This is a genomic window from Kocuria sp. UBA1838 (assembly GCF_002338785.1).
GTDB lineage: Bacteria > Actinomycetota > Actinomycetes > Actinomycetales > Micrococcaceae > Kocuria > Kocuria marina.
In genome coordinates, this window is sequence record NZ_DDIY01000017.1 from 200153 (window position 1) to 257823 (window position 57671).

Genomic DNA, 57671 nt, shown 5'->3' on the forward strand with positions numbered 1-57671 from the left:
CAGCGGCGTCGTCGTCGACCGAGGGGACCCGTCCCCGGTGGCTAGAGTGGGGGCATGGCGGAGAACGCAGGAACTTCAGGGGAAACGACTGTGCAGCGCTTGGCCACCGAGTACGGGGTGGCCACGGAGTACCGGGGCTTCGACGGGGGAGTCGAGACCGTGCCGGAGCGGACGTTGCGCCGTGTCCTCACGGCGCTCGGCGCGGACGTCTCGGACGACGACGCCGCGCGGCGCAGTCTGCGCGACCGCGAGCTGGCGCCGTGGCGCGAGCTGCTGCCGCCCGTGGTGATCGCGGAGGAGCAGTGTGAGGCCATCGTGCCCGTGGCTACCACGCAGGGGGACACCGTGCGGGTGCGGTTGTGGCCCGAGGACGATCCGGACGCGGTGCGCGAGCTGCACCCGGCGCCCGACGTGGCTCCCGAGACCCGCGAGGTCGAAGACACGGTCCGCGAGCGCGTGCCCTACGAACTGCCCCGAGACCTCCCGCTGGGCTGGTACCGTCTCGAGGCCCGGACGGGCTCGGGGCAGCGCAATAGCATCGACGTGGCGGTGACCCCGCAGCGCCTCAGCACCACGGACCGGCTGCGCGGGCGCCGCCGGTGGGGCTACATGGCCCAGCTGTACTCGGTGATGTCCTCCCGCTCGTGGGGCGTGGGGGACCTCTCGGACCTCGCGTCCCTGGCCGCCATCAGCGGTGTGCAGGGCGCGGACTACGTGCTCATCAACCCCCTGCATGCCGCGGAACCCACGCCTCCCGTGGAGCCCTCCCCGTACCTGCCCTCGAGCCGACGCTTCTTCAACCCGCTGTACCTGCGGATCAGCGACGTCGCGGAGTTCCCGTACCTGCGTCCCGGGGACCGTGAGGTCGTGGCCCAACTCGCCGCGGTGCAACGCAAGGCCGTGCTGGACCCCAGCACGATCGACCGCGATTCCGCCTACGCCGCGAAGCTGAAGAGTCTCGAACTGCTGTTCACCGTGCGCCGTTCGCCCTACCGCCAGCAACAGCTCGAGGCGTTCGTGGCGCATGCCGGGCAACCCCTGCAGGACTTCGCGCTGTGGTGCGCCCTGCGGGAGGAACTCGGGGAGGACTCACCCCTGTGGCGGGACGAGGCGAGTTCCCCGGAGGCGCCGTACGCCCAGGAGGCGCGTACCCGGTTGCGCCACCGGATCAGTTTCCATGTGTGGTTGCAGTGGCTGCTCGACGAGCAGCTCGAGGCCGCGCAGCGTGCCGCGTACCGGGCCGGGATGGATATCGGTGTGGTGCACGATCTCGCGGTGGGGGTGCACAAGCAGGGCGCGGACGCTTGGGCGTTGCAGGACGTCCTGGCCCACGGGGTGAGCGTGGGTGCCCCCGCGGACATGTACAACCAGCTGGGCCAGGACTGGAGTCAGCCGCCGTGGGATCCCCGCAAGCTCGCCGAGGCGGGGTACCGGCCGTGGCGGCAGATGCTCGGCAACATCTTCCGTCACGGCGGGGGTGTGCGGATCGACCACGTGGCGGGACTTTTCCGGTTGTGGTGGATCCCCGATGGCAACCAGGCCTCGGATGGGACCTACGTGTACTACGACCACGAGGCCATGGTGGGCATCCTGGCCCTCGAGGCCGAGCTCGCCGGCGTGGTGGTCGTGGGTGAGGACCTCGGCACCGTGGAGGACAGTGTGCGCGAGTTCCTGGAGCGCAAGGGCGTGCTGGGAACCTCCATCATGTGGTTCGAGATGGACGGGGACGTCCCCCTGGACCCCTCCCGCTACCGCGAACTGTGCATGGCCTCCGTGAACACCCACGACCTCCCGCCCACGGCGGGCTACCTCGAGGGCGTGCAGCTGCAACTGCGCGAGGACCTGGGACTGCTCGCGCGCTCGCCGGAGGAGGAACGGGAGGAGGCACGCCGTCAGCTGGACACTTTCTTCACCGCGGTCGCGGATGCCGGCTATCTGCCCCCGGATGAGGACCCGGGGGAGCAGGCCAGGATCGAGGCGATCCACCGCTACCTGTGCGACGCACCGTCCGTGTTGATCAACGTCTCCCTCGTGGACGCGGTCGGGGAGAAGCGGATCCAGAACCAGCCCGGCACGAGCGACGAGTACCCGAATTGGCGGGTCCCGCTCGCGGACTCGGATGGCCGGCCCGTGATGCTCGAATCTCTCACGGGGTCCGAGCGGGTCAACTCGCTCGTGGACGTGGTCAACGGCGCGCTGGGTACGCATCGCCGGGATCCCAAGGCCAAGGCGCCGGAACAGCCCGAACACCGGGACGTGGCGGACCCGTTCACGGGCGAGTTCTGAGCACTCGCTCCGGCGCGATCCTGTCAGGGGGTTGCCCCGCCGGAGGGATTAGGTAAGAATTGCCTTACCTAATCTCCCGGGTGAGGGGATGGGGCCGAAGAAAACGTGTCGGGGTGGCGGACCGGGTCATGGACGGACCGCCACCCTCGCGTGTTTCCCGTTGTGTTCTTCGGCGGCTTTTCCGGGGGCTCTTGCCGGAGGGATTCTCCCCTGGGTGCGCCGTTCGTGGAGCCTGTCACGGCGGGGCGGACGAGTTGGTCCGTTGCGAACCAGCGGCTAGGATCGAGGGGCGCGCAATCGCACCGCTTCCGCCTTCGGATTTGCGAGCGAGTCCGTAGAAGCCTAGAATCTAAGGCTGTCGTGTGGTGGAGTCCATCTACCGGCGCCTTGATCTTCACCGTCTTCGTCGTAGCGAGTGCCCTGACCGGTACTGCCGCGGGGTAAACCCATCACGCCCGGCGCGCGAACGGTGGCATTTTCTTGAGGTGACGGACCACTCTTGGCTATGGCTGCCGGCGGGAAACCGCTCGGCGGCGACCATGCGTGCCGTCATTTCGTCGACATTGGACATTGGAGGAGAACACTATGGCAGCGCACTGCCAGGTGACCGGGGCCCAGCCGGGCTTTGGCCACAGCATCTCGCACTCGCACCGCCGCACCAAGCGTCGGTGGAACCCGAACATCCAGAAGAAGCGTTACTGGGTGCCCTCGTTGCGTCGCAACGTCACGCTCAACCTGAGCGCCAAGGGCATCAAGGTCATCGATGCGCGCGGCATCGACGCCGTGGTCAACGAACTCATCGCACGTGGGGAGAAGATCTGAGATGGCCAAGGACAAGGACGTACGTCCCATCATCAAGCTCAAGTCCACGGCCGGTACCGGGTTCACCTACGTCACCCGTAAGAACCGCCGCAACAACCCCGATCGCCTCGTCATGAAGAAGTACGACCCGGTGGTCCGCAAGCACGTCGATTTCCGCGAGGAGCGCTGAGACATGGCCAAGAAGTCAAAGATCGCCAAGAACGAGCAGCGCAAGGTCGTCGTCGAGCGTTATGCCGCCAAGCGCGCTGAACTGAAGAAGACCCTCGTGGACGAGAACGCGTCCCCCGAGGCTCGCGAGGAGGCCCGCCTGGGTCTGCAGAAGCTCCCCCGTGACGCTTCCCCCGTGCGCGTGCGCAACCGCGACCAGATCGACGGTCGCCCCCGCGGCACCTTCCAGCGCTTCGGGATCTCCCGCGTGCGCTTCCGCGACATGGCTCACCGCGGCGAATTGCCCGGTATCTACAAGTCCAGCTGGTAATTTCTGCACCGGAAGGACCCGACCCCCGGTCGCCCCTTCCCCAGCGAATGCCAACCCAGTCCAGGAGGACAAGCACATGGCTATGAACCGCAGCGAACTCGTCGCAGAGGTTGCCGAGAAGTCCGGTAGCACCCAGGCCGCCGTCAATGGCGTTCTCGACTCCCTGTTCCAGGTTTTCGAGAGCTCCGTTTCCAAGGGCGAGAAGATCACCATCCCCGGCTGGCTCTCCGTGGAGCGCACCGATCGCGCCGCACGTCAGGGTCGCAACCCGCAAACCGGCGAGGCCATCCAGATCCCGGCTGGCCACGGTGTCAAGCTCACCGCGGGCTCCAAGCTGAAGGCTGCTGTTTCCTCCAAGTGAGGTAAGACCAGCGGGTCCCAGGACCCGGTGCTCGAAGGGACCGTTCACTCACTCCGTGAACGGTCCCTTCCACATGTGCGCCACTCCACCTCTTCCGCGGGCCGCCGGGTTCGTGGTTCCCCGCGCGGTGGCGCATAATGGAATCCCATCCTTTCCCCGTGAGTCCCGGAGGTGTTCGGTGTCCCCTCGCGCGCGCCGACTTGCCCGGGGCTGGATGGTCGCCTTCGTGGCCACCACTCTTGCGGCCGGTTCGCACGCCGCGGTGGACGGGACCTGGCCCTCCCCGCTGATCATCGCGCTGTCCATGTGTCTGGCGGCCCCGCTGTGCATGCTGCTGGCGGGACGGGTGCTCTCACGCTGGAGCGTGGCCGGTAGCGTCCTGCTGAGTCAGGCGCTGCTGCACACCCTGTACGCCCAGTCCGGCGGGATGGTCCACGCGATCGACTACACCCACCACCACGCGGCCCCCACGGCGGACGGTCCCGCCGTGGTGATCTCGGTGTTGCCCGCGGCGCATCACGGGTGCGGCATGCTCGCCGCCCACGCCGTGGCGGCCGTGGCCACCTACGCTCTGCTGCGCCACGGCGAGACCGCGGCGTTCCGCCTGCTGGACGCCGTGTCCCTGCGCGTGCTGCGCCTCCTTGTCCTGGCCCTGCGCCCGGTCACCACGGCCGTGCCGCGGCGGACCTCCTGGACCTCGCCGCGCGCCCTGGCCGATCAGCTCCTGCTCTCCTCCGTCTGCGGATACCGCGGACCGCCCGCCCTCGCCTAGGCATCGGCGGGGACACCCCTGGATCCGATGCCGCCCCGAGCATCCATCGCATCCATCGGCAGCCCACCTCGCGGCCCCCACGCCCCAGGGCGCAGGAGAGAACACCCATGAACCCTTCGTACTCAACACCACCTCAGCCACGGCCCACTCTGCGGACCCCGGCGCGGACGGGTGACACCGCGGCGTCGTCGGCCGCGCCGCACGCCCGCCTTTCGCAACGTTCGGTGACGTCGCTCGCGGCCCTGTTCGCCGCGCTGCTGGCCCTCGCGCTGGTCGTCACCACGGCGGGGCCCGCGAGCGCCCACGACGAACTTGTGCGGACCAACCCGCAGGCCGGCGCGAAGCTCGAGAAGGCCCCCACGGCGCTCGAACTGACGTTCTCCGGGAACATCCAGGACATCGGCAGCGAGGTCCGGGTCACCGACTCCCACGGCACGGACATGACGCGCGGCACGCTGGCCGCGCAGAACACCACGGTGTCCCAGCCTCTGCGCGAGGGCGGGGGCGAGGACGAGACCTACACGGTCACGTGGCGCGTGGTCTCCCAGGACGGGCACCCCATCGAAGGCACGTTCACGTACACCGTGGGCGACGGCGCCGCGACCGCTGCGTCCCCGGCCCCCGTGGCCTCTGCGGACGCCTCCCAGGGCGCGGCCCAGGATGCGAACGGAGCCCAGGAGGACGTGAGCGGCACGGGCATCCCGAGTTGGGTACTGCCCGTGGCCGGTGGCGCCATCGCGCTGGTCCTGCTGCTGGTGATCCTGGCCTTCGCCACCCGCCCCAAGCAGCGCTGATTCCCTGACCCGGGCGGCCCGCCCGGATCATCCTTTTCTCGTCAGGCTCCCGCCGCCGCGCTCACGCGTTCCGGCGCGCCGCTGATGCGGCCCGTCACTGACTCGGCCCACCGCTGACTCGATACCGGCTCGATGTGATCGACGGACGTGACCGCGCTGCCGCTCGGACGAGCACCGTTCGTACGACACCGGCTGCTCTGGCACCCCGGTACTCAGGGAGCGGCCTGTGGCTCGGGCATCGAGTGGGCACAGCCCGTCTGTCGAGCGGGCATGGTCCCGGTGTCGAGTAGGCGCAGTGCCGCGTCACTCGACGCCGCGTCCGACGACACGCGCAGCGGACGGGCGAGCCGGAGCACGATTCACTCCTGAGGACTCACATATGAACTACAACCTGAACACCACGTCCGTTCCCGCCCCGCGCCGTGCGCTGGCCGCTGTGGCCGTCGTGGGCCTCGGCCTGGCTACGCTGAGCGGGTGCTCGGCGCAGGGTGGGGAGGCGGCGTCGCCCGCGGGGACGGACTCCGCGACGCACAGCACCGCCGCCGCGCCCCTGGAACTGAGCGACGGCTGGGCCAAGGCGGCCGACTCCGGGATGACCGCCGTGTTCGGCAAGCTCACGAACATCTCCGGGCAGGAGGTCACGTTCACCGGGGCGGGCGCGGACGGCGTCGCGCGCTCGGTCGAGCTGCACGAGACCGTGGCGGACGGCGGCTCCGGCGCCACACAGATGCGGCAGATGGAGGGTGGCTTCACCCTCGCACCGGGGGAGAGCCTGGACCTGAAGCCGGGCGGCAATCACATCATGCTCATGGGGCTCACGTGCTCGCTCAAGGCCGGTAGTGACCTCACGCTGCAGCTGCGCACCGACAGCGGGATCCGGGACGTCACCGTCCCAGTGCGCGACTTCACGGGCGCGAAGGAGCGGTACGCGCCCGGCGAGGACGAGCACGCGGGCCACGGAGGCGAGCACGGCTCGGGGGGCGGACACTCGTCGTCGGATGCCGCCCACGACCACGGGTCGCACGAGGGCATGAGCACGAGTCCATCCTCGAGCGCACTGCCCACGTGTCATGACCACTGATCGGGGCCCTTCCGCTTCGGGGTGGAGCCGCCGATCGTTGCTCACGGGCGCGGTCGCCGGCGCCGGCGCCACGGGACTCGGGGCGGTTTCCGCTGCGGCCCTCGGCGCCGAGGACCCCCGGCTCGCGGCGGCGGAACAGGACAGCCAACGGCCCGGGCTGCGGACCGAAGCCTTCCACGGCCCACGACAGGCGGGCGTGGCCACGCTGCCGCAGGCGTTCTGCGTGTTCATCGCCCTGAACCTGCACCGGGACGTGGACCGGGACGCACTGCGGCGGTTGCTGCGCGTGCTCACGGACGACGCCGCGGCCCTCACGCAGGGCACCGCCCCCGTCAACGACCAGGAACCCTGGCTCGCCCAGAACCCCTCGCGGCTGACCGTCACGGTGGGTTTCGGACCGCGGGCCATGGCCGTGATCGACGCCGACCGGGCCCCGCAATGGCTCAAGCCCTTGCCCGCTTTCACGATCGACAAACTGCAGGACCGGTGGAATCAGGGGGACCTGTTGCTGCAGCTGTGCTGCGACGACAAGCTGACCATGGCCCACGCCCAGCGGGTGCTGCTCAAGGACGTCCGGTCCTTCGCGACCGTGCGCTGGGTGCAGGACGGGTTCCGCAACACCGTGGGCGCCACCCCGGACGGTCAGACCACGCGCAACCTCTTCGGTCAGGTGGACGGCACCGTGAACCCGTACCCGGGGGAGGCTGATCATGAGAAGGTCGTCTACGGTCAGGGCGGGTTCACCCCGTGGATCGAGAACGGGACATCCGTGGTGATCCGGCGGATCCACATGAACCTGGACACGTGGGACGAGGCCGACACCCCCGCGCGCGAGGACTCGGTGGGGCGCCGGTTGTCGAACGGCGCACCGTTGACGGGCGCCGCCGAGCACGACGAACCGGACTTCGAGGCCAAGGGTCCCCTGGGATTCCCGGTCATCTCGTCCTACAGTCATATGCGGCGTTCGCGCAGCGACAACCCGGACGAGAAGATCTTCCGCAGGGTGTACAACTACGATCTGGCGGTGAGTGATGCATCCGGGCACAGCCGCTCCGGGGACGTCCGGGGCGGGGTGTCCAACACCGGGCTGATCTTCGCGTCCTACCAGTCGGACCCCGTGAAACAGTTCGTGCCCATCCAGCGGCGGCTGGCGCAGTTGGACATGCTGAACACGTGGACCGTGCCCATCGGATCCGCCGTGTTCGCTATCCCGCCGGGTTGCGAAGTGGGTGGGTTCATCGGGGACACGTTGTTCACGTGACCCCCGTGCGCGGAGCAGCACAACGAGAGAATCAACGGGCCGGAGGAACGCCACGATGAGTACCAGCGCACGCACCAGGGACACCGGCCCGCGCCGGGACGGTTCGCGGGGCGACGTCGCTCCCGGCCGTGAGCGCGATAGCGCGCCGGATGTCGGGCGCCCGCTCGGCGCCGGCTCATCGAAGGGCGCGAGCTCGTCGAACGGCGCGAGTTCACCGAACGGCGGGACCGCTCCCGCGGGAGCGGTGAGTGTGAGCCCGTGGACCATCACGGTCGTGCTCGTCGCGGCCATGATCGGGATGACCGCGGCCCTGGTCTACGGGGGAGCGGCGGCCCCCCGGCAGGTCGCGGACCCGGGAACGCTCGTGCGCTGGGGGCTGCCCGTGGTGGAGACCGTCCACAACATCGCGATGACGGTGGTGATGGGCGGGTTGCTGCTGGCGATCGGCGTGGTGCCCCGTTTCGCGGACCGCTCCCGGAAACGGCCACCGCGCAACAGCAAGGACCAGGCGGGCGAACCGGAACACCCGGTCTTCCGCAGCGTCATGCAGCTCGTCGAGGCCGCGGCCGTGGTGTGGACCGTGGCGGCCGTGGCCGTGCTGATCTTCACGTACTCGGACGTCTCCGGATCCGGTATCGGCACGGGGGGCAACTACACCCAACAGTTGCTGCACTACATGACCGGGATCTCCATGGGCCAGTCCCAATCGGTGATCGTGATGGTGGCCGCCGTGGTCACGACCCTGGTTTTCGGCGTGCGGGCGCTGCTGGGACTGTTCTGCACCCTCGCGCTGTCCTTCGTGGCGATCGTGGCGCTGGCACTCAACGGTCACGCCGCGGGTGGTGCGGACCACATGGGTGCGGTGAACTCCCTGGGGCTGCACCTGCTGGGAGTGTGCCTGTGGGTCGGCGGGCTGCTGGTGCTGATCTGGGTGGGGCCGTTGCTGTCCCGTGAGTTCACGGTCAGCGGCCGCGGGGGCTCCCGCCACACCGAACCCCTGCTCGCGGTCGTACTGCGGCGCTACTCCGTGGTGGCTCTGGGTTGCTACCTGCTGGTGTTGCTCTCCGGGATCATCAATGCCGCGGTGCGTATCGGAACGTGGGAGCAACTGACGTCCTCCTACGGGATCCTGGCGCTCACCAAACTCGTGCTGACCCTGTTGTTGGCGCTGGCGGGTTTCGCGCACCGGCAGTGGCTGATCCCCGGGGTCGCGGACGGCTCCCGGTCCCGCGCGGCCACCATGTGGCGCGTGCTCGTGGTAGAAGTCGTGCTCATGGGGCTACTCATGGGCATCGCCACGGCCCTGAGCCGCACCGCCCCGCCCGTCCCGGAGGAGCTTGCACCGGACGCCTCCCCGGCGCGGATCCTCACGTGGTACGAACTGCCCCCGGAGCCCACGTTCGCCCGCTGGTTCACCACGTGGCGCCTGGACTGGTTCTGGGTGGCCGTGGTCGTGTTCATGGCCGTGGCGTACCTGTGGGCCGCGATCAAGGTGTGGCGCCGCGGGGACTCGTGGTCCGTGTTGCGCACCGTGTCCTGGTTCAGCGGGCTGGCTGCACTGCTCTACGCGACGAGCGGCGGGGTGGCGGTCTACGCCCGCGTGCTGTTCTCCGCCCACATGGTCGAACACATGAGCCTGACCATGATCGTGCCGTTGTTCTTGGTCTCGGGCGCACCCGTCACCGTGGTGCTCAAGGCCCTCGAACCACGAGGGGACGGTACCCGCGGCCCGCGTGAGTGGATCCTGCGTCTCGTGCACTCCACGTGGGGCAGGATCGTGACGCACCCGATCTTCGCGGCCGCGAACTTTGCGTTCTCGATCGTGCTGTTCTACTTCACGGACCTGTTCCGCTTCACGCTGCGCTACCACGTGGGCCACGAGTTCATGATGGTGCACTTCCTGTTCACGGGGTACATGTTCGCGCTCGTGCTGATCGGCATCGACCCCATCCCGCGCCGGCCCAGCTACCCCATGCGTCTCGTGCTGCTGCTCGCGACCATGGCCGCGCACGCGTTCATTGGCATCAGCATCATGAGCCTGACCACGGTGCTGCAGGCCTCGTGGTTCGGCAACATGGGCCGCCCGTGGGGTCCCAGCGCCCTGGACGACCAGCAGCTCGGCGGCATGCTCATGTGGGGGATCGGCGAGTTCCCCACGTTCCTGCTCGCCGTCATCGTGGCCGTGCTGTGGGCCATGGAGGGCGCCAAGGAGAACCGCCGGGTGGACCGGCAGGCCGATCGCACGGACGACGCCGAACTGCGCGCCTACAATGAGATGATGGCCGAGCTCGCGGAGCGGGACGAGCGGCGTCGTTGACGTCCGCCGGGACGGGCGCCGGCGAGGCCGGGCGGTTGGCGGACGGGTCCGCGGGGTGTGCGGGAGCGTCACGTAACGCACGGGAAGCTCTGCCCCGCGGATAACGTTGTCCCAGGAAGAAACCCTTGACCCCCGGTGGAAGGACCCAGACACCGTGACCTCCGCACGCATGAACACACCCGTCCGCGCCTCGGAACTCGAGGGCAGAGCCTGGCTGAACACCGGCGGTGAGCGACTGGACCTGCAGGCGCTACGGGGCAAGATCGTGATTCTGGACTTCTGGTCCTTCTGCTGCATCAACTGCCTGCACGTGCTGGACGAACTGCGCCCCCTCGAGGAGAAGTACGCGGACGTGCTCGTGACCGTGGGCGTGCATTCCCCCAAGTTCGAGCACGAGGCGGACCCGGACGCACTGGCCGCGGCGGTGGACCGCTACGAGATCACCCACCCGGTGCTCGACGACCCCCGGTTGAGCACGTGGGACGCCTACACGGCGCGCGCGTGGCCCACCCTGGTGGTCGTGGACCCCGAGGGGTACATCGTGGCGCACCTCTCGGGTGAGGGCCACGTCCAGGGGCTGGAATCCCTCGTGTCCGAACTCGTGGCCGAGCACGACGCCAAGGGCACCCTGCACCGCGGGGACGGCCCCTACGTCCCGCGCCCGCAGCCCGAGGGGGACCTGCGCTTCCCCGGCAAGGTCGTGGCCCTTCCGGACGGTTCCTTCATGGTCAGCGACACCGGTCACCACCGCCTGGTCCATCTCGAGGAGGACCTCACCACGGTTCGTCGGGCCATCGGTTCCGGCACCAAGGGCTGGGCGGACGGCCCCCGGGACGCCGCGCGGTTCAACGAACCCCAGGGCATCGCGGTGCTCCCCGAACGCGTGCGTGCCGACGTCGGCTACGACCTCGTGGTCGCGGACACCGTCAACCACCGGCTGCGCGGCGTGGAACTGGGCACCGGCGCGGTGCGCACTTTGGCGGGCAACGGCGTTCAGCGCCTGCTCGACGACGCCCGCGCACGCGGCGTGGACCCCAACGAGATCCCGCAGGACGCCTCGGCCACGTCCGTGGCGCTGTCCTCCCCGTGGGACGTGACGTGGTCCGACGCCGCGGACACCCTGGTGGTCGCGATGGCCGGGACGCACCAACTGTTCTCATTCGACCCGCGCACCGGGGCGCTCGCCGTGCTGGCCGGGACCGGGGACGAGGGACTGCGCGACGGTTCCGCGCCCGAGAGCTGGTTCGCCCAGCCCTCCGGCCTGGCTCAGGACGCCCACGGGGCCGTGTGGGTCGCGGACTCCGAGTCCTCCGCGCTGCGCCGCGTGCGCTTCGGCGAGGACGGGTCCACATCGGTGGAATCCGCCGTGGGACTCGGACTGTTCGACTTCGGGTTCCGGGACGGGCCGGCCGATCAGGCACGGTTCCAGCACTGCCTGGGGGTGTGCGTGCTCCCGGACGGATCCGTGGCCGTGGCCGACACCTACAACGGTGCGGTGCGCCGGTTCGACCCCGCAACCGGTGAGGTCTCCACGCTGACCCGCGGACTCGCTGAACCCTCCGACGTCCTGCTTGACACGAGCCACGACGAGCCCGTCCTGGTGGTCGTGGAGACCAATGCCCACCGCCTCGTGCGGGTGGCGGTGCCCAAGCAGGCCCAGACCGTGGACGAGGGTGCGGCCAGCATGCAGCGCAAGCGCACGCCGGTGGCCCCCGGGGAGCTCGAGCTCACGGTGCGGTTCTCGGCCCCCACGGGTCAGAAGCTCGACACCCGGTGGGGTGATCCCACGCAGCTGAAGGTGTCCTCGTCCCCGGAGGATGCACTCGTGCAAGGTGACGGGACGGCCCAGGGGCTGACCCGCGCCCTGCGGATCGCGGACGGTGTCACGGAGGGGGTCCTGCACATCACGGCCCGCGCGGCGGCGTGCGACGGCTCCCCGGACGGGGAGATCCCGGAGCACGCGGCGTGCCACCTGTACCAGCAGGACTGGGGGATCCCGTTCACGGTGGACCCGCAGGCCCCGGCAGAACTCACGCTGGACCTGCGCGGAACGGACTGAGCGGGGCCCACGGGCACCACGGCCCACCCTTCTCCCACGCCCCGCCCAATCCGTCTCCCACCACCCGCCCCGGGCGCACATGCACCCGGGGCACACCCGTCAGCGCGGCGCCCGCCCGTCAGCGCGGCGTGAGGGTCACCTCGTCCCCGGTGACCCTCACGTCCGCGCTCAGCAGGAACGGGACCTCATCGGTGACCTGGGATGTGGTGCCGTCATAGAGGTCCACCGCGGTGAACTCGATGCGCGCGATCCCCCGGCTGTCGGACACGTGCCAGCGGCCCGCGGCGGCGTCGTCCAGGGAGACGTAGGGCGTGGGGTAATCCTTGATGCTCCAGGAGACGCGGCCCTGGATGCGCCCGTCGAACTGGTAGGAGAAGGGGCATCCCGCGGGGTAGAGGCTGTCCTGCGCGGCACACTCGTCCAGGTGCTCGTGGATCTGTTTGTCCACCTGGTGAGTGAGGCGTTCGGACGGCTCGGCCTCGAGCTTCATGGTGGTGTTCTCCCGGGCGTCGCTCACGGCCGCCTCCTGCGGCTCGGCGCGCACCATAGGGGAGGTGTAGGAGCCCGTGTAGATCCCGGGGTAGAAGACCGCGAACTCACGGGAGGACCCGGGGAGCGCCACGGACGCGCCGTTGATGTCCACCGCGGTGGAACCCGGCATGGCCACGTTCATGGTGGGCAGCGTGGAGGGATCGAAGTCCCACACCGTGAAGAACCCCCATTGCGTCTCCGCGGGGTGGAGCGTGAACTCGGAGGACGCCTCATGACCGTTCAGCGTGTAGCTCGCCCGCACCACCGCCCGGTCCCCGGACAACGCGACGGTGCGCACGGATACGTTCTCGAGTCCCTTGCTTGCCTCGGCCAGGGGTTCGCCGTCCAACAGGGCCGCGTTGGAGTCCGGGACCTGGGCGTTGAGCAACCCCAGGGCCTTGCCGCCGTCGCCGGCCTGGAGGGCCTGGAAGTAATCCCGCACGTCCGTCTCGGGCCCGTACGCGTACTTGTTCACGAGCGCAATGGTCACAGCCGCCCCTGCGAGCGCCAGCAGAATCAGGACGAACCATGCCCCCACGGCCCTGACGATGCGTTCACTGCGTTCCATGAGTCCCCACGTTAGTGGACGTCCCGGGGAGCGGGCCCCGCGTGTCCCGGCGATGACCCGCCCGCTGACGGGCCGCTAGGCTGAACCGGGCGGCGCGGGGGCACCGCCCCCGGACGGCGCGATCGCCCACTCCGGTGTGATCCCCGAGGACGGCAGGTACGAGGGCGGCTCATGGCGGAAACCATCCGACAGATCCCGGCGAAGTACGGGGCACCGGAACACGTGTTCCACCCCCGAATGGGGTCGTACGGCCGCCGGCTCGGCGCGGCACTTCCCCCGCTGTTACTCGTGGTCGTCGCGGTGTTCGTGATCGGGTACCGCCGCCCGGCCGGCCCCGCGATGGGCGTGCTGCTCCTGCTCGCCCTCGTGGGCCTCGTGACGGCCTACGCCTACCTGCGCCCCGCGCTCGTGGTGCTCACCGCGCACCACGTCCTGCTCTCCCGCTGGGTCGGTTTCCGGGCCGTGCCCCGCGAGCGGATCGCCCAGGTGGTCACGGTCCGGACGCTGCTCGCGGCGCGCCCGCGCAGCGGCGGGTCCCGCGGTCGACCCTGCCTCTGGTTCGTCACCCCGGCCGGGCGCTCGGCGCTCTTCCTGGACGGGACGGTCTGGGACGCGCGCACCCTGGACGAGCTGGCCCGGGCGAGCGGCGCCCAGCACGTCAACTTCCAGCGGGCCACGCCGGCGCAACTCACGGAGCACTGGCCCTGGCTCGTCGCATGGCGGGTGCGCTACCCGCGTGTGCGCTACGTCGCGACGTCGTGCGCACTGATCGCGGCGGTCGCCCTGTTCGCCTGGTGGGCCTTCACGCGGGGCCCCGCCTGATGAACCCGCCCCAGTCGGCAGCAGAGCCGTCCGGGTACGACGGCGCTCGGTTCCCACGCAGGGGCCAGGCGGGGCCCTGACCCCCCGGCTTCGGGTCCCACCGCGGGCCGTGGCGCCTCCAGCGCTGCCCTGGACCACAACGACGCTCGGTTCCTTTCGGGGGTCGGGCGGAGACGTGCCCCGCACCCTCCGACTTCCGGCCCGGCCGCGGACCGAAGCGCCCGAGCGGGCCCGGGCGGCTCCGGGTACGACGACGGCCGGTCCCCTTCTCGGGAACCGGCCGTCGTACGGTCGGCGGGCCGCGATATGCCGCGGCCCGTGCCGGACGCTCAGCGAGCAGCGGTGCTGCCGTCCATGTGGTCGCCGGTGACCGCGCCGTCGGACCGTTCGGTGGAACCCGCCGAGCCCACGTGCCGACGCGAACGCTCGATCTCCGCCTTGCGCTCCTCGTTGGCCTCGCGGGTCAGCTCCGCACCGGCCTCCGCGTCACGCGTGAGGTTCTCGCCCGTCTCCGGGTTGAACACGTGCATCTTGCGGCTGTCCAGCCAGATCTTTGCCGTGGAGCCACCGCGGATGCGGGAGGACGCGTCCAGGGAGACGACCACCTGGGCGGGCATCTCGTCAGCGTCCAGCTCTTGGGCCAGCTCGTTGAGTTTGTGCTGCACGGCGGCATCCTGCTGGTAGTGGATGTAGCCGTACTGCTGGTTGCCCAGCCACTCGGTGTGCGTGAATTCGGAGTCGAAGACGGTCCCGTGGGGGATTTTCGTCTCGTCCACGAACTTCGCGTCCTCGAAGTGCTCCGGGCGCAGGCCCAGCAGCACGATCTCGGGGGCGTTCGTGAGCTTGCCCTGCACGCGCTCCGGAACCTCGATGTCCCCGATCGGGGTGTGGAACACCGAGCCGTTCACGCGCGCCGGGATGAAGTTCATGGACGGAGCGCCGATGAACCCCGCCACGAACAGGTTGACGGGCTGTTCGTAGAGCTCCCGCGGGGACGCGATCTGCTGGAGCTGACCACGCTTGAGCACGGCCACACGGTCACCGAGGGTCATGGCCTCGGTCTGGTCGTGGGTCACGTACAGCGACGTGATGCCCATGCGGCGCTGCAGCTGCGCGATCACCGTGCGCATCTGGCCGCGCAGCTTGGCGTCCAGGTTGGACAGGGGTTCGTCGAAGAGGAAAGCGTCCGCGTCACGCACGATCGCGCGCCCCATGGCCACGCGCTGGCGCTGACCGCCGGAGAGGTTCGCCGGCTTGCGCTCGAGGTGCTCGTTGAGGTCCAGGGTGTCCGCCGCCTCGCGCACCTTGCGGTCGATCTCCTCCTCGCTGAACTGCCCCTTGGACAGGCGCAGCGGGAAGGCGATGTTCTCGTACACCGACAGGTGCGGGTACAGCGCGTAGTTCTGGAACACCATTGAGAGGTTGCGATCACGCGGCTGCTTGTCGTTGACGCGCACCCCGTTGATGTTCAGGTCCCCGGAGGTGATGTCCTCGAGGCCCACGACCATGCGCAGGAGCGTGGACTTTCCGCAGCCGGAGGGGCCCACGAGGATCAGGAACTCGCCATCGGCGACGTCGATGGAGATGTCGTTGACCGCGGGGAAACCGTCGTCGTACTTCTTGACGAGGTGTTCCATGGTGATTGCTGCCATGTCTACTCAGTCCTATCTATGTCTAAGCGTGGATGGTGCGGCGGGCTCAGCCCTTGACCGCGCCCTGGGTCAGGCCTGAGACGATCTGGCGCTGGAACGCCAGAACGAGCAGCACCACAGGGATGGTCACGATGATCGCCGCCGCGGAAATCGCGCCCGCAGGGGCCTCGAACTGCGAGGCGCCGGTGAAGAACGCGAGTGCCGCCGGGACGGGACGCGCCGCGGAGGTCGAGGTCAGGCCGATGCCGTACACAAAGTCGTTCCACGCGATGAAGAACGCGATGATCGCCGTGGTGAAGACACCCGGCAGCGTGAGCGGCACGATCACCTTGCGGAACGCCTGCCACGTGGTGGCGCCGTCCACCTGGGCCGCGCGGTCAAGGTCCCAGGGGATCTGCTGGAAGAACGCCGCCAGGGTCCAGATGGAGATCGGCAGGGTCAGGGACAGGTAGGGGATGATCAGGCCGAGCCAGGTGTCGTAGAGCCCCACCTGGCGCCACAGGTTGAACAGCGGCGTGACGATGGAGATTACCGGGAACATCGAGACCATCAGCGCGGTGGTCAGCACGATCTTCTTGCCCGGGAAGTCCAGGCGTGCGATCGCGTAGGCGCACAGTGTCGCGAGCACGACGGCCACGAACGTGGAGATCAGTGAGATGCCGATCGAGTTCCCCAGGGCCGGCAGGAACAGGTCCTTGGCATCGCCCACGAAGATCTGCTCGTAGTTGCTCGTGACGAACTTCGTGGGGATGAACTTGCCCGAGTTCAGGTCCGAGGAGGATTTGAAGGACGTCATCAGGATGGACAGGACGGGGAAAAGCGCGTAGACCAGCACCGCGATGCTGATGACGGTCCAGCCGATTTTCTGCTTGGTGCTCAACATGGCGGTTACTTCCCCTTCCCAGAGCCACCGGTGAGGTCCACCTTGAAGACCTTTATGGCCACCAGCGCGATCAGCATCACGCAGATGAACAGGATCACCGAGATGGCCGAACCAAGGCCGATTTCCAGACGACCGATGGACGTACGGTACGCGAGCAGCGAGAGCGTCTCGGTGCCGTACTGGCCCTTGGTCATGATGAAGACGTTGTCGAAGATGCGGAAGGCGTCCAGGGCGCGGAACACCACGGCCACCATGATGGCGGCCTTCATGTTCGGCAGGACCACCTTGCTCAGGCGTTGCCATGCCGAGGCGCCGTCCACACGGGCGGCCTCGGTGAGCTCACCGGGGACCTGTGCGAGCCCGGAGAGCAGCAGCAGCGAGATGAACGGGGTGGTCTTCCAGATCTCCGAGGCCATGATCACGAACAGGGACGGGCCCGCGGAGGCAAACCAGTTGAAGTCCGGACCGATCATGGGCAGCCACGAGAGCCAGTTGTTCACGTAGCCGGTGGTGATGTCGAAGGCGTAGAACCACGCGAACGCGGAGACCACCGTGATGATGCCGTAGGGCACCAGGATGGCGGTGCGCAGCAGGCCGCGCGTGGCCTTGATCGCGCTGTGCATCACGAGCGCGAGGGCGAGGCCCAGGACGAGTTCCACGACCACCGTGACCACGGTGATCAGCAGGGTCACGCCCAGGTCCCGCCAGAACACGATATCCGACAGGGCCGTGGAGTAGTTGCCCAGGAACACGAACTCCTTGTCATCGGGTGCGGTGAGTCGGAAGGAAAACAGCGAGTCCCACAACGCCTGGACGATGGGGTACAGCGTGACCAGGAGCATGATCACGAACGCGGGGCCGGCGAGCAGCCACCCCAGTTTCCGCTCCGAACGGGCCCGGTCCGAGAGATGGCCTCTACGGCGGGACTTCTCCGGCGTGGACGCGCGAGCGCGCGAATCGACGGTGCTACTCACAACAGCGCATCTCCCTTCAGGACTTCCTGGATGAATTCGGTGGTCTCACGCGGAGTGTCCTCGGTGACTTCCGCCGGCGGGGTCCAGTTCTGCTGGATGGCCGTGGAGATCTCGTTGTAGTACGGGGTCTGCGCGCGGGGCTTCGCGGCGTCGAGGGACTTCCGGATGGTGTCGGCCATGGGGTACGCCTTCTTGACCTCGGGGTCGTCGAAGGCCTTCATGGAGGACGGCGGGTTGCCGTTGGTCGCGAAGTACTGGGCCTGGTGCTCGGGGGAGACGATGCACTGCACGGCCTCCCACGCGAGGTCCTGGTTCTCGGACTTGGCGCCCACGCCCAGGTTGATGCCGCCCAGCGGCGGGTGCGCCTCGGTGCCCGCGTCGACACGGGGCCACGTGGTCCACTTGATGTCGTCCAGCACCGACTTGTCGAGGGTGCCCTCGTCCACGGAGGCCTTCGTGGCCGAGTAGATGAACGGCCAGTTGACCATGAACGAGCCCTTGTCCCCCTGGAACTGGATCATGGAGGCGTTCTCGTCCTGGGTGGCCAGGCCGGGTCCGCCGAGGCCCTCCTTGCCGATGGTGCCGATGATCTCCGCGGCCTTCTTGCCGGCGTCGGAGTCTAGCGTGATCTTGGCGTCCTGACCGTCCTGGCCGTCCGAGACCACCTGGCCGCCAGCCGACTCCACGAGGCCGTTGACCCACACGGACATGGCCTCACCGCGCACGCCCTGCACGCCCAGGTACTTGTCCTGGGACTTGGCCGCCTTGATGAGCTGGTCCCACGTGACGGGCTCGGACATGTCCAGACCCGCCGCCTTGGCCGCGGACTCGCGGTACCACAGCAGCTGCGTGTTGGCCCAGAACGGGATGGCCACGATCTCGCCGTTCCATTTGGCACCCTCCAGCGGGCCCTCAAGGGTGTCCTTGGTGGTCGCCTCGACGACGTCGTGCGGGGGCTTGGCGAGGAAGCCGGGTTCCGCGAGCTCTGGGACATAGGGCGGGTCCAGGCTCATGATGTCCATGGACGTGTCGCCCGCGGCGAGGCGGCGGGCCAGCTGTTCGCGCTGGGACGCCGCGTCACGCGGGAGTAGCGACGTCTGGATCTTGTACTTGCCGCCGGACGCGTCCGAGCACTGCTGGGCGAGGACGTCCTGGCCGCCGTCATCCGGGTTGATGTACCACGTGAGCGTGGGCGGGCCGGACTCCCCGCCGCTGCACCCCGTGAGCAGCATGGCGGACGCCGCCGCAGCGGCCGCTACGCTGCGGACCGTGCGAGGCTTGCCAGCCCTGCGAGAGTGGTGAGTGGACTTCACAATGGTTCCTCCCCTGATGAGCGCCTGTACTGACGGAATGGGTCCGGCGCTCCCCGTAGGATTACCGGTCATTTCAGCATCTGCTCAGTGTAGGCGTGGCGTGGGTCACGGACCGTGTGTTACCCGCTTTCGGGGATGGTGGCGTGGCGGCCGGTGTGTCAGGAGAGGAAGACCGCGGCCACCGCCATCGTGGCCATGGACACGACCGTGGTGAGCAGGACAGTGTCCCGGCACACCGTGGTGGCCCGGTCGTAGCGCACGGCCGCTACGTAGAGGTTCTGCGCGGTGGGCAGCGCGGCCATGATCACGGCCGCGTACAGGGCGTGCCCGGTGAGCCCGAGCGCCCACGCGAGCAACAGCGCGAGCCCGGGGTGCACGACGACCTTGGCCCCGGTCGCGAGCAGCGTGTCCACCCGGGCGCCGGGGGAGGCCAGGGGGCGGGAGCCCACCAGCGAGAGACCGAAGGCGAGCAGCATAGCGGGAACGGCCGCACCCGCCACGATGCGCACGGGCTCCATCGCGAGGTCGGGCAGGCGGATCCCCGTGGCCGCGGACATGATGCCCAGGGCGGAGCCCATGATGAGCGGGTTCGTCACGATGTTCTTGAGCACCGAGCCGACCGTGGGGCGCCGCCCGCCAGTGAGGGTGTCCATGATCGTGAGGTACAGCGGCGTGTTGATCGCCAGCTGAAACAGCATCACCGGGGCCACCTGGGACGCGTCCCCCAGGACGAACAAGGCGATGGGGATCCCCAGGTTGGCGGCGTTGACCTGCCCGGCGGCCTGCGCGCCCATCACCACGGTGGCGGCGTCCCGGGAGAACACGAACCGGGAGAGCAGTGCGTACGCGATCATGGTGAGCCACGCGGACGCGGCCGCCACGAGCAGCGGCGCGGAGAAGATGTGGTGGATGTCCGCTTCGGAGATGGTGGTGAACAATAGCGGCGGGGACGCCACGTAGAACGCGAGTTTGGACAGCACCCGCTGGCCGTCCGGGCCGAGCACCCCCGCGCGCCCGATCACGTAACCCAGCCCGATCACGGCCCATACGATGAAGAACCCGGAGACGACTCCGCTCATGAGCTCATCTCCTCGCGTCGGCGGGTCCGCGCCCCCGGGAGCGCGGCAGGGTCACAGGCCCGCGACGGCCGCGTCCTCCTGGGCCTGCAGGTGGGCGCGGGCGTGCGGCGGGCGGAGCATGTCCCCCACCACGGCGTCTGCGGGGTCCGAACCGAGCGCCACGATCCTGTTGTGCTCGTCCACGTGTACCACGTGAGGTTCGTAGTTCTGCGCCTCGGCGGTGTCCATGAGACCGTACGCGATCAGGATTACCAGGTCACCCGGGTGCACCAGGTGCGCCGCGGCGCCGTTGATGCCCACGACGCCGCTACCGCGCTCGCCCGCGATCGTGTACGTTTCGAGCCGCGCACCGTTGGTGACGTCTACGATCGCCACGAGCTCGCCGGGCAGGATGTTCGCGGCGTCCAGCAGGTCCTGGTCCACCGTCACGGACCCCACGTAATGCAGGTCCGCCTGGGTCACGGTGGCCCGGTGGATCTTCCCGGTGAACATGGTGCGCAGCATGATCGCTCCTGATGCGATGGGTGGTGTGGTTCGCGGTCCAGACCCGCCGGCCGCCCGCCGTGGGGGCCGAGGTGGTGTTCGGGGCGGGTCCTCGGCGCGAAACGCCCCGGAACCAGATGGGTCCCGGGGCGTTTCACGATTCGTGCGGAGCGGCTGACGGGAATCGAACCCGCGTATCAGGCTTGGGAAGCGTGCGCTCTACCATTGAGCTACAGCCGCATCGTTCGTTCGGGACCGTGTGGTCCACGTTTGAACGCCCACCACTCTACAACACGTTTCGGTGCGTGGTTGTTCCGAGGCGTCGTGACCGGGGAGCGAGCGGGGCCGTGGGCTACCGTGGACACGTGCTCATCTCAGATCGCGACATCCGCCGCCACCTGGATTCCGGGCGCGTGCACCTGGAACCGTACGATCCCGCGATGGTCCAACCCGCGAGCGTGGACGTGCGCCTGGACCGCTGGTTCCGGCTGTTCGACAACCACAAGTACGCGCACATCGACCCCTCCCAGGAGCAGCCCGATCTCACGCGGCTCGTGGAGGTGGCCCCGGACGAGCCGTTCGTGCTGCACCCGGGGGAGTTCGTGCTGGGGGCCACGTACGAGAAGGTCACCCTGCCGGACGACGTCGCGGCGCGCCTCGAGGGCAAGTCCTCCCTGGGGCGGCTGGGCCTGCTTACGCACTCGACCGCCGGGTTCATCGACCCGGGGTTCAGCGGGCACGTGACGCTCGAGCTGTCCAACATGGCCACGCTGCCCATCAAACTGTGGCCAGGTTCCAAGGTGGGGCAGTTGTGCTTCTTCCAGCTCTCCTCCGCGACCGAGCACCCGTACGGCAGCGGCGCCTACGGTAACCGCTATCAGGGCCAGCGGGGCCCCACCGCGTCGCGCAGCCACCTGAACTTCCACCGCACGGTCATCGAGTGAGTTCGCGCATCGAGTGAGCCTGTGCGTGGGTGCGGCTCACACGCGGGCCGTGGTGAACCCCGCGGGAGGGCGGGGCGTGAGCAACAACAGCACGAGTCCCGCGGCCACGACCACCAGGATCCCCAGGATGCCCCAGATCTGGGCGCCCATCAGGGTCACGAACATCCCGAACAACCCGGGGGCCATGAAGCTCACCGCGCGGCCCGTGGTGGCGTACAGACCGTAGATCTCCCCGTCACGGCCCGGGGGGATGAGCCGCCCCAGGTACGTGCGCGACGCGGCCTGTGCGGGTCCCACGAACAGGCACAGTGCCAGCCCGCACACCCAGAACGCGATCTTGCCGTGCCAAAACAGCAGGGCCGTTCCCGCCACGAGCACACCCACGAGGGACGCGGTGATCACCGCGCGCGGGCCCACGGCGTCGTCGAGGGCGCCGCCCACGAACGCGCCCAGCGCCGCGATGAGATTGGCCGCGACCGCGAACATGACGACCTCGGTGAGCGAGAACCCGAAGCTACCCGCGGCCAGGACCCCGCCGAATGTGAAGACCCCGGCCAGTCCGTCCCGGTAGACCGCGGAACTGAGCAGGAAGACGACCGTGGCACGCGAAACCCGCCACAGGGCCGCGATGGTGCGGAAGAGCTCGGCGTAAGCGCCCAGGATGCCGCGGTGGCGGGGCTGTGCGGGGACCGCAGCGGCGTCGTTGATGGATGCTCGGAACGGCATACTTCGCGCCTTGAGCAGGAGGGGCAGGCAGAACACGAGGATCCATGCCGCGCTGAACAGTGCCACGGCGCGGTAGTTGAGGGCGTCGTCGGTGGGGATGCCCAGGAACCCGGGTGTGACGAAACCGAACAGGACGAAAGCGAGGGCGAAGATCCCGCCCACGTACCCCGCGCCCCAGCCCCACCCGGAGACCTTACCCATGCGCTGGGGGCCGGCCAGCGCGGGGAGCATGGCGTTGTAACTGACCGTGGCGAACTCCTGGGCCACGCTGCCCACGGCCACGAGCCCCACGCCCAGGAACAGGAAGGCGGGATCGGGTCGGGCAAGGAACGCGAGACCCGTGCACAGGACGAGCACCACGGTGTTGCCGGTGAGGAACGTGGCGCGGGACCGCGGGGAATCGCTGCGCTGGCCGATCAGCGGCGCCGTCAACGCGATCGCGAAACCCGCGACGGTCATGGCAACGCTCAGCACCGTGGACGTGTACTCGCTCGACCCGAACGCCGGGCTCGTGAGGTACACGGTGAACACGAACGTGAGCATCACGGCGTTGTACGCGGACGTGCCGGTGTCCCACAGGCACCACATGAGCACGCGGGCGCGCGAACTGCCCTCGCCGGGGCGTGGGGCGCGCGGGGGACGTCCAGGGGCCGCCGTGGACGGGTGCTGACCGGTCATGGGCTCACCCTACGGACCCTGTGCCCTCCCGCCCAGGATCCGGCGCCCCTGGGCAGTGGGGGCGCCGCGGTGAGGGGCCCGTGACGTGCGGCGAAACGGACAGTCACCCTGCTTTGTTATGCTGGGGAACTCGAAACTGACACCCCATTTCCGCCCGGATCCCCGTGGGCCCATTTACAGGTACTCGTGGGTAATCCGTGGCTCGAGAGGTAAGGTCCTATGATCGCGGTGCTGCTTGTCCACGGGCTCGCGGCCCTGTGTGCACCCGCGATCCTCAAGCGCACCGGACGCTCCGGCTTCTACCTCGTGGCCCTCGTCCCACTCGCGAGTCTGATCTGGCTTTTCACCCAGACATCCCGCGCCCACGCGGACGTGGACGGGTGGACCACCACCGTGGAATGGATCCCCCAGCTGGGGATCTCGCTGTCCTTCCGGATGGATTCCCTCGCGTACATGATGTGCCTGCTGGTGCTGGGCGTGGGAGCGCTCGTCCTCGCGTACTGTGCGCGCTACTTCAAGTCGGACGCCCAGGGCATCGGCCCGTTCGCCGCCCAGCTCGTGGCCTTCGCGGGCGCCATGTTCGGTCTGGTCACCGCGGACGACCTCATGGTGCTGTTCGTGTTCTGGGAGATCACCTCGGTGCTCTCCTTCTTGTTGATCTCCTATTCGCGCACCAAGCTCGCCGCGCGTCGGGCGGCCCTGCAGGCGCTCATCATCACCACCGCGGGCGGTCTGGCAATGCTCGTGGGCCTGGTGATGCTCGGCAACGCCGCCGGGACCTTCCGGATCTCCCGGGTCCTGGAGGCGGCCCCCGAGCTCCTGGGCTCCACCACGGTGGACGTGGCGCTCGTGCTGATCCTGGCCGGCGCAGTCTCCAAGTCCGCGCTGTTCCCCACCCACTTCTGGCTGCCCGCCGCCATGGCGGCGCCCACCCCGGTCTCCGCCTACCTGCACGCCGCGGCCATGGTCAAGGCCGGGATCTACCTCGTGGCGCGGCTCGCTCCCGGGTTCGTGGACACCCAGTGGTGGCTGCCCGTCACCCTGACCCTGGGCCTGGGCACCATGATCTTCGGCGGCTGGGTCGCGCTGCGCCAGTTCGACCTCAAGCTGATCCTCGCGTACGGCACGGTGAGCCAGTTGGGCTTCATCACCGCGGTCGTGGCGTTCGGCACCGCGGACACCGCGATGGCCGGCATGGGCATGGTCATCGCGCACGGTCTGTTCAAGGCCACCCTGTTTCTGAGCGTGGGCATCATCGACCACCAGGCCGGGACCCGTGACATTCGCAGGCTCTCCGGTGTGGGTCGGACGGCACCCATGCTGTTCGTGGTGGCCATGATCGGTGCGGCGTCCATGGCCGGGATCCCGCCGCTGCTCGGCTTCGTGACCAAGGAAGCCGTCCTCACTGCGTTCGTGGACCACGCCTCGGACCCGCTCGCCATGATCGCGCTCGTGTGCGTGGTGCTCGGCTCCATCCTCACCTTCGCGTACAGCGCGCGGTTCCTGTGGGGCGGCTTCGCGCGCAAGCCCGCGCAGTTCTCCGATCTCGACGCCGCCGAGGACGGTCAGTCGGTCATCGGCGAGTTCACCCCGGTGCCGTGGGCCTTCCTCGTGGCGCCTGCGGTGCTGGCCCTGCTCACGGTGGTGTTCGGCCTGTGGCCCGCTCCCGTGGAGGCCGGGATCGTGCGCTACCAGGAACAGTTCCCGGACGTCGCCGAATCCCACGTGCACCTGGTGCTGTGGCACGGGCTGACCCCGGCACTGGGACTCTCCGCGCTGATCATCGGTGTGGGCGCTCTGTTGTACGTCGCGCGTCGGCCCGTGGGCTCGTTTCAGGACCGGTTGCCGGAACTGCCCACCGGTGACTTCGTCTACCGCAAGATCATCAACGTGCTGGACATGGTCGCGGTGTGGCTCACCGGCCGGACCCAGCGTGGTTCGCTGATGTTCTACCTGTCCGTGATCCTCGTGACCGCGATCGTGGTGCCGCTCGTGGCCCTGTTCTGGAACGAGACCCCGCCGCTCGCCGGGTTCCGCTACGCGGATTCCCCGGCCCAGCTGGTCACCGGGATCGCCATGATCGTGGCGGCCCTGCTCGTGCTCACCGCGGGCAAGCGGTTCCTGGCCGTCCTGCTGGTCTCGGTCACGGGCTACGGCCTGGCCCTGACCTTCGCGCTCTACGGCGCGCCGGACCTCGCCCTGACCCAGACGCTCGTGGAGACGATCTCCCTCGTGGCGTTCGTCCTGGCCCTGCGTTCCCTGCCCGGCCCGCTGTGGAACCGCCGGCCCACCGGGCACCGCGTGTTCCGCGCGGTCTTCGCCGTGGTGTTCGGACTGTTCATGATGGCGCTCGCGGTGTTTTCCATGTCCTCGCGGTCGGCGGAACGGATCTCCCTGGAACTGCCGCAGATGGCCTACGAGATGGGCGACGGCGCCAACGTGGTCAACGTCCTGCTCGTGGACATCCGCGCGTGGGACACCATGGGCGAGATCACCGTGCTCGCGGTGGCCGCCACGGGCATCGCGTCCCTGATCTTCGTCAAGGGACGCGGGGACCGCTTGCGCAGCGAACGTCACGACTTGGACACCCAGCAGCTGAAGATCGTGCGTGGCGCGGACTCCGCAGCGCACTTCCCGCACGCGAACACCCGCCAGCTCGAGGTCGCCCGCCGGTTCACCTCCCGCCCGGACGCGGACCCGTTCCTGCTTGCGGGGCGCACGCTCGCCCCGGAGCGGCGCTCGATCATCTTCGAGGTCGTGGCCCGGCTGCTGTTCCACACCTTCATGCTCGTGTCCTTCTACCTGCTCATCGCGGGGCACAACATCCCCGGTGGTGGCTTCGCCGGCGGCCTGATGGCCTCCCTCGCCCTGACCCTGCGCTACCTCGCGGGCGGACGCTACGAGCTCGAGCGCGCGACCCCGGTCAACGCGGGCTGGATGCTCGGCGCGGGCCTGGCGATCGCCTCCCTGTACGCGATCGTCCCCGTGTTCTTCGGCGGGGCCGTGATGGAGAGCTACACGTTCGAGTGGGACATGCTCGTCTTCGGTCACGTCAAGTTCGTCACCGCCGTGATCTTCGACATCGGTGTCTACCTGATCGTGGTGGGCCTGGTGCTGGACATCCTGCGCTCCCTGGGCGGGCGGATCGATGAACGGATCGAGCGTTCCGCCGTGGAGTCCCGGAAGAAGCGCGCGGGCCGCGGCGCCCGGATCCGCCTGACCCGTAACGGCCCCGAGGTCACCGCGCACAGGGCGGGCGACCCCGACGCTCCCGAGGGCTCCTTGGTCTCCGGGGACGAGCCCCAGGAGGCACAGCGATGACCGTGAATCTCACACTCCTGGTAATCATGGGTGTGCTGTTCTCCGTGGGGGTCTACCTCCTGCTGGAACGCTCGCTCACCCGTGTATTGCTGGGCATCATGCTGCTCACCAACGGGGCCAACCTGCTGATCCTGCACACGAGCGGCACGCCCGGCATCGCGCCGTTGTACGACGCCGCCCGCGACCCCTCGGAGTACTCGGACCCGCTGCCGCAGGCGCTCGTGCTCACCTCGATCGTGATCTCGCTCGCCACGACCGCCTTCATCCTCAGCATGATCTGGCGTTCGTGGATCCTGGCCCGCCGGGACGAGATCCAGGACGACCTCCAGGACCGCCGCGTGGCGCAGCAGTCCTCGTACGACGCCGAGGACGACGACGCCCTGCCGCAGGACACCTCCGAGTTCAACCACGCGGACGCCCGGTTCGCACCGTCGCGTCACAACGAGGAAGAGGCCGCCGAATCGCCTGGTCACTACAGGGCCGAGAAGTTCTCCGAGGTGCGAGGGAGGAGCCCGCATGACCACTGATCCGGCACAGTTCGCGCCGCTCGCGGTCCTGATCCCGTTCCTCGGCGCCGCCCTGAACTTCATCATCGTCCACCGCAACCGGCTGCAGCGCGGGGTGACCGTGGGCGCCATGGTGCTCACGCTGATCCTGAACGCGTTCATGCTCGCGAACGTATGGAACCAGGGTCCGCAGGTCGTGCACCTGGGGGACTGGGCCGCCCCGTACGGCATCGTGATGGTCGTGGACCAGTTGTCCGCGCTCATGCTCGTGGTCTCCGTGGTGGTGTCCCTCGCGGTGTTGATCTATGCGGTCAGCGAGGGTGTGGCCAGCGGGGACGACGAGGGCCCCATCTCCATCTTCTACCCCACGTTCCTGTTGCTGGTCGCGGGTGTGTCCCACGCGTTCCTCGCGGGTGACCTCTTCAACCTCTACGTGGGCTTCGAGATCCTGTTGACCGCCTCCTACGTCCTGCTCACCATGGGTGGCACGGCGCAGCGGATCCGCGCGGGCGTGACCTACGTGGTCGTCTCGGTGATCTCCTCGATCCTGTTCCTGATCTCCCTGGGGATGATCTACGGCGCCACCGCCACCGTGAACATGGCGGACCTGTCCGTGAAGCTCGCGGACCTGCCGCAGGGCACCCAGATGCAGTTGCACCTGATGCTGCTGATCGCGTTCGGTGTCAAGGCCGCGATCTTCCCGCTGTCCTTCTGGCTGCCCGACTCCTACCCGACCGCGTCCGCACCGGTGACCGCGGTGTTCGCGGGCCTGTTGACCAAGGTGGGCGTCTACTCGATCATCCGCACCGAGACCCTGTTGTTCCCCGGGACGCAGATCAAAGATCTGCTGATGTGGGTCGCGTTGCTGACCATGATCGTGGGCATCCTGGGCGCGCTCGCCCAGATCGACATCAAACGTATGCTCTCGTTCACGCTGATCAGTCACATCGGCTACATGATCTTCGGCATCGCACTGGGCACGCAGGCCGCCCTGGCCGCGGTGGTCTACTACATCGCGCATCACATCGTGATCCAGACCAGCCTGTTCCTGGTCGCCGGGCTGATCGAGCGCCGCGGTGGCTCCACCAACGTGGACCGCCTCGCCGGGATGCTCAAGATCTCTCCGCTGCTGGGGGTGCTGTACATGATCCCGGCCCTGAACCTGGGCGGCATCCCGCCGTTCTCGGGCTTCCTGGGCAAGGTGGCCCTCCTGGAGGCCGGTGTCGAGGCCGGGACGTGGCTGAGCTACCTACTCGTGGGCGTGTCCGTGTTCGTCTCGCTGCTCACGCTCATGGCCCTGATCCGCGTGTGGAACCGCGTGTTCCTGCGCGACGTGGACGACGCCGAGTACCCGGACCCCGTGCTGCGCGCCACCACCGCGGAGGGCCGCCGCCCCCGCACGTCCCGCGCGGTGGCGGGCAAGTCCGGCAGCCGCTTCTCCGGCCGGTCCCCCGTGGTGCTGCTGCCCGGGACCATGGTGGGCGCGACCACCGCGCTCGTGGCGGTGGGTGTGGCACTCACAGTCTTCGCCGGGCCGCTGTTCGATCTCGCGGACAACGCGTCCGAGAACCTGAGCAATCCGGATCGATACGTCAATGCCGTGCTGGCCCCCGTGGGTCCCGGTGGTGTGAGCGAGGAGGGCCGATGAGTACGTCCCCGATGCAGCGACGCTCCCGGAACTCCTTGCGGGCTGAGCTGCCCCTGATCCTGTGGCTCGTGGTCGTGTGGGGTGCCCTGTGGGGTGACTGGAGCGTGGGCAACCTGGTCTTCGGGTTGATCCTCGCGGTGTTCGTGACCCGCACGCTCACGCTGCCCCCGGTGCGGTTGTCCGGGCGGTTCAACGTCCTGCATTTCGCGCTGTTCGTGGTCACATTCATCTGGCAGGTGGCCCGGGCCAGCATCCACGTGTTCGGTGTCGCGCTCATGCAGGGCCCCAAGGTGCACAACGCAGTGCTGCGGGTGAAGCTGCGGCAGAACAATGACCTGCTCATGACGGCCGTGGGTCACACCATGGCGCTGATCCCGGGCTCGCTCGTGGTGGAGGTGGATCGCGGCAGCGGGATCCTGTACTTCCACGTGCTGGACGTCTCCACGCCGGAGGAAGCGGAGTCGTTCCGGGAGTCCGCGCTTAATATCGAGGCGGCGTGGATCAAGATCATGGGCTCCAAGGAGGACCTCGCGAAACTGGAGGCCTCGGGTGGCGCGGGTGGCGCGGACGCCTCCGGCGCCGTCGCGTCGCCGACCACCAAGATGAACAAGGCCCTGGACGGCCGTGGGGAGGAGCGGCCATGACCATGTTAGACGTCGCCGTGTGGGTGTGCGGTGCGATTCTCACCGTGGCGGCCGCGGGCACGATCTACCGGCTGGCCAAGGGCCCGTCCCTGTTGGACCGGGTGATCGCCACGGACGTGTTGCTCGCGATCGTGGGTGCGGGTCTCGCCATCGAGATGGTGTACAACCACCACTCCAGCAACATCATCCTGCTCGTGATCATCTCCCTGGTGGGCTTCCTGGGGTCTGTGACGGTCGCGCGCAATGTGGGGTTGGAGCGCTCATGAACTGGCACACCGTCCTGGACGTCATCGCGCTGCTGTGCCTCGTGGGGGGGGCCCTCATGTCCCTGGCCGCGGCGGTGGGTCTGGTGCGCTTCCCCGATCTGCTCTCGCGCATGCACGCCGGTACCAAACCCCAGGTCCTGGGGTTGCTCCTGCTGCTCACGGCCGTGGCGATCGAGAGCGGCAATCCCGGCATGATCCCGCTGATGATCCTCGCGTGGCTGTTCCAGCTGCTCACGGTGCCCGTGTCCGCGCACATGGTGGGCCGCGCCGCCTACCGCTCCAAGCACCTGAACCAGAAGAACCTCGTGGAGGACGAGCTGCGCGAGGTCGTCGCTCGCGTCGGCGAGGAAGAATCTCGCTGAGGACGTAATTCTCGGTGGGACCGGGTTCCTTCCGCCCCGTCGCGCCCGGCGCTTCGTATGCTGGGCAACGAGCACGACGTCGTCGGCCACCCGGTGCCGCCGGCACCCACAAGACAAGGAGAACCTCATGAACAAGGTAATGGACATTTTCGGCACGGTGGCGTCCCTGGGTGGCGTGGCCCTGGCCAACAAGGGCCTGTCCGCGGTGTGGAAGCAGGTCACGGGCAACGAGCCCCCCGCCAAGAACCCGGACCCGGACGAGGCCTGGACCGACATCATCATCTGGGCCGTGATCACCGGTGTTGTGGGCACCGTCATCAAGGTGGGGATCTCCCGCCAGGTGGCCAAGTTCGAGTCCAAGGACTCCGATCCCTCCCGTAGCTCCCAGAGCGAGATCTGAGCCGCGGGTACCGCGCCCCCCGTACGGGTGGGCCGGGGCCGCGTAGGACGCACGTACGACGGCGGGTGGCCGGGCACGCGAGATGCCCGGCCACCCGCCGTCGTGGTCTAGACTGGCGTCTCAACGACAGGGGAGCGCCACCGCGGCGCTGAGAGTGCGCGTGAGCGCAGACCCTCGAACCTGATCCGGCTCGTACCGGCGCTAGGGAGTCGAGTATCTCAAGGACCCGCTCGCAACGGCGGGTGGTGTTCTTCCCCTCCTGGGATCTTCAGGAGGATTCAGCATGACGCAGGTCGGTAACACCCCCACCCGTACACCGCGCGCAAGCGGCAACCGCAGCTCGTCGTGGCGGGTCGTGGACATCGTGGTCACCGCCGTATTGGCCGCGGTGTGCGCCGTGATCTTCTGGATGTGGTCCAACCTCCTGTACCCGGCGGTCTCGGCGGGCACGGTGGCCTACCCGCCGTCCGCGGGGCTCATCGCGGGGGGCTGGCTCGTGGCGGGTACCCTGGGCGCCCTGATCATCCGCAAACCGGGCGCGGCCCTGTTCTGCGAGTTGCTCGCGGCCGTGATCGAGGGCTTCCTGGGAACGCATTTCGGGTGGCTCGTGGTGCTCTCCGGTCTGGTGCAGGGCCTCGGTGTGGAGGTCGTGTTCCTCCTGACCCGTTACCGCCGGTTCGGTCCCGTGACTGCGGCGATCGGTGGGGCTGTATCCGGGCTGTTCCTGGGCGTGAGCGAGAACATCATGTACAACTTCGAGTGGGCCCTGGATCAGCAGGTCGTCTACGCGGCGCTGACCACGCTCTCCGGGGCCGTGATCGCAGGGTTGCTCATGTGGGCCGTGATGAAGGCCCTGCAGGCCACAGGTGTCCTCGGAGCACTGGCCTCCGGCGCCGTGCGCCGATGACCGCGGAACCGACCGTGCAGCTCACGGGCGCGCGGGTGGTCCTGGAGGGGTTCGGATGGCATCACCCCGGCCGCGAGACGCCCAGTCTGGTGGACCTGGACCTGATCATCGAGCCCGGCGAACGCGTCCTGCTCCTGGGCCCGTCCGGGGCGGGCAAGTCCACGCTCCTGCAGGCACTGGCCGGTGTGGACCAGGACCCTGACGGCCGTTCCGCATCGGGCGGGTTGAGCGTCGGGGGTGTCGACCCGCGCGACGCCCGCGGCACGGTGGGCTTCATGCACCAGGACCCCGAGACGCAGGTGGTCCTCTCGCGCGTGGGGGACGACGTCGCGTTCGGCCTCGAGAACCTCGCCGTCCCCCGCGAGCGGATCTGGCCGCGCGTGCGGGAAGCGCTCGCGCGCACGGGTCTGGAGCTCCCGCTCGACCACCCCACCACGGCACTGTCCGGGGGGCAGAAACAACGTCTCGCGCTCGCCGGGACCCTGGCCATGTGCCCGCGGCTGCTGCTGCTGGACGAACCCACGGCGAGCGTGGACCACGAGGGGGCGCAGCAGCTGTGCCGCGCCGTGGCCGATGCGGTGCGCGAGGACGGGACCACCCTTGTGGTCGTGGAGCACAGGGTGGCCCTGTGGGAACCGGTCGTGGACCGTGTGATCGTGCTGGGCGACGACGGTCGGGTGGCCTTCGACGGCCCCGCGCAGCAGACCCTGCAGGACGCCCGGGACCTGCTGCAGCACCAGGGTACGTGGGTCCCCGGCTGGGTGCCGCGCACTCGCACTCCCGTGCATGCCTCGAATGGCATGGATCCCGCGGTACGGCAGACGGCTGCCTCCGCGGGGCCACACGGCATCACGCCGCCCGCTGTGCCTACGGAGAATGCGCCGGCCGCGTCGTCCGTGAGGGCTTCGGATGTCACGCAGTCTGCGCAGGATACGGGTGGTTTCACCACCGTGCCCGCCGCCGTCGCACCGGGCACCACCTTGTTGAGCGCACGCGATCTTGCCGTGTCCCGGAGCCAACCGGGACGGCGGGCGCTCGCGCGGCGGCGTCGTCGGGCGCTCGCCGCGTGGCGGCGCGGGGAAGCGTACCCGGAGCCGGACGTGCGCACGGGGGCGGCGCCGGCGGCCGAGAACATCACCGTGGACGTCCGAGCGGGGCACGCGCTGGCCGTCACAGGCGTCAACGGCGCCGGGAAGTCCACCCTCGCGCTGACCCTCGCCGGACTGCTGCTGCCCGTGCACGGCACCGTGTGGGCCACGGACGCCCTCGCGACCGACGCGCCTGCTGATCCCTCCCTGTGGGACGGCGCGGAACTGGTCTCCCGCGTGGGCACCGTGTTCCAGCATCCCGAACACCAGTTCCTGCGCCCCACCGTGCGCGAGGAACTCGAGTTCGGTCCCCGGCAACGACGACGCCGCGTGGGCCGTCGCGATGCGCGCGTCCTCGAGGCGATGGAGGACCAGGACGACGCCCGGGTGGCCGAGCTGCTGCGACGGCTGCGCCTCGAGGAGCTCGCCGAGGCCAACCCGTTCACCCTGTCCGGTGGCCAAAAGCGGCGGCTGTCCGTGGGCACGGTTCTCGCGGCGTCCCCGCGGGTGCTGATCCTGGACGAACCCACGTTCGGGCAGGACGCCCGGACCTGGAAGGAACTCGTGGACCTGTTGGTCGAGGAGCTGGACGGGGGCACGGCCGTGGTGGTCGTGACTCACGACCGGGATCTGGTTGCGGCCCTGGGTGCGCACGAGCTGAGGCTCGGCTCATGAGCACGGTCGCGAGCGTGCTGCCCACCGTGGCCCGCACGGGATTGCTCGCCCGGACGAATGCCGTGGTGAAACTGCTCGGGGCTCTCGTGATCACGGCGGTGCTCGTGGTCAGCGCGGACCCCGTGACGAGCGGCGTGGCGCTCGGGGGCCAACTGCTCCTGCTCGCTGCCGCCGGGATCGGTCCGTGGCGGCTGCTCACGACCCTGTGGCCGATCGTGGTGGCCGCCCTGATCAGCGGGTGGGGGACCGCGGTGCTCTCCCCGGAGGGTGGTCCCGTCCTGCTACACCTGGGGTGGATCACGATCACCACGGGGTCGCTCGCGGCCGGTGGGGCGATCGCCCTGCGTGGTCTCGCGATCGCGCTGCCCGGGATCACCGTGCTGCTCACGACTGACCCCACGGACCTCGCGGACGGTCTCGCCCAAACCCTCAAGCTGCCGGCACGCTTCGTGCTCGCGGCGCTCGCAGCCCTGCGGCTCGTGGAGGTCATGGTCACCGAGTGGGGTGTGCTCGCGGCGGCCCGGCGCGCCCGCGGTGCGGGGGGAGCGCGGGGCCCGTGGGCCGCTCTCACCGAGTTCGCCGGTCTCGCGTTCACGTTGCTCGTGCAGTCCTTGCGCCGGGCCACGCGCCTGGCCATGACCATGGAGGCGCGCGGTTTCGGGGCGGGTCCGCGCACATGGGCGCGCGTGCCCCGTTTCGGCCGCGTGGACGTGGTCGTGGGGTGTGCCACCGTGCTCATCGCGGTCGCTGCGGTGACGCTGTCCCTGCTCACGGGGGCGCACCGCTTCATCTGGCAGTGATGCGCCGAAAGTGACGGGGGAGCACTCGCGCCCGGGCATGTCGAGATGGGACGGGCGGTGCGGGCGCGACCACCCGTGACGCGCTCAGCGCCCCGGGCGGCCCAGCAGGAAATCCGTGAGGGTGCGGGTGAGTTGCGGGTCCGAGGCCACGGGCCGCCCGTCCACGCTCGTCACCGGGACCGCGAGCCGCACCGAGGACGTGAGCCACACGGCGCTCGCTGCGAAGAGGTCCTCGGGGTACAGCGGTCCGTAGTCCACGGCCCAGCCGCGCTCGCGGGCGGCGTCGAAGATCCGGGCTTGCGAGGTCCCCGGCAGGACCCCGCGGGACGGTTCGGGCGTGAGCAGGGTGGGCGCAGCGCCGTCGTCGTGCCGTGCGCACACCACCGAGGACGTGGCGCCCTCCAGGATCCTGTGGTCCGTGGAGGTCATGAACACGGCGTCCTGCGCGCCGTGGGCGTGGGCGTAGCGCACCGCGGCCATGTTGACCGCGTAGGACAGGGTCTTGACCCCCGGGAGCAGCCACGGCAACCCGGTGTCCTCCGCGGGGTCGTGGCCGCGCTCGAGCAACACCACGGACACCCCCGTGCGCCGGGCGGCGAACGTCCGCTTGGGGACGGGCGCGACCGTGAGCCACGCCCACGGCTGATCACCGGGGACACCGCGGCTGATGCTCAACTTGACCGTGTGCTCCGCCCCGAGATCGGCCGAGGGGTCGCGGGCGCCGGGACCGGCCGCCGCGAGCGCCGTCGTCAGGGCCTCGCGCCACGTATCCGCGGACGGTGCGGGCAATTGGGCGGTCCCCGCGGAATGCCCCAGCCTGACCAGGTGGGCGTCGAGCTTGTACGCGGTGCCGTCCAGGACGTGGAGGGTCTCGAAGACGCCGTCCCCGCGGGTGAGTCCCTGGTCCTCGAGGCTCACGTGCGCCTCATGCGGGTCCACGAGCCGCGGCGGGGCACCGATCGGGGAGATCAGCACGGCCGCGGCGGGTCCAGGTGCTGCGGGGGACGGAGCGGGTGTCCCGGCACCGGGCGAAATCACGGGGTGTCCCGCTGTTCCGTGCCCGGTTCCTGGGGTGAGGGTCCGGGGTGGAGGATCTCGGCGGACTCCCACACGGGGTCCTCACCGAGGTACTGCTCCTCCTGCTCCGCCCACACGTCCCAGTACTTCTCGTACGTGGCGCCGTCCCGGTCCAGGGCGCGCTGTTTGCGCTGTGAGGCGGGAAGTTCGACCCACACGGAGACGTCCAACAACGCCCGGGCCTCGCGGTGGCACGCCCCGACGCCCTCCACGAGCACGATCTGAGCGGTGCGGGTCAGACGCGGGGTGCCGGGCTCGTTGGTCAGCCAGTCCCACGCGGTCCAGTGGGCGTCCTCCTCGCGGCGCAACGGTTCGAGGATCTCACCGCGGTACCGTTCCATGCCCTCGAGCAGTCCGTTCCACCCAGGGTAGATGTCCTCGAGGTGGAAGCTCACGACATCGTGCGAGCGCTCCAGCACCCGCGAGAGTTGCTCGGTCAGCGTGGTCTTGCCCGCTCCGGAACGGCCGTCGATGCCCACGATGAACGGCTTGCGCGTGGGTGGGGGCAGCAACCGTGCGAGGTTGACGCCTTCCGGGTACTGGGCGATCTCGTCGTCCTGGAAACCCTCGTCCGGGGAGATCACCGCGCGTCGATCCGATCCTCGACCCACGAGACCACGCCCGGGGTGGCGGCCGTAATCTGTTCCCACGCGGTGTCGAAGTCGTCCGAACCGCCGTACCACGGGTCGGCGATGTCGAGGCCCGCCTGTGAGTCGGCCACGGCCGGGTCGAAGCTGCGCATGAGCCGGACCTTCCGGGCGTCGTCCGTGGGCAGTCGGCGCTGCAGCTGGTCCCTGTGGGACCGGGTCATGGCGAGGATCAGGTCCGCGTCCGCGAGCTCGACGTCCGTGATCCTGTGTGCCTGATGCTCGGGCAGTTCCAGGTGGTTCCTGTTCAGGACGGTGCGGGCGCGGGGATCCACGGGGTTGCCGTGTTCCTCGTCACTCACGCCCGCCGAGCTGACGCGGACGCGCTGCGCGAGACCGGCGTCGGTGAGCTCGGATCGCAGCAGGGCCTCGGCCATGGGCGAGCGGCAGATGTTGCCGGTGCAAACCGTGACGATGGAGAACATGACCTCCACTGTACGAAAAATCCGTTCCCCGTGAGTGGCCTCAAGGTGTCGAGGAGCCACCCCACGTCTGACGTTCGATGCCCGCGAGCAGCAGTTCCAGGCCCGCGATGTATTCCGAGCGGTCGTCGTGTTCACCGAACGAGTCCAGCATGGCACGCACCACCGGGAGCATCCCCGGCCCCGAATGGCCCGCCCGTTCCAGTTTTTCGTGCACCTGCCGGGCGGATTCCTCCGCGGCGGGCCGGTTGTGACGGTGGGCGATTCCCGCGCCCGTTCCGAACGCGTAGTTGGCCACGGCGAGGGATGCGTAGAACCGCTGTTCGGCGTCGAGCTCCATGCGCTGCAGCAACTGTCCCGTGCACTCCCACGTGCGCAACGCGTTCTCCTCGCTGCGGGCGGTGCTGAGCAGCTGCCCGGCGAGCCACGGGTGCTCGCGCATCTGGGAGAACAAGCACAGGCACAGGCACTGCAGTTCCTCGAGGGCCTGCGCCGTGGCCGCGCTCGTACGGGGATCCGCCCTGGGTGCCGGGAAGGCCGCGAACTCCTCCGGCCCCGGCTCGCCGTCCCCGCACAGCGCGTGGAACTGGCCCAGCGCGCGGCCCAGGACCTCGCTCGTGACCAGGGCCATGAGGTCGTCCTTGCCGGTGGTGTACCAGTAGAGACTCGCCACGCCGCTGTTGAGCTCGGTCGCGAGCCTGCGCAGGGTCAGGCGCCGCGACCCCTCGCGGTCCAGTACCGCGATCGAGGTGTCCACGATCGTCTCCAGGGACAGCGACGCACGACGCCGTTGGGTCCCCTTCCCGCTCGCCCCGCCCGTGCCGGGGGCGCCGGGCGCGTGCTCGCGCGCGGCGTCGTCGGGCCCGTCTCCCGATGGGCTTATGGGCCGGGGCCGGGAATCGGGATCCGGATCGGGGGATTGTGGTGGGCCGTCGTTCATGCGCACCAACGTACGCAGCGTGGCCGTGCGGGACCAAACGGTGTCCCGGTACGCGAACGCGGGGTGCGCGTCCCATGACGTGCACCCCGCGTTCGGGAGGGGGCCCGGTTCAGCGGGCCATCGGTGTCACTGGTCGTTGCGGTGCTTCGGCGTGGTCTGTTCCCACGGGGCCTCGCCCTCGGGGGTGCCGTCCGCGATGTCGTCGACGGCCGAGGAGACCCACGCCGACTTGTACGCGAAGTCGGTCTCGTCCCCGTTCTCGTCCGTCTGGCGATACCACTCGGTGATTGCCGGATCGTGCGAGTCGAACGCGTCGCCGGCGGCGCGATGGCCCTCGGCGCGCTCCACCTGCAGGGCGAAGTTGTCACCGTGCTCGGCGAGCCCGGAGGCCACGGCCTTCTGGACAGCCGAGTACGCGAACTTGGTGCGTAGCGTGGCCGGGTCGTAGCGCAGGTCCCGGTACAGGGCGACCATCATCATGGCCACGATCACCGCGAACGGCAGCGCCGAGACGATCACCAAGCGCTGCATACCGGCCAGGGCGTCGTTGCCCGCCACCAGGATCATGACGATCGCGATGCCGGCGAGGCACGCGCCCCAAAAGATGACGATCCACTTGCTGGGGTCCGGGCGCCCGCGCTGGGTCATGGTGCCCATGACCACGGAGGCGGAGTCCGCACTCGTCACGAAGAAGATGCCGATGACGACCATGGCCAGCACCGAGGTGACGGCCGTGAGCGGGAGCTGGTCGAAGAGTCCAAAGAGCATGGACTCAGCGCCGTTTTCCACGGAGAGGTCCGCCCCGTTCTTCGCGAAGAACATGGCGGAGCCGCCGAAGACGATGAACCACAGGATGCACACCGAGGCCGGGACCACGAGCACGACGGTCACGAACTGGCGGATGGTGCGGCCACGGGAGATCTTGGCGATGAACATGCCCACGAACGGGGACCACGAGAGCCACCAGGCCCAGTAGTACACGGTCCACGTGTTGGAGAACTCGGCGCTCTGCGGGCCCCACGCGGCCGACTGGCCGGTCATGAAGAGGTACTCGGAGATGTAGGTGGAGAACGTGGAGGGGATCAGCGTTAGCAGGAAGACAGTGGGCCCCACGAGGAACACGAACAGCGCCAGCACGAAGGCGAGTGAGAGGTTGATGTTCGACAGGTAGCGGATGCCGCGCGAGACGCCCGACACGGCGGAGATGATGAAGCCCACGGACAGCAGCACGATGATCACGATCAGCGCGTTGTTGCTGAGCTTGTCGATGCCGCCCACGATCGAGATGCCGGAGCCTATCTGCATGGCTCCCACGCCCAGGGACGCAGCGGTGCCGAAGAGGGTTGCGAAGATCGCGAAGACGTCGATCAGCTTGCCCATGGTGCCGTCCACGCGTTTGTGGCCGAGCAGCGCGGTGAACACACGCGAGATCAGTGGCGCGCGGCCGCGGCGGTAGGCGCCGTAGGCCACGGAGACGCCGACGACGGCGTAGATGGCCCACGGGTTCAGGGCCCAGTGGAAGGCGGACTGCACGAGGGCGTAGACGATCATGGAGTCGCTGCCGGCCTCGGCCGCGTGCGCGAAGCCGGGGATCCCGCCCTCGTAGTAGGTCATCGGCTCGAACGCGCCGTAGAAGACCAGGCCGATGCCCATGCCCGCAGCGAAGAGCATCGCGAGCCAGGAGAAGAAGGAGTACTCGGGCTCCTCGTCGTCGCGGCCCAGCTTGATTCTTCCGGTGCGGGTGAAGCCGATGAAGATCATGAAGACCACGGCCGCTGTGGAGAGCAGGATGAAGAACCAGCCGGTGTTGTCCGTGACCCACGCGAGCGCCGTGGCGGAGACCGTGGAGAGGCTGTCCGTGCTGAGGACACCCCATGCGATGAAGCCCACCACGAGGACCGCGGTGATGGCGAAGACCACCTTGTCGGTGCCGAACTTGACCTTGCGGTCCTCCACGCCGACGCCCGGCACCAGTGCCGGGTGGATGCCGTGGGGGTAGGTGAGCTCGTCGATGATCTTCCGGGGGCGGCTGCGGGCGGTCGATCCCTGGGTGGCGTGGTCGTGGGGCGGGGTGGTCGATGGTTCTCGGTCCGTGGAATGCGGTGGCGTGCTCAAGACAGTTCTCCTGACTGCGGCGGTGGGTGATCGGTGAGCTCGTGTGGTGCGGTGGCGCTCCTGGAGGGGTCGGGGTCAGTGCGGGCCCGGCACGTTTCGCCCTGGGCGTACAAACTCATCAGTGTAACGCGGCTAAGTGTCCACCCCCGAATTGCTGTGGAATTCCCGGCAGCTCGGGCGAGACGCGGTGTGCAGATACTTGAGCCGTTGCGACTCAACTTAGGTTGACAGGGGTAGCTCAAGGTGTAAACTTGAGTCTCGAAAGCTCAAGTCTTAAAGGTTCACGGACCGGCCGCGTCGGCGCCCCTCCGGACCGCATCGGAACAACGAAGGGATAGAACATGTCTCGTGCAGTAGGAATCGACCTCGGTACCACTAACTCCGTGGTATCCGTACTGGAAGGCGGCGAGCCCGTCGTCATTGCGAACGCCGAGGGCAACCGCACCACCCCGTCCGTTGTCGCCTTCTCCAAGGACGGCGAGACCCTCGTGGGCGACGTGGCCAAGCGCCAGGCCGTGACCAACGTGGACCGCACCGTGGCCTCCGTGAAGCGCCACATGGGCACGGACTGGACCACCGAGATCGACGGCAAGAAGTACACCCCGCAGGAGATCTCCGCCCGTACGCTCATGAAGCTCAAGGCGGACGCCGAGTCCTACCTGGGCGACACGGTCACGGACGCCGTGATCACTGTTCCCGCGTACTTCAACGACGCCGAGCGCCAGGCCACCAAGGAGGCCGGTGAGATCGCCGGCATGAACGTGCTGCGCATCGTCAACGAGCCCACCGCCGCGGCCCTGGCATACGGTCTGGAGAAGGGCAAGGAGGACGAGCTCATCCTGGTCTTCGACCTCGGTGGCGGCACGTTCGACGTCTCCCTGTTGGAGGTCGGCAAGGACGAGGATGACTTCTCCACCATCCAGGTCCGCGCCACCGCCGGTGACAACCGCCTCGGTGGCGACGACTGGGACCAGCGCATCGTGGACTGGCTGCTGGAGCAGGTGAAGTCCAAGACCGGTGCGGACCTGTCCAAGGACAAGATCGCCCTGCAGCGCTTGAAGGAGGCGGCCGAGCAGGCCAAGAAGGAACTGTCCTCCGCGACGTCCACGACCATCTCCCTGCAGTACCTGTCCGTGACCCCCGAGGGCCCCGTGCACCTGGACGAGAAGCTCTCCCGTGCCAAGTTCGAGGACCTCACCAAGGACCTGCTGGCCCGCACCGAGAAGCCGTTCAAGGACGTCATCTCCGAGGCCGGGATCAATGTCTCCGACATCGACCACGTGGTGCTCGTGGGTGGTTCCACCCGTATGCCCGCCGTGGTCGAGAAGGTCACCGAGCTCGCGGGTAAGGCCCCCAACAAGGGCGTGAACCCGGACGAGGTCGTGGCCATCGGCGCCGCGATCCAGGCCGGTGTGCTCAAGGGCGACCGCAAGGACGTGCTGCTGATCGACGTGACCCCGCTGTCGCTGGGCATCGAGACCAAGGGCGGCGTGATGACCAAGCTCATCGAGCGCAACACGGCCATCCCCACCAAGCGGTCCGAGACCTTCACCACCGCGGAGGACAACCAGCCGTCCGTGTCCATCCAGGTCTTCCAGGGCGAGCGCGAGTTCACCCGGGACAACAAGAACCTGGGCACGTTCGAGCTCACGGGCATCGCCCCGGCCCCGCGCGGCATGCCGCAGATCGAGGTCACGTTCGACATCGACGCGAACGGCATCGTGCACGTGTCCGCGAAGGACAAGGGCACGGGCAAGGAACAGTCCATGACCATCACGGGCGGTACCTCGCTGTCCAAGGAGGACATCGACCGCATGGTCAAGGACGCCGAGGCGAACGCCGACGCGGACAAGCAGCGCCGTGAGGCCGCCGACCGTCGCAACAACGCGGAACAGCAGGCGTACTCCGTGGAGAAGCTGCTCAACGACGACGAGGGCAAGATCCCCGAGGACGTCAAGACCGAGGTCCAGGCCGACGTCGACGCCGTGAAGTCCGCCCTCGAGGGTGACGACGACGACGCCGTGAAGACCGCGTTCGAGAAGTTGCAGGCCTCCCAGACCAAGATCGGTGAGGCGCTGTACGCCCAGGCCCAGAGCGAGGGTGCCGCCGGTGCCCAACCGGGTGCCGAGGGCGCTCAGGGTGCGCAGGCCAAGGACGACGACGACATCGTCGACGCCGAGGTCGTGGACGACGAAGACGGTAAGAACGGGAGGAAGTGAGCATGAGCGATTCCGAGAACACCAAGGGTCACGGCGAGTCCGTGCCGGAGGACCCGGATCATTCAGCTCAGGACTCCACCGGCACCGAGCGTTCCGAGGGCGGTGAGGGGCTGACCGTGGACGACATCCTGGACACCCCTCAGTCCCAGGACGCCCAGGCCGGGGACACGCAGGCCGCGGACGCGGCGTCGTCGCAGGACGACGCCGCCCCGGCGGGCGAGTCCGCCGCGCAGAAGCTCGCGGACGAGCGTCTCGAGGACCTGCGTCGGCTGCAGGCGGAGTTCGTGAACTTCAAGAACCGCACCGCGCGGGAGAAGGATCAGCTGCGGGACTTCGTCTCCGGCGAGATGATCACCGCGCTGCTGCCGGTCCTGGACGACGTCGACGCCGCTCGCAAGGCCGGGGACCTCGAGGACGGCCCGTTCGCCGCGATCGCGACCAAGCTCGAGGACGCCCTGGGCAAGAAGGGCCTCACCCGGATCGGGGAGGTGGGGGAGGTCTTCGACCCCACCGTCCACGAGGCCGTGCTGCAGCAACCCACCGACGAGGTGGAACCGGACCACGTGTCCATGGTGCTGCGCTCGGGCTTCCGGGTGGGCGCTCGAGTGGTCCGGGCGGCCCAGGTGGCCGTGGCCACGAAGCCGTAACGCAAGAAATTCCTCGGGGCGGGTCCGCATGACGGGACCCGCCCCGAGTCACACAGGGAAGTACCAGGAGGAAGGAGGCGTCATGGCCAGTCAGGACTGGATCGACAAAGATTTCTACACTGTCCTGGGCGTCTCCAAGGACGCATCCCAGGCGGACATCAAGAAGGCTTACCGCAAGCTGGCCCGCGAGTACCACCCGGACCAGAACCCGGGGGATGCGGCCGCGGAGAAGAAGTTCAAGGACATCACCGAGGCCAATTCGGTGCTGTCGGACCCCGAGGAACGCAAACAGTACGACGCGATCCGGGCCATGGGTTCCGGGGCGCGGTTCACCGCCGGTGGCCCCGGTGGTGCGAGCAACGCTGGCGGCGCCGGGTTCGAGGACCTCTTCGGGGGTCTGTTCAACGGCGGCGGTGGCCGCAGGAGCTACTCCACCTCCGGGGGTGGCGGGTTCGAGGACCTGTTCGCGCAGTTCGGCGGCCAGGGCGGCAATTCGCGGTTCGGCGGGGGCTTCAGTGGCGGCCAGGGCGGATTCGGCGGGGGTCAGGGCGGATTCGGTGGCTACCAGGCACCGCCCGCCAAGGGTGAGGACATCCACACCACGACCACGATCCCGCTGCGTTCCGCGTACAACGGCACCACGGTGAAACTGCGCCGGGGCAACGGCCAGTCCACCACGGTGCGCGTGCCCAAGGGCGTCAAGGATGGGCAGCGATTGAAGATCGCGGGCAAGGGACACTCGGGGCCCGGTGGCCACGGGGACCTGTTCGTGACCGTCAAGGTCAAGGAGCACCCGTTCTTCACCCGCGAGGGCCAGGACGTGCACGTGGACATCCCGGTGACCGCTGCGGAGGCCGGACTCGGGACCACCGTGCAGGTGCCCACGCTGGACGAGGGCCACGTGACCGTGCGGGTCCCCGCGGGGACGTCGTCCGGGCACCGGATGCGTGTCAAGGGCAAGGGCTTCACGTCCGGGTCCACCACGGGCAACATGATCGTGACGGTGCAGATCCAGTTCCCGGCAGACCTGGACGATGCCGCACGGGAAGCACTGCAGGAATTCGCGCGGGCCACCGAGGACTTCGACCCCCGCGCGAACCTGAGCGAGGAGGCGGCGCTCTGACATGGCCATCGACTTCACCCAGCCAGTGTTCGTGATCTCGGTGGCCGCGGAGCTCGCGGACATGCACCCCCAGACTCTGCGCCAGTACGACCGCATGGGTCTCGTGACCCCGTCCCGGGCCTCCGGGCGGGCCCGCCGGTACTCCCAGCTGGACGTGCAGAAATTGCGTCAGATCCAGGAGCTCTCCCAGGAGGGCGTGTCCCTCGAAGGGATCAAGCGCATCATCCAGCTCGAGAACCAGGTGCAGGCGCTGCAGACCCGGGTCACGGAACTGTCCGAGGAACTCGAACGGGAGCGCCGGGCGCGGCAGGAGCGGGACATGATCTTTACCGCCGGTTCCGCCGGGGATGTGGTGCGCATGGCCCGTGGCACCCGGCGCTCACCCCGCAAGGTGTCCCAGGCGCTCATGCTCTACCGCCCGGCCAAGCCCGAGGCTGCGGCCACCGGCCGGGACGCCATACTGGGCCGGGATGCGGCCCCGGGCCGGGACGCGGCGTCCGTGCGGCGGGATGCGACGTCGTCGTCGACCACGAAGCTGCGCGGCTCGCAGAAGTAGACGACCCGCGAACGGCGAGATCCCCGCGGCTCCTCTCGGGAAGGGCCGCAGGGATCTCGTCATCCGGGGTACCGGGAAGGACTACTTCTGGATCGTGTTGCCGTCGAAGAAGTCGTCCGTGGTGGCGTTGGGGTGCTTGGCCAGCGGGGTCACCTTGACGTTCATGTACGCGAACATGGGGAACCCGGACAGGACGGTCTGCAGCTCGTCGTTGTCCTCGACGTCGTAGATCGAGTAGTTGGCGTATTCGCCCACCACGCGCCAGATGCCCTTCAAGACACCCGTGCGCTGGAGTTCACCGGAGTAGGCCTTCTCGCGGTGCTGGTAATCAGCCTTGGTCTCGTCGGTCATCGATTCCGGGAAGACCACGTCCATGCGGGCCAGGAACAACATGCGGGGCTACTTTCTCTGGGGGTCCGTGGAGGGTGCGTCGGGTTCCACCCTAGGCGCTGCCGCGCGCTCGCCGGGGTGTACGACGTCGTGCGAATCGGTGAACTCGCCCGTCTCGTAGTCGTAGGCCACGGGGTTGCCGTCCTCGTCCGTGCGCCGGTACCACTCGGTGACCTCCGGGGCGCTCGAGTCGAAGTCCGCGCCCGCCGCCCACTTGCTGTCCGGGGCGCGCTCCACCGAGAACGTGAAGTCGTCCCCGTACTCGTCGATGCCGTGGCGCACGGACTTGTCCACGGCCCAGCGCGAGTACTGCTCGCGGATGACCATGGGGTCCCGGCGCAGGTCCTTGTGGAAGGCCACGGCCATGACGAACATGATCAGCGTGAACGGCAGGGCCGTGACGGTGATCAGGTTCTGCAGACCCGTGAGCGCGTTCTGTCCGCCGATCAACAACATCACCACGGCGATCCCGGCCATGCACAGTCCCCAGAACACGGTGATCCGCCGCTTGGGGTTTGGGTTGCCCCGCTGGGACATCTGGGACGTCACCACGGAGGCGGAGTCCGCGGTGGTGATGAAGAAGATGGCCAGCATGAGCACCACGATTCCCGCCATGATGCCGGCCGCGGGCATGCCGTCCAGGACGGTGAAGAAGATCTCTTCCGGGGCCGGCAGGGTCTGCGCGGTGCCGTCCGGGGCGATCGCGTGGTCCTGCATCTGCTGGTGGATGGCGGTCCCGCCGAGCACCGTGAAGGCCATCACCACGATGGACGAGGGGATGAACAGCACCCCCAGGATGAACTGGCGGATGGTGCGGCCCCGGGAGATCTTGGCCACGAAGACCCCCACGAAGGGTGCCCAGGAGACCCACCAGGCCCAGTAGAACGTGGTCCACGAGGACAGGAACGCCTGCATCTCGGGGCCGTCCGACATGGACGCGGACAGCATGGTGGGCAGCTCGGCGAAGTACGTGACGATCACGGAGGGCACGAAGTTGAGCAGGAACGCGGTGGGTCCCAGGACGAAGAAGAACAGTGCCAGACCCACGGCGAGGACCATGTTGATGTTGGACAACCATCGGATCCCGCGGGCCACGCCCGAGACCGCCGAGGCGATGAACCCCGCGGTGAGCACCGCGATGATGACGACCGCCGCGGCGTTGCCCGAGGGGCCCAGACCCGTGAAGATCTCCACACCGCGCCCGATCTGCAGGGCACCGATGCCCAGGGACGCCGCGGTGCCGAACAGGGTGGCCAGGATCGCCAGGATGTCGATGATCCGGCCGGCCAGGTTGTCGGTGTTGCCGTTGTGGAAGAACGGTGCGAACACGGAACTCATGAGTGGAACGCGTCCGCGCCGGTAGGACGTGTAGGCCACCGCCACGCCCACGAGACCGTAGATGGCCCACGCGTTGAGCCCCCAGTGCAGCGCGGCCTGCGCGGAGGCCTTCTTCATGGCGTCCACCGTGCCGGGGTCCGCGGAACCCGGGCGCGGGGACAGGAAGTAGGTCATGGGCTCGAAAGGGCCGAAGAAGATGATCCCGATCCCGATCCCCGCCGCGAACAGCATGGCCGCCCACGACGCCGTGGAGTACTCGGGCCGGTCCCCGTCCAGGCCCAGCGGGATCCGCCCGTAGCGGGACACCGCGATGTACAGCAGGTAGAGCAACAGCCCGATCGCCAGGACGTTGAACGCCCACCCCATGTTGAGCATCGTCCAGTTCAGCGCCGCACCGGACACGGCCGTGAGTGACGCGGTGTCCACGACACCCCACCCGATGAACGCGACGATCAACCCGCCGGCCACGCCCACCACGATCTTGTCGATTCCGTAGCGCACCTTCTGGTCCTCCACGGACACGCCCGGCACCACGGCCGGGTGGATGTTGTGGGGGTAGTTGATCTCGTCGAGGAACGAGCGCGTGGCGTCCTTGCGGTTCGCCGGTTTGCGGGCGCCCCCGCGTGGCGAGGGCTCGGGCTCCGCGTCCGACGGGTGGGACGGTCGTGTACTGGAGGACACCGGGACTCCTGCGGGTCGGTCGGTCAGGGACCTTCCCACAGTAGGCCCCCGGACCGGTTCGCCCCGGGTCCGGCTAACGACGGCGGTAGGTCAGGTCCCGCGGGATCCGCCCGGCTTCCGTGGCTTTGCGTTCGAAACTCGTGAGGATCCGGCCCTCCCAGCGCGGGGCCCACCCGGCGTCCGGGTGCTCGTCGTCCGCGAGCGGACCCGGATGCACGTTCTCGAAGTCCGCGTCCGCGTCGTCCAGGACCTCGCGCATCACCACCGCGTACTCCTGCCAGTCCGTGGCTAACCGCCACAGTCCACCCGGTTCCAGGACGCGGGCGGCCAGTTCGGCGAAACCGGGGGAGACTAGGCGCCGCTTGTGGTGGCGGGTCTTGTGCCACGGGTCCGGGAAGAAGACCCACAGTTCGTGCACGGAACCGGGTTCCAGCATGTGCTCGAGCACCTCGGGGGCGTTGGCCTGCGCCACGCGCACATTGGTCACGCCGGCCTGGGCGGCCTTCATGAGTAGATCCGCCACACCGGGCTTGTAGACCTCCACGGCCAGGTGGTCCAGCTCCGGGTGGGCCGCCGCATGGGCCACGATGGCCTCGCCCAGGCCCGAGCCCACCTCCACGACGACCGGTGCCACACGGCCGAACACGGCCTCCCTGTCCAGTCGGTAGGCCGGATCCACGGAGGTGTCGGTCATGACGCGGGGGATGTCCAGGACCCACTCGTCCGCATGCTCGTCCCACGCCTTCTGGCGCTTGGGGGACAACCGGTCACCGCGGCGCACGAACGAGTACGGCTGCCGCGGGAACGCCACGCCCGCGGGGGCACCGCCGGTCGCCGCGGCGGGACCCGTCGGAGCGCCGGCGTCAGTCGGTGCGCCGTCGTTCGTCGGGGTGGCATCGGCATCGGTGTGCTCGGATGACGACGGCGCGGCACCGGCCGCACGGGCCTCGGCGGGCTGTTCGGTGCGGTGTTCGGGGGCCGGGGACGCCTCCGGGGCGCTGCCCGGGGAGTCCGGGAGGGCCGCGTCGTGCGCGGACGTGTCAGGGGTGCGATCGCTGGATTCCATCGTGGATCATCCTAGGCGCGGGGGGCGTTACAGGAGGGGATCGGGTGACCCGCGGCACCTACTATTTGAACAACCCGCCCACCCCTCAGCGCCCAGGCGCGTGCCAGGAGAGCCCGCATGACCCAGAACCCCGCGTTCCCCGAGCCCGGTCGCAGCAGGCTGGGATTGAGCCCGCGCCTGGACTGGATCGTGCTCGTGGGCGCCCTGGGCATCCTCTCCGCCGTGAGCCCGCTGGCCACGGACATGTACCTCGCGTCCATGCCGGAGATGGGCGAGTGGTTCGGCTCCCCGGCCAGCATGATCCAGCTGACCCTCACCGCGTACATGGTGGGCATGGCGCTGGGGCAATTCCTGCTGGGCCCGCTCTCGGACGTGCTGGGGCGGCACAGACTCATGGTCACGGGGAACCTGATCTTCCTGCTCGCGTCCGTGGGGATCATCGTGGCCCCGGACATCCACTGGGTGCTCGCCCTGCGGTTCGTGCAGGGTCTCGCCGGGGCGGCGGGCGTGGTGATCGCCCGGGCCGTGGTCTCGGACATCGCCCACGGCCACCGCGCGGCCCAGCTGTACTCGGTGCTCGCACTCATCACGTCCCTGGCACCCGTGGTCGCACCGCTCGCGGGCGGTGTGATCGCGACCGTGGCCGACTGGCGCGTGGTGTTCTGGGTGCTCGCGATCTTCGGGGCCGTGATGCTCGCGTGCTCGGTGTTCATCGTGCCGGAGACCCTCCCGCCGGGGCAACGCTCGCGGGGCGGGCTGGGGCGCATCCTGCGCAACGCCCGGCAGATGATCAGTGATCGGCACTTCACGCTCTACGCCCTGAGCTTCGCCTTCGCGTTCGGTGCGCTGTTCTCCTACATCTCCGCGTCCTCGTTCGTGATCCAGAACGTGTTGGGCTTCAGCGCCCTGGTCTACTCCGTGATCTTCGCGATCAACGCGTGCGGTTCGATCACCATGGGAGTGGTCAACACCAAGCTCGTGGGCAGTCGGGACCCCTCCTCCCTGTTGCTCGTGGGGGTCACGGGACTCGCAACCTTCTCCGTGCTCAACATGGTCCTGGTGGTGCTGGGCGTGATCGGAACGATCACCCTGGTGCTGTTGTTCCTGGCCCAGTCCTGCATGGGACTCGTCCTGGGCAACGCCGTGGCCATGGCCCAGCGCCAGGCCCAACGGCTGCACCTCTCCGGCACAGGTTCTGCCGTGGTGGGCATGGCCCAGTTCATCCTGGCCGGGCTCGTCACGCCCCTCACGGGCCTCGGCGGGGAGTACACCGCGGTGCCCATGGCGCTGAGCATGGCGGCGTGCGCCATGATCTCCGTGGGGCTGGTCCTCACGGCGCGCCGGCAGGGGACGCCCGTCGGGTGAACCGCCCGGCGCTGCGACGTCGTCCGTCGGGCGGACGTCCCGGCCGCGTCGTCCGGCGGGTGAATGTCCCGTCCCGGCCGCGTCGTCCGGCGGGTGAATGTCCCGACCCGGCGGTGTCGCCCGTCGGGTGAATGCCCGGACCCGGCGGCGTCGTCCCGCGAGCCGTGCGACATGGCCCCCGCTCCGCGCGCCGACGGGCCCGGAACCGCGCGGGATGTGGTTCACTGTCCGGGACAGTGACATTGTTCACACACCGTCCGTGGCATCCTGCCCCAGTTGAACGAGGGACACCTTCATGCTCGATTCGCTCCAATCCATTCTCGACACGATCGGCGGGTTCGTGTGGGGGCCGTTCCTCCTGATCCCGCTGCTGCTCGGAACGGGCGTCTACCTGACCATCCGGCTGTCCGGACTGCAGATCACCAAGTTGATCCCCGCACTGCGCCTCGCGTTGTTCGAACGCAAGGACAAGGACGCCCCCGGCGGTGACGTCTCCCAGTTCCAGGCATTGACCACGGCGCTCGCCGCGACCGTGGGTACCGGCAACATCGTGGGCGTGGCCACGGCCATCTCGATCGGCGGCCCCGGCGCCCTGTTCTGGATGTGGGTCACGGGCGTGCTGGGCATGGCGTCCAAGTACTCGGAGGCCTTCCTGGGCGTGCGGTTCCGCACCCGGGACGCCAAGGGCGAGATCTCCGGCGGTCCGCAGTACTACCTGTTCCGCGGGATCCCCAACGGTTTCGGCAAGTTCCTCTCCCTGTTCTTCGCGATCGCCGCGGTGCTCGCGTCCTTCGGGATCGGCAACATGACCCAGGGCAACTCCATCTCCGCGAACGTGGAGTCCTCCTTCGGTGTGCCCGTGTGGGTCACGGGCCTCGCGCTCGCGGCGCTGACGCTGCTCGTGCTCGTGGGCGGGATCAAGTCCATCGGCAAGGTCACCGCCGCGCTCGTGCCCATCATGATTGTCTTCTACGTCCTGGGCGCGCTCTACATCCTGGCGGTCAACATCGAGTCCGTTCCCGCGGCGTTCGGGAGCATCTTCAGCACGGCCTTCACGGGGCACTCCGCGGTGGGCGGCTTCGCCGGATCCGCGATCATCCTGGTGGTGCAGATGGGTGTGGCCCGCGGCATCTTCTCCAACGAGTCCGGCATGGGGTCCGCGGCCATCGCCGCAGCGGCCGCGCAGACCACTCACCCCGTCCGTCAGGGCCTGGTGTCCATGACCCAGACGTTCATCGACACCATCATCGTGGTGACCTGCACGGGCCTCGTGATCGTGACCACCGGCGTGTGGGACCAGGGCAAGGACTTCGCGGCCACCATGACCGGGGACGCCTTCAGCCATGGGCTGCCCGGCGGGTGGGGCCACCTGATCGTGACCCTGGGCCTGATCCTCTTCGCGTACTCCACGATCCTGGGCTGGGCCTACTACGGCGAGCGCTGCATGGAGCGGCTGTTCGGCCGCAGGTCCGTGATGCCGTACCGCGTATTCTTCTCGCTGATCGTGTTCGTGGGCTGCAGCGTGCCGTTGGCCATCGTGTGGTCCTTCGCGGACCTCATGAACGGGCTCATGGCGCTGCCCAACCTGCTGGGTCTGCTCATCCTCTCCGGGCTGATCGCCCGCGAGACCAAGCACTACCTGCGCAACGACCCGCAGTTGCGCGCGGACAAGCTGCAGATCGACGGGTTCATGGAGGGCCGCCCCGGGGCCATCGACAGCTACGTCTCCACCGACTCCGGACGCCCGGAGCGGGCGCAGCGCGTGCGCTGACCGCCGCTCCGCCCGCCCGCCGAGCTTGTCGGGGCCCTCGGTCCCGACGGCGCTGAACAGCGAGGGCCCGAAACGGCATGTGATCCGCGGATCCCCTGCCGTTTCGGGCCTCAGCTGTTCCCGACACCCGGGCGCAGGCCCCGCTACAGTTGGGCGCCCGCCCGGAGTACCCTCTGACTCCATGACGAACAGCTCCACCGCGGTGTCGCCGCCGCACACGCACTCCGAGCCCAGCAGGGGCCTGAGCAATCGACACATCCAACTGATCGCGATCGGCGGTGCGATCGGCACCGGGTTGTTCATGGGATCGGGGCGCACCATCTCCCTGGCGGGCCCGGCCGTGGTGTTCATCTACGTGGTGATCGGTTTCTTCCTCTTCTTCATGATGCGCGCCATGGGCGAGCTGTTGCTGTCCAATCTGCGCTACAAGACCTTCGCGGACTTCGCCGCCGATCTGATCGGCCCGTGGGCGGGGTTCTTCGTGGGTTGGTCCTACTGGTTCTGCTGGATCGTCACGGCGATCGCCGAGCTCGTGGCCATCACGGGCTACGTCCAGTTCTGGTGGGCGGCCGTCCCGCTGTGGCTGCCCACCGTCCTCGTGGTCCTCATCGTGTTCCTGCTCAACGCCGTGAGCGTGAAGAACTTCGGGGAGATGGAGTTCTGGTTCGCGCTCATCAAGATCGTGGCCATCCTGGCCCTGATCGTGGTGGGTGCGATCATGGCGCTGACCCACTTCGCATCCCCGGACGGGTACACCGCCCAGCTCGCGAACCTGTGGAACGACGGCGGGTGGTTCCCGAACGGCGCCATGGGCGTGGTCGCGGGGTTCCAGATCGCGGTCTTCGCGTTCGTGGGCATCGAGCTCGTGGGCACCACCGCGGCCGAGGCCCGTGATCCCCGCATGACCCTTCCCCGGGCGATCAACTCCGTCCCGGTGCGCATCCTCATCTTCTACGTGGGATCCCTCCTGGCCATCCTGGTGGTCACCCCGTGGCGCTCGATCAACCCCGAGCAGTCCCCGTTCGTGGCCATGTTCGCGCTGGCCGGGCTCGCGGGCGCCGCGTCCGTGGTGAACTTCGTGGTGCTGACCTCCGCGATGTCCTCGTCCAACTCCGGGGTGTTCTCCACGTCCCGGATGATGTTCGGTCTCTCCGCGGAGGGCAGCGCACCCGGGATCTTCAAGGGGCTCAACCGCGTGGGCGTGCCCGTGCGGGCCCTGTACCTCACGGCGGGCATCCTGCTGCTGACCATCCCCGTGCTCTACGCGGGGGACTCGATCATCGAGGCGTTCACGCTGATCACGTCCGTGGCGTCCCTCTTGTTCGTGTTCGTGTGGTCCATGATCCTGATCTCCTACATCCGCTACCGCATGAAGTTCCCCGAGCGCCACGCCACCTCCGAGTACAAGATGCCCGGCGGCGTGGTGATGTGCGCTGTGGTGCTCGCGTTCTTCGTGTTCGTGGCGTGGGCGCTGAGCACGGATCCCCAGACCGCCACGGGGCTGGTCGCGGTGGCCGCGTGGCTCGTGGTGCTGGGAATCTCGTGGGCCTTCGTACGCCGCACGGAGTCCCACCGGCAGACCTTCGAGTGGTTCAAGCAGGAGATGGCCCGCCCCGTGGAGCACGAACACCCGTCCCGATAGAACACGCCTGGCCCCTGTTCAGCACGCACCCCATGCTTAAGCTGGGGACATGACTCGACTGCCGGAACCCCTGTCCCTGTCCTGCGCCGACGGCTCGGGATCCGTCCTGAGCTACGGCGCGCACGTGGTGTCGTGGGCACCGGAGGATCACGAGCCCGTGCTGTGGGTCTCCTCCCGCTCCTACAACGAGACGGGCAGAGCGGTCCGCGGCGGTGTCCCCATCTGCTTCCCGTGGTTCGGCCCCGGGCGCACGGGGGACATGGACCCCGCGCACGGGTTCGCGCGGATCACCGAGTGGCAGCTCGCCGAGCAGGGGGAGGACACCGAGGGTCACGCCTACGCCGAGTTCACCCTCACGCCCGCGGACGTGGCCGAGCACCTGCGCAAGACGTTCCCCCACGAGTTCGAGGCCCGGTTCCGGGTCACCGTGGGCGCCCGCTTGCGTATGGCGCTCACCGTGACGAACACCGGCACCGGGACCTTCGACTTCGAGGAGGCGTTGCACAGCTACCTCCACGTGGGCGATTCCCGGCGCGTGAGCGTGACCGGCCTCGAGGGTGTCTCCTACTACGACAAGGTGGCCAAGGAGCAGCGGCGCCAGAGCGGGGAACTCGCGATCACGGGCGAGACCGACGCCGTATTCGCCCATCGCGGCGAGGTGCGGGTTTCCGACCCCGAGCTCGGTCGCACCCTCGTGATCACCAAGGAGGGCTCGGACAGCACCGTGGTGTGGAACCCCTGGGCGGACAAGTCCGTGGCCATGGCGGACTTCGCGGACGACGAGTGGCAGCAGATGCTGTGCGTGGAAGCGGGCAACGTGATGGGATCCCCGGTCCGGCTCGCCGCCGGCGAGTCACACACCCTCGTGCAGAGCATCGAGGTGCAGGAGCTCACGGCGCAGGATCCCGCCGCCCATGACGCCTGAGCGGGCACCCGTCGCCCACGACACCTGAGCGCGCTCTCGCCACGCGACGTCGCTGGCGCCCGGCGAGAGCGCCGGGGAGACCGCCGCTCGGCCCGGCCCGCACCCCGCGGGGAACGCCCCGGGGCGAAAGCCCCGGGGTGCGGGACCGTCAGTCGCGCTCGGCGGACGACGCCGCGGCGTCGCCCCCCGGTGCCGCACCGGTAGCGGCCCCGGCGCGCGGGGACTCGGCGGGCGGGACCACGGGCAGCGTACCCGTCTCCGACAGCGCCGGGTTGGCCGAGGAGAGGTCCACCGTGTGGTGGATCTGGGCGTCCAGGGCACCGGGGTGGGTGCCCATGAACGCGTCGATCTGATCGGTCGTGGCGTTGAACTTGGGATCGTTCTTCAGATACAGGTTGGTCTCCCGGACCACCAGGCCGGAGAGGATGATCAGCCCGATCAGGTTGGGGATGGCCATGAGCCCGTTCATGATGTCCGAGAAGGACCACACGAGCGTGAGCGGGGCGAGGGCGCCCAGACCGGCCGCGAGGGAGAAGACCACGCGGTACACGATGGCCGCTCGGGCACCCGCGAGGCGTTCCACGTTGCGCTCGCCGTAATACGCCCACCCCAGGACGGTGGAGTAACCCAGCAGCACCAGGCAGATGGTGACCACGATCCCGCCCCACGAACCGGGCAGGCCCGTGGAGAACGCCACGGAGGTCATGGTCGCGGTGTCCGCGCCGTTCCACACTCCGGTCGTGAGGATCACGAAACCGGTGATGGAGATGACCACCAGGGTGTCCACGAAGGTCTGGGTCATGGACACGAGACCCTGACGCACGGGGTGGCTCGTCTGCGCCACGGACGCGGCGATCGAGGCGGTGCCCATGCCGGACTCGTTGGAGAACAGGGAGCGGGCGGCACCCATCTGGATGGCCATGAGCACCGTGGAGCCCACGAAACCGCCGGTGGCACCCATGGGGGTGAACGCGCCGGTGAAGATGAGGCGCAGCGCCTCGGGGATCCCCTGGAAGTTCACGCCGATGATGTACAGCCCCGAACCGATGTAGAGCACGATCATGAGCGGGACCATGTATGTGGTGACCTTGGCGATCGACTGGATCCCGCCCAGCAGGGCGAGCCCGGTGCCCACGGCCAGGACCACGGCGGTGATCACGGGGGAGACGTTGAAGGTGTGTTCCAGGTTGGACGCGATCGCGTTGCCCTGGGTCATGTTGCCGATCCCGAACGTGGCCACTACACAGCACACCGCGAACATCACGGACAGGAAGCGGCCGAACTTGTTGGGGATGCCGCGGGCCAGGTACACCTGCGGTCCGCCGGTGAGCTGACCGGCGGTGTCCCGGGTGCGGAAGCGCACGCCCAGGAAGCACTCCGCGTACTTGGACGCCATGCCGAACAGCGCGGTGATCCACATCCAGAACAGGGCGCCGGGGCCGCCGATGGACATGGCCGCTGCCACACCCACGATGTTGCCCGTCCCCACCGTGGCGGCCAGCGCCGTGGACATCGCTGCGAAGGAGGAGATGTCGCCCTTCTCCCCGGTGGCCCGGGAACGGCGCCCGAATCCCAGGCTCATGGCCTTGGTGAAGAGTCGGAACTGGATGCCACGCAAGCGGAACGTCAGGAAGATCCCCGTTCCCAGCAGCAGGGGGATCAGGAGCCACGGTCCCCAGATCAGGTCACGAACGAAGTCCAGATTGCGTTGGAGGGTTTCCATGGGGGTACGGAGCTTTCCGTGAGCAACGGTGCGAATTGCTGACTAACGTAGCAGCTCGGCGGGCGTCCCGGGGGCGCGGTCCCGGCAGGGAAGACGACGACGCCGCAGTGGCGGACCACTGCGGCGTCGTCGGGAAAGCGTGGTGCTTGCGTTACTTCTGCAGCACGAGGGCCGCGCCGATGGCGGCCAGGAACGCGTCCTTGGACAGCGTCAGGCCCTGCTCGGACGGGCGGATGCCATCCTCCTGGGTCATGTCCGAGTTGCGGAAGTACATGCTCAGCAGCCCGGCGCTGAAGGCGAGCAGGCCCGCGCCGGCCAGGCGCTTGGACACGAACGGGGTCAGCAGGGCGGTGCCCAGGGCCAGTTCGGTGCCGGCGATGAACTTGGTGAAGGTCTGGGAGTCCCAGTCCGCGAACTGGGGGACACCGGTGGAGGCGAACTGCTTGAGGCCCTCGGCGGACTCGGCGTCCATGCCGAGCTTGCCGTAGCCGGACTGGAGCAGGAACGCGCCGGGGACACCGCGCAGGATGGCGTTGGAAATGCGCATGACTGAGCCTTTCGTCGGGAGGTGCGGTGGGGGCGGAGCAGGGCCCTGGGTACCCACCGGGGATCGCTGTTCATCCTAACAGCGGGCCTTTTCACGGCGGCGGGGTGGGTGCAACATGCCGACAGTGAACGCACGGACGCCGCCCACGGTGCGATGTCTACTGTGGTGCCACGTCGTGCGCACCGCGCGCCCTCGGAAAGGAGAACCATGGACATCGAGACCATGAAGAAGATCCTCCTGGTGCTGACCAGCCAGGACACCCTGGGAGACACGGGGGAGGCCACCGGTTACAACGTGGCCGAGGCGTCCCACCCGTGGAAGGTCTTCCGGGACGCCGGCTATTTCGTGGACTTCGCCTCGATCGCCGGGGGTCAGCCCCCGCGTGACGAGGTCCAGGAGGACGACCCCGTCCAAGTGGAGTTCACGCAGGATGAGACCGTCAAGGCGTCCCTCTACAACACGCCGCGGGTCTCCGTGGTGGACCCCTCCCAGTACGACGCCGTCTACCTCGTGGGCGGGCACGGCACCATGTGGGACTTCACCGGGGACGCGGACCTGCAGAAGCTCATCGCGTCCGTCTACGACTCCGGTGGCGTGGTGGGCGCGGTGTGCCACGGCCCCGCCGGCCTCGTGGACGTGGAGCTCGGCACGGGCGTGGCGTTGCTGTCCGGGCGCAAGGTGGCCGCATTCACCAATGCGGAGGAGAAAGCCGTGGGCAAGCAGGACGTGGTGCCGTACCTGCTCCAGGACAAGCTCGAGGAACAGGGCGCCACGGTCAAGCTCGCCGACAACTGGGAGGAGAACGTCCAGGTGGACGAGCGCCTCGTCACGGGGCAGAACCCCCAGTCCGCCGCGGGTGTGGCCAAGGAGATGACCAAGCTGCTCACCGAGGTCGTGCGCGAACAGAAGGCGGAGGAGGAAGAGGCCGCCCAGAAGCTGCGTGCGGAGCGGGACGCGGAGAAGGCCGCGGAGGACGACGAGTGACGGCGTCCTGACTCATTGCCGCACGCCCTGGTGGTCGGCGGCGACACGGGTGAGACTGGAAGCGGTCCCCATGGATTCGACGCCAGGAGTTGTCATGCCAGAGTTCACGTCCCGTGTCGCGCTGGTCACCGGCGCCGCCTCCGGTATCGGTGAGGCCATTGCCAAACACCTGGCCCGGCAGGGCGCCAAGGTGGTGGTCACGGACATCGATGCCACCGGGATCGACGACGTGGTCCAGGCCATCATGGCGGACGGCGGGGACGCCGCCGGGATCCACCAGGACGTCTCCAAGCGCGAGGACGCCGTGGCCGCCGTCGACTTCGCGGTGCAGACCTACGGCGGACTGCACTACGCCGTGAACAATGCTGGCGTGGGCGGGCAGATGGAGGCCCTCGGGGAGACCGATATCGAGGCGTGGGAGCGCACGCTCGCGATCGATCTCACCGGCGTGGCCTACGGGATGCACGCCCAGCTGCCCGTGATCGAACAGCACGGGGGAGGGGCCATCGTGAACATCGGCTCCATCCATTCCACCGTGGCCACTGCCGTGGGCAACAGCGCGTACACCGCGGCCAAGCACGGTCTGGTGGGTCTCACCAAGCAGACGGGCGTGGACTACGCCCGACGCGGCGTACGCGTGAACGCGGTGGGTCCCGCCTACATCGACACCCCGCTGCTCAAGAACCTGCCCCCGCAGACGCTGTCGGAACTGATCGACAAGCACCCCATGGGGCGGCTGGGCACCTCGCAGGAAGTGGCTCAGCTGACCACGTTCCTGCTCTCGGACGGCGCGTCCTTCATCACCGGGGGCTACTTCCTGGTGGACGGCGGGTACACGGCGGTCTGAGTAGCGGCGACACCCGCGGGTCACGGGTGTTCCGGCACGCGTGTAGAATGGTCAGGTTCCCCCGTACACATTGCGGGGTAGAGGCGCGCCGGTCCGAGGCGCGCAGTTCGCGCCCCAACATGGCGCGTGCGCGCGGAATCGTTTCGCGCGGACCAACCTGAAAGACGTTCTTTGTCTCATTCCTTCGAAGACCTCGGTGTATCCGAGGCGCTTTCCGCTGACCTCGCCCGCGTGGGCATCACGGAAGCTTTCCCCATCCAAGAGAAAACTCTCCCCGATTCGCTGTCCGGGCGTGACGTGCTCGGCCGCGGCCGCACCGGCTCGGGCAAGACGGTCGCGTTCGCGCTGCCGCTCGTGTCCCGGCTCGCGGGACTCGCCCCCGGCTCGTCCCGCGTGGCCCGCCGGGCGAACCGCCCCACCGGCCTGGTGCTGGCTCCCACGCGTGAGCTCGCGACCCAGATCGATCGCACCGTGGCGCCCCTGGCCAAGGCCGCGGGGCTGAACACCACCGTAATCTTCGGCGGTGTCTCCCAGAAGCACCAGGAGAAGGCGCTCGCGGGCGGTGTGGACATCGTCGTGGCCTGCCCGGGCCGGCTCGAGGACCTCATCAAGCAAGGTCTGCTCACGCTCGACGACGTCCGCGTGACCGTCCTGGACGAGGCCGACCACATGGCCGACATGGGCTTCCTGCCCGTGGTCACCCGGATCCTGTCTCGCACCCCCAAGGGCTCCCAGCGGTTGCTGTTCTCCGCGACCCTGGACAACGGCGTGGACATCCTGGTCAAGAAGTTCCTCAAGGACCCGGTGCTGCACTCGGCGGACAACGCCCAGGCCGCGGTGACCACCATGGACCACCACGTCCTGGTCACCGACAGCGATCACAAGCAAGCGCTGATCGAGACCCTCGCGTCGGGCACCGGCCGGCGGATGATGTTCACCCGCACCAAGTACCGCGCCAAGAAGATGGCCAAGAAGCTCAGTCAGGCCGGGATCCCCGCGGTGGACCTGCAGGGTAACCTGTCCCAGGGCGCGCGGGACCGCAATCTCGCCGCGTTCTCCGCGGGTGACGTGCGGGTCCTCGTGGCCACGGACGTGGCCGCGCGCGGTGTCCACGTGGACGACGTCGAACTCGTCGTGCACATCGA

At 68.8% G+C, this 57671-nt stretch carries 52 protein-coding genes, 1 tRNA gene and 1 riboswitch (1 of these 54 cut by a window edge); of the genes, 34 read left to right on the forward strand and 19 right to left on the reverse strand.

What is annotated here, in order from left to right:
- Positions 1-54: 54 nt before the first annotated feature.
- The 11 genes from malQ to B3I25_RS10055 all read left to right on the forward strand — a co-directional run bounded on the left by malQ (position 55) and on the right by B3I25_RS10055 (position 12231).
- Positions 55-2286, forward strand: coding sequence for a 4-alpha-glucanotransferase (malQ, locus tag B3I25_RS10005; protein ID WP_286738793.1), 2232 nt, complete (start codon positions 55-57; stop codon positions 2284-2286).
- Between the two features lie 585 nt (positions 2287-2871).
- On the forward strand, positions 2872-3108 hold the full coding sequence (gene rpmB, locus B3I25_RS10010; RefSeq protein ID WP_012397434.1) for a 50S ribosomal protein L28: 237 nt from the start codon (positions 2872-2874) through the stop codon (positions 3106-3108).
- A gap of 1 nt (position 3109) precedes the next feature.
- Positions 3110-3277, forward strand: a complete 168-nt coding sequence (gene rpmG / locus B3I25_RS10015; protein ID WP_012397435.1) for a 50S ribosomal protein L33 — start codon at positions 3110-3112, stop codon at positions 3275-3277.
- Between the two features lie 3 nt (positions 3278-3280).
- Entirely contained in the window at positions 3281-3586 is a 306-nt protein-coding gene (gene rpsN / locus B3I25_RS10020; protein WP_064847405.1) for a 30S ribosomal protein S14, read from the forward strand.
- 76 nt (positions 3587-3662) lie between these two features.
- Positions 3663-3947: an HU family DNA-binding protein gene (locus B3I25_RS10025; protein WP_064847404.1), complete on the forward strand. Its 285-nt coding sequence runs from the start codon at positions 3663-3665 to the stop codon at positions 3945-3947.
- Positions 3948-4125: 178 nt separating this feature from the next.
- On the forward strand, positions 4126-4719 hold the full coding sequence (locus B3I25_RS10030; RefSeq protein WP_064847403.1) for a hypothetical protein: 594 nt from the start codon (positions 4126-4128) through the stop codon (positions 4717-4719).
- Between the two features lie 224 nt (positions 4720-4943).
- Positions 4944-5513: a copper resistance CopC family protein gene (locus tag B3I25_RS10035; RefSeq protein WP_286738803.1), complete on the forward strand. Its 570-nt coding sequence runs from the start codon at positions 4944-4946 to the stop codon at positions 5511-5513.
- Positions 5514-5892: 379 nt separating this feature from the next.
- Entirely contained in the window at positions 5893-6594 is a 702-nt protein-coding gene (locus tag B3I25_RS10040; protein WP_286738805.1) for a copper chaperone PCu(A)C, read from the forward strand.
- Positions 6584-7855, forward strand: coding sequence for a Dyp-type peroxidase (locus B3I25_RS10045; protein ID WP_286738807.1), 1272 nt, complete (start codon positions 6584-6586; stop codon positions 7853-7855). The genes B3I25_RS10040 and B3I25_RS10045 overlap by 11 nt, the downstream gene beginning before the upstream one ends.
- 250 nt (positions 7856-8105) lie before the next feature.
- On the forward strand, positions 8106-10172 hold the full coding sequence (locus B3I25_RS10050; RefSeq protein WP_286738808.1) for a cytochrome c oxidase assembly protein: 2067 nt from the start codon (positions 8106-8108) through the stop codon (positions 10170-10172).
- A 169-nt stretch (positions 10173-10341) separates the two neighbouring features.
- Entirely contained in the window at positions 10342-12231 is a 1890-nt protein-coding gene (locus B3I25_RS10055) for an NHL domain-containing thioredoxin family protein (RefSeq protein ID WP_286739023.1), read from the forward strand.
- A gap of 118 nt (positions 12232-12349) precedes the next feature.
- Here the strand turns inward: B3I25_RS10055 and B3I25_RS10060 are convergent, their stop codons facing one another.
- On the reverse strand, positions 12350-13330 hold the full coding sequence (locus B3I25_RS10060) for a hypothetical protein (protein WP_286738810.1): 981 nt from the start codon (positions 13328-13330) through the stop codon (positions 12350-12352).
- A gap of 171 nt (positions 13331-13501) precedes the next feature.
- On the opposite strand from B3I25_RS10060, the gene B3I25_RS10065 reads away from it, so the two are divergent.
- Complete coding sequence (locus B3I25_RS10065) at positions 13502-14152, forward strand: hypothetical protein (protein ID WP_098053691.1); 651 nt, start codon at positions 13502-13504, stop codon at positions 14150-14152.
- 329 nt (positions 14153-14481) lie between these two features.
- Here the strand turns inward: B3I25_RS10065 and B3I25_RS10070 are convergent, their stop codons facing one another.
- From B3I25_RS10070 to B3I25_RS10100, 7 genes are all read right to left on the reverse strand, one after another.
- Entirely contained in the window at positions 14482-15804 is a 1323-nt protein-coding gene (locus tag B3I25_RS10070; RefSeq protein ID WP_241180607.1) for an ABC transporter ATP-binding protein, read from the reverse strand.
- Positions 15805-15850: 46 nt separating this feature from the next.
- On the reverse strand, positions 15851-16687 hold the full coding sequence (locus B3I25_RS10075) for a carbohydrate ABC transporter permease (protein ID WP_286738814.1): 837 nt from the start codon (positions 16685-16687) through the stop codon (positions 15851-15853).
- Between the two features lie 5 nt (positions 16688-16692).
- Positions 16693-17661, reverse strand: a complete 969-nt coding sequence (locus B3I25_RS10080) for a carbohydrate ABC transporter permease (protein WP_064847497.1) — start codon at positions 17659-17661, stop codon at positions 16693-16695.
- The gene (locus B3I25_RS10085) at positions 17658-18974 is read right to left on the reverse strand and encodes an extracellular solute-binding protein (protein ID WP_206398654.1); all 1317 of its coding nucleotides are present in this window, start codon (positions 18972-18974) and stop codon (positions 17658-17660) included. The genes B3I25_RS10080 and B3I25_RS10085 overlap by 4 nt, the downstream gene beginning before the upstream one ends.
- A gap of 158 nt (positions 18975-19132) precedes the next feature.
- On the reverse strand, positions 19133-20053 hold the full coding sequence (locus B3I25_RS10090) for an AEC family transporter (protein ID WP_098053692.1): 921 nt from the start codon (positions 20051-20053) through the stop codon (positions 19133-19135).
- Between the two features lie 51 nt (positions 20054-20104).
- Positions 20105-20557, reverse strand: a complete 453-nt coding sequence (gene panD, locus B3I25_RS10095; protein WP_085106147.1) for an aspartate 1-decarboxylase — start codon at positions 20555-20557, stop codon at positions 20105-20107.
- 148 nt (positions 20558-20705) lie between these two features.
- A tRNA-Gly gene (locus tag B3I25_RS10100) sits at positions 20706-20776 on the reverse strand.
- Positions 20777-20901: 125 nt separating this feature from the next.
- Between B3I25_RS10100 and dcd the strand changes: the two genes are divergently transcribed.
- Complete coding sequence (dcd, locus tag B3I25_RS10105; protein ID WP_098053793.1) at positions 20902-21480, forward strand: dCTP deaminase; 579 nt, start codon at positions 20902-20904, stop codon at positions 21478-21480.
- A gap of 36 nt (positions 21481-21516) precedes the next feature.
- On the opposite strand, the gene B3I25_RS10110 is transcribed toward dcd, so the two are convergent.
- Positions 21517-22884, reverse strand: a complete 1368-nt coding sequence (locus tag B3I25_RS10110; protein WP_286738819.1) for an MFS transporter — start codon at positions 22882-22884, stop codon at positions 21517-21519.
- 219 nt (positions 22885-23103) lie between these two features.
- Between B3I25_RS10110 and B3I25_RS10115 the strand changes: the two genes are divergently transcribed.
- The 10 genes from B3I25_RS10115 to B3I25_RS10160 all read left to right on the forward strand — a co-directional run bounded on the left by B3I25_RS10115 (position 23104) and on the right by B3I25_RS10160 (position 33501).
- On the forward strand, positions 23104-26205 hold the full coding sequence (locus B3I25_RS10115; RefSeq protein ID WP_286738821.1) for a Na+/H+ antiporter subunit A: 3102 nt from the start codon (positions 23104-23106) through the stop codon (positions 26203-26205).
- A complete protein-coding gene (locus B3I25_RS10120) occupies positions 26202-26732 on the forward strand; it encodes a Na(+)/H(+) antiporter subunit C (RefSeq protein ID WP_239319407.1) in 531 nt (176 codons plus the stop codon). Before B3I25_RS10115 ends, B3I25_RS10120 begins: the two co-directional genes overlap by 4 nt.
- Positions 26722-28359 carry a Na+/H+ antiporter subunit D gene (locus B3I25_RS10125; RefSeq protein ID WP_286738824.1) on the forward strand — a complete coding sequence of 546 codons (1638 nt, stop codon included), beginning with the start codon at positions 26722-26724 and terminating at the stop codon, positions 28357-28359. The genes B3I25_RS10120 and B3I25_RS10125 overlap by 11 nt, the downstream gene beginning before the upstream one ends.
- Positions 28356-29003, forward strand: coding sequence for a Na+/H+ antiporter subunit E (locus tag B3I25_RS10130; protein ID WP_286738826.1), 648 nt, complete (start codon positions 28356-28358; stop codon positions 29001-29003). Before B3I25_RS10125 ends, B3I25_RS10130 begins: the two co-directional genes overlap by 4 nt.
- Positions 29004-29005: 2 nt before the next feature.
- Positions 29006-29269 (forward strand): monovalent cation/H+ antiporter complex subunit F, encoded by a 264-nt coding sequence (locus B3I25_RS10135; RefSeq protein WP_085106263.1) that lies wholly within the window; start codon positions 29006-29008, stop codon positions 29267-29269.
- Positions 29266-29631 carry a monovalent cation/H(+) antiporter subunit G gene (gene mnhG, locus B3I25_RS10140; protein ID WP_286738827.1) on the forward strand — a complete coding sequence of 122 codons (366 nt, stop codon included), beginning with the start codon at positions 29266-29268 and terminating at the stop codon, positions 29629-29631. The genes B3I25_RS10135 and mnhG overlap by 4 nt, the downstream gene beginning before the upstream one ends.
- Before the next feature lie 127 nt (positions 29632-29758).
- A complete protein-coding gene (locus B3I25_RS10145; RefSeq protein WP_098053697.1) occupies positions 29759-30031 on the forward strand; it encodes a DUF4235 domain-containing protein in 273 nt (90 codons plus the stop codon).
- A gap of 118 nt (positions 30032-30149) precedes the next feature.
- Positions 30150-30256, forward strand: a riboswitch (TPP riboswitch).
- A gap of 58 nt (positions 30257-30314) precedes the next feature.
- Positions 30315-30938: an ECF transporter S component gene (locus tag B3I25_RS10150; protein WP_098053699.1), complete on the forward strand. Its 624-nt coding sequence runs from the start codon at positions 30315-30317 to the stop codon at positions 30936-30938.
- Positions 30935-32701, forward strand: a complete 1767-nt coding sequence (locus tag B3I25_RS10155; RefSeq protein ID WP_286738842.1) for an ABC transporter ATP-binding protein — start codon at positions 30935-30937, stop codon at positions 32699-32701. The genes B3I25_RS10150 and B3I25_RS10155 overlap by 4 nt, the downstream gene beginning before the upstream one ends.
- A complete protein-coding gene (locus B3I25_RS10160) occupies positions 32698-33501 on the forward strand; it encodes an energy-coupling factor transporter transmembrane component T family protein (RefSeq protein WP_035964082.1) in 804 nt (267 codons plus the stop codon). Before B3I25_RS10155 ends, B3I25_RS10160 begins: the two co-directional genes overlap by 4 nt.
- An 84-nt stretch (positions 33502-33585) precedes the next feature.
- Here B3I25_RS10160 and B3I25_RS10165 read toward each other — a convergent pair whose 3' ends face one another.
- From B3I25_RS10165 to B3I25_RS10185, 5 genes are all read right to left on the reverse strand, one after another.
- Positions 33586-34539 (reverse strand): aminotransferase class IV, encoded by a 954-nt coding sequence (locus B3I25_RS10165; RefSeq protein WP_239319395.1) that lies wholly within the window; start codon positions 34537-34539, stop codon positions 33586-33588.
- The gene (locus tag B3I25_RS10170; protein WP_085106159.1) at positions 34536-35162 is read right to left on the reverse strand and encodes a hypothetical protein; all 627 of its coding nucleotides are present in this window, start codon (positions 35160-35162) and stop codon (positions 34536-34538) included. The genes B3I25_RS10165 and B3I25_RS10170 overlap by 4 nt, the downstream gene beginning before the upstream one ends.
- On the reverse strand, positions 35159-35650 hold the full coding sequence (locus B3I25_RS10175) for a low molecular weight protein-tyrosine-phosphatase (RefSeq protein WP_286738845.1): 492 nt from the start codon (positions 35648-35650) through the stop codon (positions 35159-35161). The genes B3I25_RS10170 and B3I25_RS10175 overlap by 4 nt, the downstream gene beginning before the upstream one ends.
- A gap of 40 nt (positions 35651-35690) precedes the next feature.
- Positions 35691-36587, reverse strand: coding sequence for a TetR/AcrR family transcriptional regulator (locus tag B3I25_RS10180; protein WP_286738847.1), 897 nt, complete (start codon positions 36585-36587; stop codon positions 35691-35693).
- 126 nt (positions 36588-36713) lie between these two features.
- Complete coding sequence (locus tag B3I25_RS10185; RefSeq protein ID WP_286738849.1) at positions 36714-38702, reverse strand: BCCT family transporter; 1989 nt, start codon at positions 38700-38702, stop codon at positions 36714-36716.
- 341 nt (positions 38703-39043) lie between these two features.
- Between B3I25_RS10185 and dnaK the strand changes: the two genes are divergently transcribed.
- The 4 genes from dnaK (at position 39044) to B3I25_RS10205 (ending at position 43247) form a co-directional block, all read left to right on the forward strand.
- The gene (dnaK, locus tag B3I25_RS10190) at positions 39044-40921 is read left to right on the forward strand and encodes a molecular chaperone DnaK (protein WP_085106162.1); all 1878 of its coding nucleotides are present in this window, start codon (positions 39044-39046) and stop codon (positions 40919-40921) included.
- Positions 40918-41568 carry a nucleotide exchange factor GrpE gene (locus B3I25_RS10195; RefSeq protein WP_064846334.1) on the forward strand — a complete coding sequence of 217 codons (651 nt, stop codon included), beginning with the start codon at positions 40918-40920 and terminating at the stop codon, positions 41566-41568. Before dnaK ends, B3I25_RS10195 begins: the two co-directional genes overlap by 4 nt.
- A gap of 82 nt (positions 41569-41650) precedes the next feature.
- Positions 41651-42691 carry a DnaJ C-terminal domain-containing protein gene (locus B3I25_RS10200; RefSeq protein WP_286738852.1) on the forward strand — a complete coding sequence of 347 codons (1041 nt, stop codon included), beginning with the start codon at positions 41651-41653 and terminating at the stop codon, positions 42689-42691.
- 1 nt (position 42692) lies between these two features.
- Complete coding sequence (locus B3I25_RS10205) at positions 42693-43247, forward strand: heat shock protein transcriptional repressor HspR (protein ID WP_241180606.1); 555 nt, start codon at positions 42693-42695, stop codon at positions 43245-43247.
- 81 nt (positions 43248-43328) lie between these two features.
- Here the strand turns inward: B3I25_RS10205 and catC are convergent, their stop codons facing one another.
- From catC to trmB, 3 genes are all read right to left on the reverse strand, one after another.
- A complete protein-coding gene (gene catC, locus B3I25_RS10210; protein ID WP_286738853.1) occupies positions 43329-43640 on the reverse strand; it encodes a muconolactone Delta-isomerase in 312 nt (103 codons plus the stop codon).
- A 6-nt stretch (positions 43641-43646) separates the two neighbouring features.
- Positions 43647-45656 carry a BCCT family transporter gene (locus B3I25_RS10215; RefSeq protein ID WP_082943300.1) on the reverse strand — a complete coding sequence of 670 codons (2010 nt, stop codon included), beginning with the start codon at positions 45654-45656 and terminating at the stop codon, positions 43647-43649.
- Positions 45657-45729: 73 nt separating this feature from the next.
- Positions 45730-46722 carry a tRNA (guanosine(46)-N7)-methyltransferase TrmB gene (trmB, locus tag B3I25_RS10220; RefSeq protein ID WP_240505558.1) on the reverse strand — a complete coding sequence of 331 codons (993 nt, stop codon included), beginning with the start codon at positions 46720-46722 and terminating at the stop codon, positions 45730-45732.
- A 117-nt stretch (positions 46723-46839) separates the two neighbouring features.
- On the opposite strand from trmB, the gene B3I25_RS10225 reads away from it, so the two are divergent.
- From B3I25_RS10225 to B3I25_RS10240, 4 genes are all read left to right on the forward strand, one after another.
- Positions 46840-48087: a multidrug effflux MFS transporter gene (locus B3I25_RS10225; RefSeq protein ID WP_286738856.1), complete on the forward strand. Its 1248-nt coding sequence runs from the start codon at positions 46840-46842 to the stop codon at positions 48085-48087.
- Between the two features lie 295 nt (positions 48088-48382).
- On the forward strand, positions 48383-49858 hold the full coding sequence (locus B3I25_RS10230) for an alanine/glycine:cation symporter family protein (RefSeq protein WP_286738857.1): 1476 nt from the start codon (positions 48383-48385) through the stop codon (positions 49856-49858).
- A gap of 181 nt (positions 49859-50039) precedes the next feature.
- Positions 50040-51500 carry an amino acid permease gene (locus B3I25_RS10235; RefSeq protein WP_286738859.1) on the forward strand — a complete coding sequence of 487 codons (1461 nt, stop codon included), beginning with the start codon at positions 50040-50042 and terminating at the stop codon, positions 51498-51500.
- A 49-nt stretch (positions 51501-51549) separates the two neighbouring features.
- Positions 51550-52425: a D-hexose-6-phosphate mutarotase gene (locus tag B3I25_RS10240; RefSeq protein ID WP_206398640.1), complete on the forward strand. Its 876-nt coding sequence runs from the start codon at positions 51550-51552 to the stop codon at positions 52423-52425.
- 148 nt (positions 52426-52573) lie between these two features.
- Here the strand turns inward: B3I25_RS10240 and B3I25_RS10245 are convergent, their stop codons facing one another.
- Together B3I25_RS10245 and B3I25_RS10250 are read right to left on the reverse strand one after the other, a co-directional pair.
- On the reverse strand, positions 52574-54148 hold the full coding sequence (locus tag B3I25_RS10245) for an alanine/glycine:cation symporter family protein (protein WP_286738860.1): 1575 nt from the start codon (positions 54146-54148) through the stop codon (positions 52574-52576).
- 151 nt (positions 54149-54299) lie between these two features.
- On the reverse strand, positions 54300-54695 hold the full coding sequence (locus tag B3I25_RS10250) for a hypothetical protein (protein WP_085106171.1): 396 nt from the start codon (positions 54693-54695) through the stop codon (positions 54300-54302).
- 207 nt (positions 54696-54902) lie between these two features.
- Between B3I25_RS10250 and B3I25_RS10255 the strand changes: the two genes are divergently transcribed.
- The 3 genes from B3I25_RS10255 to B3I25_RS10265 form a co-directional block, all read left to right on the forward strand.
- A complete protein-coding gene (locus tag B3I25_RS10255; RefSeq protein WP_098053724.1) occupies positions 54903-55679 on the forward strand; it encodes a type 1 glutamine amidotransferase domain-containing protein in 777 nt (258 codons plus the stop codon).
- A gap of 94 nt (positions 55680-55773) precedes the next feature.
- Positions 55774-56526 (forward strand): SDR family NAD(P)-dependent oxidoreductase, encoded by a 753-nt coding sequence (locus tag B3I25_RS10260; protein WP_064846341.1) that lies wholly within the window; start codon positions 55774-55776, stop codon positions 56524-56526.
- 171 nt (positions 56527-56697) lie between these two features.
- Positions 56698-57671, forward strand: the 5' portion of a protein-coding gene (locus B3I25_RS10265) for a DEAD/DEAH box helicase (RefSeq protein WP_286738862.1). The gene runs 613 nt beyond the window's last position; 974 of the gene's 1587 nt are visible here — the first part of the coding sequence; its start codon is at positions 56698-56700; the stop codon falls past the right edge of the window.

Coding starts and splice junctions, on each gene's coding strand:
- trmB (WP_240505558.1), bottom strand. CDS start 46,722: ATGGAATCCAGCGATCGCACCCCTGACACGTCCGCGCACGACGCGGCC.
- malQ (WP_286738793.1), top strand. CDS start 55: ATGGCGGAGAACGCAGGAACTTCAGGGGAAACGACTGTGCAGCGCTTG.
- B3I25_RS10090 (WP_098053692.1), bottom strand. CDS start 20,053: ATGAGCGGAGTCGTCTCCGGGTTCTTCATCGTATGGGCCGTGATCGGG.
- panD (WP_085106147.1), bottom strand. CDS start 20,557: ATGCTGCGCACCATGTTCACCGGGAAGATCCACCGGGCCACCGTGACC.
- dnaK (WP_085106162.1), top strand. CDS start 39,044: ATGTCTCGTGCAGTAGGAATCGACCTCGGTACCACTAACTCCGTGGTA.
- B3I25_RS10130 (WP_286738826.1), top strand. CDS start 28,356: ATGAGTACGTCCCCGATGCAGCGACGCTCCCGGAACTCCTTGCGGGCT.
- B3I25_RS10225 (WP_286738856.1), top strand. CDS start 46,840: ATGACCCAGAACCCCGCGTTCCCCGAGCCCGGTCGCAGCAGGCTGGGA.
- B3I25_RS10160 (WP_035964082.1), top strand. CDS start 32,698: ATGAGCACGGTCGCGAGCGTGCTGCCCACCGTGGCCCGCACGGGATTG.
- B3I25_RS10235 (WP_286738859.1), top strand. CDS start 50,040: ATGACGAACAGCTCCACCGCGGTGTCGCCGCCGCACACGCACTCCGAG.
- B3I25_RS10065 (WP_098053691.1), top strand. CDS start 13,502: ATGGCGGAAACCATCCGACAGATCCCGGCGAAGTACGGGGCACCGGAA.
- rpmB (WP_012397434.1), top strand. CDS start 2,872: ATGGCAGCGCACTGCCAGGTGACCGGGGCCCAGCCGGGCTTTGGCCAC.
- B3I25_RS10110 (WP_286738819.1), bottom strand. CDS start 22,884: ATGACCGGTCAGCACCCGTCCACGGCGGCCCCTGGACGTCCCCCGCGC.
- B3I25_RS10075 (WP_286738814.1), bottom strand. CDS start 16,687: ATGTTGAGCACCAAGCAGAAAATCGGCTGGACCGTCATCAGCATCGCG.
- B3I25_RS10175 (WP_286738845.1), bottom strand. CDS start 35,650: ATGTTCTCCATCGTCACGGTTTGCACCGGCAACATCTGCCGCTCGCCC.
- rpsN (WP_064847405.1), top strand. CDS start 3,281: ATGGCCAAGAAGTCAAAGATCGCCAAGAACGAGCAGCGCAAGGTCGTC.
- B3I25_RS10150 (WP_098053699.1), top strand. CDS start 30,315: ATGACGCAGGTCGGTAACACCCCCACCCGTACACCGCGCGCAAGCGGC.
- B3I25_RS10245 (WP_286738860.1), bottom strand. CDS start 54,148: ATGGAAACCCTCCAACGCAATCTGGACTTCGTTCGTGACCTGATCTGG.
- rpmG (WP_012397435.1), top strand. CDS start 3,110: ATGGCCAAGGACAAGGACGTACGTCCCATCATCAAGCTCAAGTCCACG.
- B3I25_RS10125 (WP_286738824.1), top strand. CDS start 26,722: ATGACCACTGATCCGGCACAGTTCGCGCCGCTCGCGGTCCTGATCCCG.
- mnhG (WP_286738827.1), top strand. CDS start 29,266: ATGAACTGGCACACCGTCCTGGACGTCATCGCGCTGCTGTGCCTCGTG.
- B3I25_RS10205 (WP_241180606.1), top strand. CDS start 42,693: ATGGCCATCGACTTCACCCAGCCAGTGTTCGTGATCTCGGTGGCCGCG.
- B3I25_RS10115 (WP_286738821.1), top strand. CDS start 23,104: ATGATCGCGGTGCTGCTTGTCCACGGGCTCGCGGCCCTGTGTGCACCC.
- catC (WP_286738853.1), bottom strand. CDS start 43,640: ATGTTGTTCCTGGCCCGCATGGACGTGGTCTTCCCGGAATCGATGACC.
- B3I25_RS10025 (WP_064847404.1), top strand. CDS start 3,663: ATGGCTATGAACCGCAGCGAACTCGTCGCAGAGGTTGCCGAGAAGTCC.
- B3I25_RS10120 (WP_239319407.1), top strand. CDS start 26,202: ATGACCGTGAATCTCACACTCCTGGTAATCATGGGTGTGCTGTTCTCC.
- B3I25_RS10040 (WP_286738805.1), top strand. CDS start 5,893: ATGAACTACAACCTGAACACCACGTCCGTTCCCGCCCCGCGCCGTGCG.
- B3I25_RS10255 (WP_098053724.1), top strand. CDS start 54,903: ATGGACATCGAGACCATGAAGAAGATCCTCCTGGTGCTGACCAGCCAG.
- B3I25_RS10135 (WP_085106263.1), top strand. CDS start 29,006: ATGTTAGACGTCGCCGTGTGGGTGTGCGGTGCGATTCTCACCGTGGCG.
- B3I25_RS10260 (WP_064846341.1), top strand. CDS start 55,774: ATGCCAGAGTTCACGTCCCGTGTCGCGCTGGTCACCGGCGCCGCCTCC.
- B3I25_RS10045 (WP_286738807.1), top strand. CDS start 6,584: ATGACCACTGATCGGGGCCCTTCCGCTTCGGGGTGGAGCCGCCGATCG.
- B3I25_RS10155 (WP_286738842.1), top strand. CDS start 30,935: ATGACCGCGGAACCGACCGTGCAGCTCACGGGCGCGCGGGTGGTCCTG.
- B3I25_RS10070 (WP_241180607.1), bottom strand. CDS start 15,804: ATGGCAGCAATCACCATGGAACACCTCGTCAAGAAGTACGACGACGGT.
- B3I25_RS10240 (WP_206398640.1), top strand. CDS start 51,550: ATGACTCGACTGCCGGAACCCCTGTCCCTGTCCTGCGCCGACGGCTCG.
- B3I25_RS10145 (WP_098053697.1), top strand. CDS start 29,759: ATGAACAAGGTAATGGACATTTTCGGCACGGTGGCGTCCCTGGGTGGC.
- B3I25_RS10230 (WP_286738857.1), top strand. CDS start 48,383: ATGCTCGATTCGCTCCAATCCATTCTCGACACGATCGGCGGGTTCGTG.
- B3I25_RS10200 (WP_286738852.1), top strand. CDS start 41,651: ATGGCCAGTCAGGACTGGATCGACAAAGATTTCTACACTGTCCTGGGC.
- B3I25_RS10060 (WP_286738810.1), bottom strand. CDS start 13,330: ATGGAACGCAGTGAACGCATCGTCAGGGCCGTGGGGGCATGGTTCGTC.
- B3I25_RS10055 (WP_286739023.1), top strand. CDS start 10,342: ATGAACACACCCGTCCGCGCCTCGGAACTCGAGGGCAGAGCCTGGCTG.
- B3I25_RS10250 (WP_085106171.1), bottom strand. CDS start 54,695: ATGCGCATTTCCAACGCCATCCTGCGCGGTGTCCCCGGCGCGTTCCTG.
- B3I25_RS10180 (WP_286738847.1), bottom strand. CDS start 36,587: ATGAACGACGGCCCACCACAATCCCCCGATCCGGATCCCGATTCCCGG.